Genomic DNA, 54707 nt, shown 5'->3' on the forward strand with positions numbered 1-54707 from the left:
CCCCTCCCTCCCTTTCTGGGGGTGTCCCCTTTTTGCTAGGCACCCCGCGAGAGAAAAACGAGAGGGGGCGGCGGGGGGGGGGTGTGCGTTTTCCCCCTCCCCCCCACCGGAAGGGGTGAAGAGTCGTAACTTTCCCGTACGGTTCGCGTTCGAGCACGCTAAGAAGGGCGTTACGCGAAGGCCTCCTGACGTTCGGTCCGGCGTGCGGAGCGGCGTTCGGCGGCGAGCGCCGGATCGAGCGCGGGGACGGCGTCGAGGAGCTGTCGCGTGTACGCGTGGGCCGGCCGGCCGTACACCTCCTCCACCGGGCCCTCCTCGACGACCACGCCGCCGCGCATGACGGCGACCCGGTCGCTGACCTGGCGGACCACCGCGAGGTCGTGCGCGATGAAGACGAGCGCGATGCCGAGCTCCCGCTGGAGTTCCGCGAGCAGTTCGGTGACCTGCGCCTGGGTGGTGACGTCGAGGGCGGAGACCGGCTCGTCGCAGACGATGAGCCGGGGGCGCGGTGCCAGGGCGCGGGCGATGCCGACGCGCTGGCGCTGGCCGCCGCTGAACTCGTGCGGGTAGCGGTCGTAGTGGGCGGGCTCCAGGCCGACGCGGGTCAGGAGCCCGTCGACGCGGGCGCGGATGACGGTCTCGTCGCGTTCTCCGGCGGCGCGCAGCGGGTCGGCGATGGACTCTCCGACGGAGCGGCGCGGGTTGAGGGAGGAGACGGGGTCCTGGAAGACCATCTGGGCGCCGCCGGCGATGCCGGAGACCTCGGTGCCGGCGTGCCGGACCTGTCCCGAGCTGGGCTCCAGCAGTCCGACGAGCATCCGTCCGAGGGTGCTCTTGCCGCTGCCGGACTCGCCGACGATGCCGAGGGTCTCGCCGGCGCGTACGGCGAGGGAGACCCCGGCGACCGCGCCGACCCTGCTCCGGCCGCGGCCGAAGTCCCGGCGCAGGCAGATGGCTTCGACGACGGGCGCCGCCGGCTCCGGCCCGGGCGCGCCGGAGTCCGCGACCACCCGGAGGCGGGGGGTGCGGGGGGCGTCCAGGCGCGGTACGGCGGCCAGCAGGTCCCGGGTGTAGGGGGCCTCGGGCTCGGCGAGGACCCGGCGGACCGGGCCCCGTTCGACGGCGGCGCCGTTCCGCATGACCAGCAGTTCGTCCACGCTCTCCGCCGCGACGCCGACGTCGTGGGTGACCAGCAGCAGCCCGAGGCCGTGCTCCTGGCGCAGTCCGTGGAGCAGGTCCAGGATCTGGGCCTGGACGGTGACGTCGAGGGCGGTGGTCGGCTCGTCGGCGATCAGCAGGCGGGGTTCGCAGGCCAGGGCCATCGCGATGAGGGCGCGCTGGCGCATGCCGCCGCTGAACTCGTGGGGCCGGGCGCGGGAGCGGCGTGCCGCGTCGGGGATGCCGACGCGGTCCAGGACCTCGGTCGCGCGGGCCCGGGCGGCCCGGCGGGAGGCGCGGGTGTGGACGCGGTACACCTCGGCGATCTGGTCGCCGACGGCGTGGTAGGGGTCGAGGGAGCTGAGGGGGTCCTGGAAGACCATGGCGGCGGTGCCGCCGCGCAGGGCGCGCAGCCGGGCCGGGCCTGCGTCGGCCAGGTCGGTGCCGTCGACGCGGACGGTGCCCGTCAGGCGGGCTCCGGTGCCGTGGTGCAGGCCGAGCAGGGCGGCGGCGACGGTGGACTTGCCGCTGCCGGATTCGCCGACGATGCCCAGGGCGCGGCCCGCTTCGAGGGTGAAGGAGATCCCGTCGACGGCGCGTACGTAGTGGCCGGGGCCGCCGACCGGGAAGTCGACGGTGAGGTCGGTGACGTCCACCAGCGGGCCGGTCATACGAGGGCCACCCTTCGGTCGGCGAGGGCGTGGAGCAGGTCGGCGACGGCGCCGGCGATGACGACGGCGGCGCCGATGGCGAGGACGACTCCGACGACGACGGGCAGGTCCACGACCCGGACGGCGTCGATGAGGGTCTTGCCGAGGCCGGGGATCCCGAAGAGGGACTCGGTGAGCACGGCGCCTCCGATCAGGGTGCCGAAGTCCACGGCGCTGAGGGCGATCACGGGTCCGAGGGCGCCGCGCACGGCGTGCCGGGTGACGATGGCCCGTTCCCCGACGCCGTAGGCGCGGAAGGTGCGGATGTGGTCCTCGGCGAGGGTCTCCAGGGTGGAGCTGCGGGTGAGGCGCGCGTACTTGGCGCTTTCGAACAGGCCGAGCGTCACCCAGGGCAGCAGCAGGTTCCAGGCCCACTGTTCGGGGTCCTTGCCGAACGGCACGTAGGTCGGGAAGGGCAGCCAGCGCAGGTAGGCGCAGACGGTCATGAGGAGCAGCAGCCCGAGGATGAAGACGGGGGTGCCGGTGCCAGCGAGGGTGAGCACGGTGAGGGCCCGCTCGGTGGCCCCGCCGCGCCGCAGGGCGGAGAGCAGGCCGGTGCCGACTCCGACGACGAGCCAGATGGCGAGGGCGCCGAGCGCGAGGGAGAAGGTGGCGGGCAACCGCTCCAGGAGCAGCTGGGTGACCTCCCGGTCGTTCTGGTACGAGAAGCCGAGGCAGGGCGCGTCGCAGTGCAGGGCGATCCCGGCGCCGGCGGAGTAGTCCCGGCCGGTCAGGAGGCCTTCGAGGAAGCGCAGGTACTGGCCGACGACGGGCTCGTTCAGCCCGAGCTGTTCGCGCACCTGGGCGATCTGCTGCGGGTTGCAGCGTTCTCCGCAGGCGAGGCGGGCGGGGTCGCCGGGGGCGACGTAGAAGAGGGCGTAGACGACGACGGACAGGGCGAGCAGCACGAACAGTGCGCCGCCGGCCCGTTTGAGCACGAACCGGGTCACGGCTTGCGCTCCTTTCCGGTACCGACCCGCAGGCGCGAGGTCTCGCGCGGGTCGAGGGCCGAGCGGACCGCGTCGCCGAGGACGGTGAAGGCGAGCACGGTGACGAAGAGCAGCCCGGCGGGGAGCAGGACGTAGGCGGGGTCGGCGCGGAACCAGGTCTGTGCGCTGGAGAGCATCTGGCCCCAGGAGGGGGTGGGCGGCTTGACCCCGACGCCGAGGAAGGAGAGGGAGGCCTCGGCCACGATGGCGGTGGGGACCTTGATCGCGGCGAGGGTGATGACGGGTGCGGCCAGGGAGGGCAGCAGTTCCCGGCGGGCGACGCGCAGGGGTCCCCAGCCGGAGAGCCGGGCGGCTTCGACGAAGTCGAGGCGGTTCAGGGCGAGGGTCTGGGAGCGGACCATGCGGGCGGTGCCGCCCCAGTCGAAGAGGCCGATGACGAGGACCAGGAGCAGTGGCCGGGGGAAGCCGGGCGGGACGACGGCGGTGAGTGCGATGGCGATCACCAGCATGGGCAGGGCGATCATCACGTCGGTGAGGCGGCCGATGAGCTGCCCGACCCAGCGGTTGCCGAGCGCGGCGGCGATCCCGACGCTCACCCCGACGGCCGTCTGCACGGCGACCGCGCCGAGGGCGACGAGCAGGGAGACGCGTGCGCCGTGGAGGAGCCGGGTGAACAGGTCGCGGCCGGTGCCCGGTTCGACGCCGAGCCAGTGGTCGGCGGAGATCCCGCCGAAGGAGCCGAGGGGGACGCCGCCGCGCGCGGAGTCGACGAGGTCGTCGTGGTAGGCGTTCGGGTCCTGTCCGGTGAGCTGGGTGAGGAGGGGGGCGGTGAGGGCGAGGAGGACGAGGAGGGCCAGGACGGCGGCGGCCGCGAGGGCGGAGGGGCGGGTGCGCAGCCGTCGCCAGACCTGGCGGGCGGGGGGGGGGGGGGGGGGGGGGGGGGGGGGGGGGTGGGGGGGGGGGGGGGGGGGGGGGGGGGGAAGGGGGGGGGGGGGGGGGGGGGGGGGGGGGGGGGGGGCCACGCCTTCCCCCAGCTCTGTACCCCGCCCCCGCCGGCCGGGGTGGGGGCCCCGGCCGGCGGCGCCGGCTGGTCGAGGAGCAGGGTCACTTGACCGCGACCTGGGAGATGTCGAGGACGCCGGTCCAGTCGCTGATGACGACGTTCTTGACGTCCTTGCCGACGAGCCGCTTGTAGACCGGGTGGAAGAGGGGGACGGCGAGGGCCTGTTCGCCGATCTTCTTGTCGAGGGCGCCCCAGCGCTTGCCGGCGGCGGCGAGGTCGGTGAGCTTGGCGATCTCGTCGACCTCGGTGTTCACGGCCGGGTCGTTGAGCTGGGCGTGGTTGTAGTTGGAGCCGTTGGTGACGATCTGCCGGCCGTCGTAGATCGGCGCGAGGAAGGGGCCGCCGGAGGGCCAGTCGGCGCCCCAGCGGGAGAGGAAGAAGCCGGGGGTGTTCTTGGCGTCCCAGCGGCGCTCGTTGAAGGCGTTGTTCTCCAGGCCTTCGAGCTTGACGGTGATCCCGGCGGCGGCGAGGCCCTGCTGGACGGCGGTGGCGACCTCGGGGCTGGTCTGGCGGTTCTGCGCGTTGGAGTGGGTGAGGGTGATGGTGAGCCCGTCGGGGTGGCCGGCCTCCTTCAGCAGCTCCTTGGCCTTGGCCGGGTCGCCGGTCTTGCCGGCGGGGAAGTGGTCGTAGGGGGTGAAGCCGAAGGCCTCGCGCTCGGGCAGGAAGGTGGTGGCCGGCTCGGCCAGTGCGGAGCCGCCGGCGGCGTTGATCACGCTGGTGCGGTTGATCGCGTACGAGATGGCCTGGCGGACCTTCGGGTTGTCGAAGGGGGCGACCTTCGGGTTGAAGGCCAGGTAGTTGACGTAGCCGAAGTGGCCGGTGCCGACGCGGCCCGCGAGTTCCTTGTTGTCGCCGATCTGGGCGAGTTCGGCGGGGCCGAGGTTGGTGTCGGTGGTGACGGCGGCGGCGTCGGGGCCGGAGCTGGTGGACAGCCGCTGGTTGATGACGGCGGCGTCGAGGCCGGAGCGGACGTCGATCTTGTCCGGGTAGGCCTTGCGCTCCTCGTCGGTCTTGGGGTCCCAGTGTTCGTTGCGTTCCAGCAGCAGGGTCTCGCCGTCGCCGGTGTTCTTGGCGACCTTGTAGGGGCCGGAGGAGACGGGGTGCTCCTCGTACTTGGTGCCGGTGTCCTTGGCCTTGGGCACGGGGGCGAACTGCGTCTGGGTGGCGAGGAAGGGGAACTCGCCCTCGGGCTTGCGGAGTTTGAAGACGATGGTCTTCGCGTCGGGGACCACGATGGAGTCGAGGCCCTTGCCGCCGTCCTTGTACGGGCCCTCGTAGGTCTCCGCGCCGACCAGCCAGTCGCGCAGGTAGGGGGCGCCGCCGGAGAGTTCGGCGGCGAAGGAGCGCTCGATGCCGTACTTGATGTCGGCGGTGGTGATGGGGCTGCCGTCCTCGTACTTCAGCCCGTCCTTGAGGGTGTACGTCCACTCCGTGGCGTCGGCGTTGGGCCGGCCGGTGTCGGTGGCGAGGTCGGGGACGACCTTGGCGCCGGCCGGGCCGTCCTCGCGGTTGCGGGTGGTGAGGGTGCGGAAGACCAGCGAGGGGACGTTTCCGCCGCCGGAGGTGTAGAGCCGGGCGGGGTCGAAGTCGTTCTGCGGCTCGTTGTTGAGGACGGTGAGGGTGCCGCCCTTCTGCGGGGTCCCGGCGGCGCCGGGCTTGCCGGACTCGCCGCCGGCCTTGCCCGCCGCGTCCTCGGGCCCGCACGCCGCGGCGCCCCCGGCCAGGACGAGGCTGACGGTGACCGCGGCGATGCGGCGCGATATGCGGGACTGGCGGGATGAACCGGCGGAAAGCATGGGGAAACGGGACCTCTCGGCGTGGAAGGAGATACGTCGGGGGCCACGCGGGGTCGGCGTCCGGCGCCGCGGCGGCGCACAGGGCGCCGGGAGGACCGGGAAGGGAGGACGAGGAGCCGCACCCGCGGGCAGGGGAAGTGCCCGGGCGCGGCGAAGCCAAGGAGAAGCAGGGTGGTCGCGCGCTCAGACAGGGCGTCAGCGACAGAAGATGTCGGCCACGCTGTGCGCGGCCACACCGAGGAGCGCCAGCTCTATGGCGGCGCTCGCGGCGGAGGTGTGGCGGTGCGACATGCGGAGAACAATTACCGACGATCGGACGGCTTGTCAACGGAAGAACAAGCCGCCCGCCCGCACCCTTCGGTCAACTCCCCGGATACACCCAGGGGTTGGCCTTGCAGTGGATGTTGTCGATGTCGAGGGACTTCGTCTGCTGCTGCATGATCGGAGCGAGCGCGCCCGGGGTCTGGCAGCTGACGTGCCCGTGCCCGAGCCGGTGCCCGACCTCGTGGTTGATGAGCATCTGCCGGTAGGCGAGCATCTGGTCGGCGCCGTAGGTCTGCGAACCCTGCCCCCACCGGAAGGCGTTGATCATCACGCGCTCGGTGGACGCGGAGTCGCAGGAGACGTTGTCGATCGTGGTGTCGAGCCCGGACTTGGCGCACCAGACGCCGGTGGTCCCCGGGCTGGCCAGGGTGATCACGAACTCGGCCTCGCCGCCCGGCACCCGCTCGAAGGTCATCGCGTCGCCGTGGGCCCAGCTGCGCGGGTCGTTGAGGGTGCGCTGCACGGCGTCGGCGAACAGCTGCGCGTCCATGCCGAGGCCCTGCTCCACGTCGACCCGGTAGCGCACCTTCTTCCCCTTGCCCGGGGCCTTGGCGACGCCCGGCACGGTGTCGAAGGTGCCCGGGCCGGTGAGCTTCGCGTCGATGGGCAGCTGCTGCGCCATCTGCTGCTCGTACGTCGCGGGCTGCGCGGCCGCGGCCGGCGGGACGGAGGGGGTGGGGCGGCCGTCGGAGCGGGAGGCCGGGGAGCTGTCGGTCTGGGTGCGCTTCGGGGTGTCGTCCCCGGCGGCGCGGGTGGCGGTGTCGGAGTCCCCGTCGGCGGCGACCTGTCCGGCGACGACGACGGCGAGCACGGTGGTGACGGCCGCCGCGGCCATCCCGGTGTACGTACGGATCTTCGTGCCGCGGCCGGTCGCGGGCGCGGCGGCGTCCGCCTCGGGTCTGCGGGGGCCGGGCACCCGGCGGTGCGAGCCGGTCGAGGTGAAGGGGTCGCGCGGGGCGGGCTCCGCCGGGGCGGGCGCGGGCGCCGCCGGGGCGGCGGCGGCGCGGGGGGTGCCGCGCCAGTCCCCGTAGACGGCGGCGGGGGCGGGGACGGGGCCGGTGCCCCAGGCGCCGCCGCCCTCCCGGTGCTCCGGGTGGCCGGCGGGGCGGGCGCCGCGCGGGGGCGCGTACCCCTGGTGGACGACGGTCGGCTCGGCGTACGGGCCCGTACCGCCCGGCTGGGGCCCCGCGTACGGCGCGGGCACCGGCTCGTACGGGTCGGGGGCGTACAGCCCGTCCCCGTAGTAGGGGTCGGCCGCGTACTCCTGCGGCTCGTACGGCGCCTGCGGTGCCTCGGGCTCCGGCTGCGGACGGACCGGGGCCGGCGCCTTGCGACTATGTCGTCCCACGTCCTCAGCCCTTGCCGTCTTCGGTACTTCGGTCGGTCTCCCGCCCGGCGGTGTCGCGCAGCAGCTCCTGGAAGGCCGCGGCCACCACCTCGGGGTACTCCATCATCGCGACGTGCCCGGCCTCGGGCAGGCTCAGCAGCCGCGAGCCGCGGAAGTGCGCGGCCGCCTTGCGCGCCATACGGTACGAGACCAGTTGGTCGCGCCCACCGTAGACGAGGAGGGTCGGCGCGAGCACGCGCTGCGCCTGGCGCCACAGTCCGTGTTGCCCGCCGAGGGTGTACGCGTCGACGATCCCCCGCGAGGAACGGGTCATCGCGTCCCAGAAATAGGGCAGCGCCATGCGCCGCTCCATCTCCTCGACGGCGGCGCGGAAGCCCTCCGCCGTCACCCGTGAGGGGTCCCCGTAACAGAGGTCCGTCACTCCCCTGGTGCGTTGTTCGGCCGTCAGCCCGACCGTGAGCCGCCCGAACAGGGCGGCCACGCCCGGCAGCGCCAGCAGGGCGGTGGGCACGGCCGACTTCTGCACGCGCAGCTCGGGCAGCGCGGGCGAGACGAGGGTCAGGGTCCGCACCAGGTCGGGCCGGACGGCGGCGACGCGGGTGGAGACGGCCCCGCCGAGGGAGTTGCCGAAGAGGTGCACCGGGCCGCGCCCGGCGGCGTCGAGGTGGCGGATGACGGCGCGGGCGAGCGCGGTCACCGAGTAGTCCCGGTCGGCGGGCGGCGGGGACCAGCCGAAGCCGGGCAGGTCCAGGGCCTCGCCGTCGACGGTGCCGGCGAGCCGCCCCATGAGGTCCGACCAGTTCTGGGAGGAACCGCCGAGTCCGTGCACGAACAGCGCGGGCGGCAGACCCTCCCGCAGCGGTGGCCGGAAACGTACGTTCATTTCCAGGCCCGGCAGCGCGACGGTGCGCAGCTGCTCCCCCTCGGCCACCCGGACGGCACCCACCTGGGAGGCCGCTTCGGCGGTGGACCGTACGCCCGGCGGCTCGGTCGAAGACATGGGCCAATGTTACGAGACGATCACGCCGGGCCCCTTGCGTTCTCCTGTGTCCGCGGTCACAGGACCGTCTGGCGGCGCACTCCCGATCCTCCTAGGCTCGTAGTGAGGACGAGCGAAGGCGAGGGGAGCGGAATGACTGTCGACCCCGCGGAACCGGACACCTTCCGGGAACAGCTCCGGGAATCCCTGGACGCCGAGGCTCCGGAGGCGGACGCCGCCGAGCAGCACACCGAGATCCAGCCGCAGGACGATGAGCCGCTCTTCGGCATGGAACGGGGTGAGGCCCCGGAGGCGGACGCCGCCGAGCAGGCCCGGGTGGTCCCGCTGGACGAGGAGGACTACCGCTGACCGCTCCCGCCGCCGCTCCGACGGGCGCTGACCAGCGTGTCAGGCGTGTGTCCAAGCGGTCCGTACCGCGAGAAAACTCGGCTTGAACCCACCAGATTCGGTTACCGAAAAGTACGATGGCGGCGCGGCGCAGAGCGCACTGTGTTCTTAGAGAAAGTGGGAGGCGGCGTGACAGCCATCGAGCAGACCGAGGCAGCGCGTCCGCGGGGTACGCGGCTGCCGCGCCGTGCCCGGCGCAACCAGCTGCTGGGCGCGGCCCAGGAGGTTTTCGTCGCGCAGGGGTACCACGCGGCGGCGATGGACGACATCGCCGAGCGGGCCGGCGTCAGCAAGCCGGTGCTGTACCAGCACTTCCCCGGCAAGCTCGACCTGTACCTCGCCCTGCTGGACCAGCACTGCGAGAACCTGCTGCAGGCGGTGCGCGGGGCGCTGGAGTCCACGAGCGACAACAAGCTGCGCGTGGCGGCGACGATGGACGCCTACTTCGCGTACGTGGAGGACGAGGGCGGCGCGTTCCGGCTGGTCTTCGAGTCGGACCTGACGAACGAGCCGGCGGTGCGCGAGCGCGTCGACCGGGTCTCGCTCCAGTGCGCCGAGGCCATCTCGGACGTGATCGCCGAGGACACCGGCCTGTCGAAGGACGAGTCGATGCTGCTCGCGGTGGGTCTGGGCGGGGTCTCGCAGGTCGTGGCCCGGTACTGGCTCTCCAGCGAGAGCCCGGTGGCCCGTGACACGGCGGTGGGGCTGCTGACCTCGCTGGCGTGGCGCGGCATCGCCGGTTTCCCGCTGCACGGCACGGAGGCCTGACCGGCGCTGTTCGCTGCCAGCGTGTCCGCCGCGAGCCGATCGTGTCCCCTCTCCGGGCTAATGTGGACCGGGTACGGCGCGGCTGATCGCGCGAACCGGACCGTCGGAGGGACAAAGCCGTGGAGGTCAAGATCGGCGTGCAGCACGCACCCCGGGAGATCGTGCTGGAGAGCGACCTGAGCGCCGAGGAGCTGGAGGCCATCGTGGCCGCCGCGCTGTCCGGCACGGCGCCGCTGCTGAGCCTGACCGACGTCAAGGGCCGCAAGGTCCTCGTGCCGTCCGACCGCCTGTCGTACGTCGACCTGGGCGAGCCGAGCGTGCGCAAGGTCGGTTTCGGGGCGCTCTGACGCTCTCCGAGGCAGCCAGCAACGAAGGAAACGGCCCGGCGGATGGTTCCGCCGGGCCGTTTCCCCTTCTTCCGCTTCGGGTAGGACCGCAGTGACCCGGTTCGCCCTGACGCATGGGAGTGACCAGATGCTGCTGATGGAGGCGCTCGGCTCCGGTCTGCTCGGCCTCGCCCTGGCCGCCACCGCCTCGCGGGTCCTCGCGACGCGGCTGCCCTCCACCAGAACGGTGCTGGTCAGCGGGGTGGTCGGGGCGCTGTTCGGGGCGTACCTGACGCATATGTCGCTGGGTCCGGGGCACAACACCCTGTTCGCGACGCTGCTGGGCGGCGCCGGCGTCTCGGCCGTCGTCCTGTCCCTGCTGCTGCGCCCCGCCACCGGCTCCGGGAGGTCCCCCCGGCGCACTCCGTTTTCGCTCTCGTCGGGCGGCTGAGCGGGGCTCGCGGCGCGCTTGAGCCGCACGGAACGGGGCCGGGGGAAGTGCCCCCGACCCACGTTGCCACGTAAAAGCCCGGCCAGGGACTAGGCCGCGAGGCCCAGCGCCGCCATGCGCTTGGTGTGCGCCTTGGTGATCCGGGTGAACATCTCGCCGACGGCCGCCAGGTCGAAGCCGGCCGCCATCCCGTCGACGCCGCCGACCAGCATGGTCGACAGCGCGTCGCGCTCGGCGACCACGCGCTGCGCCTGCGAGAGGGCCTCGCCCATCAGCCGGCGGGCCCACAGCGCGAGCCGGCCGCCGCAGCGCGGGTCGGCCTCGATCGCGGCGCGGACCTTCTCGACGGCGAAGCCGCCGTGGCCGGTGTCGTCGAGGACGCCGACGACCAGGGCGCGGGTGTCGGTGTCGAGGTGGGTGGCGACCTCGCGGTAGAAGTCGCTGGCGATCGAGTCGCCGACGTAGGCCTTGACCAGGCCCTCCAGCCAGTCGGAGGGGGCGGTCTGGCGGTGGAAGTCGTCCACGCCCTTGGCGAAGGGCTCCATCGCCGCGGTCGGCTCGGCGTCGATGGCCGCCAGGCGGTCCCGGAGCCGCTCGAAGTGGTGGAATTCGGCGGAGGCCATCTTCGCCAGCTCGGCCTTGTCACCCAGGCTGGGCGCGAGCTTCGCGTCCTCCGCGAGGCGCTCGAAGGCCGCGAGCTCCCCGTACGCCAGCGCGCCGAGCAGGTCGACGACGGCGGCCCGGTACTGGGGGGAGGCGGAGGCCGTCGCCCAGTCCTGGGCGGCGATGCCCTGCGGCTGCTCCTGGGCGTCGTCGTCGGCGGGAGATGCGTTTTCTACGGTCGACATGCTCCGCACAATAGCCCGCCCAAAGGCCCCACAAGTCACCACACCTGCGCACTGTCCGGCCCCGTAAACACGCCTACCTGGTGAATTCACCCGACACACCTGCGCGATTCCGGGGTACAGTGGTAATGCGCCTGCCGAGTAATCGGCGGGCCATCCGAATGAGGATGCCCGGTCGGTGGCCCGATCGGCTCCACCCGACCGCCCTCTGTGTGGTGGTGCGTCCATGCGCACCGTTCCGCACGAGGGGCCCCCTCAGCGGCAGAAGCGCTTGAGCGAAGGCCAGTGGTCCCGCGCAGCTTTGTATGTACACAGCAGTACTGCAAGCCCGGCACGGTAGGACCCCCCTCGCCGCCTCGCGCCGCGTCTCACAGAAGAGGCAGCACCCTGACTACGTTCCGAGAACTCGGGATCTTTCCCGAGACCGCCGAGGCGCTGGAAGCCGTCGGCATCGTGTCCCCCTTCCCGATCCAGGAGATGACCCTCCCCGTCGCCCTCTCCGGCACGGACGTCATCGGCCAGGCGAAGACCGGAACCGGCAAGACGCTCGGTTTCGGCCTTCCGCTGCTGGAGCGGGTCGTCGTCCCCGCGGACGTCGAGGCCGGCCGGGCCAAGCCCGAGCAGCTGACCGACTCCCCGCAGGCCCTCGTGGTGGTTCCGACCCGCGAGCTGTGCACGCAGGTCACCAACGACCTGCTGACCGCGGGCAAGGTCCGCAACGTCCGCGTCCTCGCCATATACGGCGGCCGTGCGTACGAGCCGCAGGTCGAGGCCCTCAAGAAGGGCGTCGACGTGATCGTCGGCACCCCGGGCCGCCTGCTCGACCTGGCCGGGCAGAAGAAGCTCGACCTGTCCCGCGTCAAGGCCCTCGTCCTGGACGAGGCCGACGAGATGCTCGACCTGGGCTTCCTGCCCGACGTCGAGAAGATCATGAACCTGCTGCCCGCGAAGCGTCAGACGATGCTGTTCTCGGCGACCATGCCGGGCGCGGTCATCGGCCTGGCCCGCCGCTACATGTCGCAGCCGACGCACATCCGCGCCGTCTCCGAGGACGGCGAGGGCGCCACCGTCGCCAACATCGCGCAGCACGTCTTCCGCGCGCACAACATGGACAAGCCGGAGCTCGTCTCCCGCATCCTGCAGGCCGAGGGCCGCGGGCTCGCCATGATCTTCTGCCGCACCAAGCGCACGGCTGCCGACATCGCCGAGCAGCTGGAGCGGCGCGGCTTCGCCTCCGGCGCCGTCCACGGCGACCTCGGCCAGGGCGCCCGCGAGCAGGCGCTGCGCGCGTTCCGCAACGGCAAGGTCGACGTGCTGGTGTGCACCGACGTCGCCGCGCGCGGCATCGACGTCGAGGGCGTGACCCACGTCATCAACTACCAGACGCCCGAGGACGAGAAGACCTTCCTGCACCGCGTGGGCCGCACCGGCCGCGCCGGCGCGAAGGGCACCGCCGTCACCCTGGTCGACTGGGACGACATCCCGCGCTGGCAGCTGATCAACAAGGCGCTGGAGCTCGACTTCCACGAGCCCGAGGAGACGTACTCCACGTCCCCGCACCTGTACGAGCAGCTGAACATCCCGGCCGGCACCAAGGGCATCCTGCCGCGCGCCGAGCGCACGCGGGCCGGCCTGAAGGCCGAGGAGCTGGAGGACCTGGGCGAGACCGGCGGGCGCGGTGGCCGTGGCGGCCGCGGTGCCGCTGCCGCCGCCGTGGTCACGGAGGAGCGCCCCGCGCGCACCCGTACGCCGCGCCAGCGCCGCCGTACCCGTGGCGGTGCCGAGCTGGGCGACGGGGCGGGCGTCGAGTCCCCGGCCGTGGCCGAGGCCCCGGCCGCCGAGGCTCCCGCCGCCGACGAGCCGCGCCGGCCGCGCCGCCGCCGGACCCGCGTGACCGCTTCGGCCGTCGCCGCCGTGGCCGAGGCCGCCGTGGTCGAGGCGCCGGTGGCGGTCTCCGCCCCGGTCGCGGAGGCCGTGGCCGAGGCCCCGGCCGTGGTCGAGGAGGCCCCGGCCAAGCCCAAGCGCACCCGGACCCGCAAGACCGCCGCCGCGGTGGTCGAGGCGCCGGTCGCCGAGGCCCCGGCCGCCGCCCTGGCGCCGGTCGCCGAGGAGGCCCCGGCCAAGCCGAAGCGGACGCGGACCCGCAAGGCCGCCGCCGCGCCGGTCGAGGCCGTCGAGACCGTCGAGACCGTCGAGGCCGCCCCGGCCCCGGTGGCGGAGGCCCCGGCCGCCGAGGCCGCCCCGAAGAAGCCGCGCCGGGTCCCGACCCGCAAGGCCGTGGCCACCCCGATCCCCGACGTCGTCACCGGCGTGGTCACCGAGGCGCCCGCGCCCCGGCGGACCCGGTCCCGCAAGCCGGCCGCCGCGGCTCCGGAGCCGGACTTCCAGATGGCCCCGCCGACCGAGCCGGCCCGCACCACCCGCCGGTTCCGCTGACCCGGCCGGGCACACGCCCGCAGAACGGCCCCGGTCCCCTTTCGAGGGGGCCGGGGTCGTTCCCGTATCCCCGGGCAGTGCTACGGACCGGTAACCTCGGGCCATGAGCAAGCCGCCGCGCCTCACCCTGCCGCCCGCCGCCCGTGCGTACCGCCTGACCACCGCCCGCGGCGAGTTCGCCGTGCACGAGGCGGGTGAGCCCGTACACGGAACGGCCCTGCTGGTCCCCGGGTTCACGGGCAGCAAGGAGGACTTCATCGGCCTCCTGGAGCCGCTCGCCGCCGCCGGCTACCGGGTGGTCGCCGTGGACGGGCGCGGCCAGTACGAGACCCCGGGCCCGGGCGAGGAGACCGCGTACGAGCTCCAGGAGCTCGCCCTCGACGTGCTGGCCCAGGCCGCGGCCCTGGACGCACCGGGCCCCCTCCACCTGGTCGGCCACTCCCTCGGCGGGCTGATCTCGCGCGCCACCGTGCTGCGCGACGCCTCCCCCTTCACCTCCCTCACCCTGATGAGCAGCGGGCCCGCCGCCATCGCGGAGGACCAGCAGGCCCGTACGAAGCTGCTGGTCATGGCCCTGGAGGAGCTGCGCGACACCGCGCCCGACACCTGCATGGAGACCGTCTGGGCCGCGATGCGGGCCCAGGACCCGGCGGACGCGGAGCCGGACTCCCCCGAGCTGGCGGCGTTCCTGCACGAGCGCTGGCTGCGCACCGTCCCGGAGCAGCTGATCACCACCGGGCGGGTGCTGATCTCGGAGCCCGACCGGGTGGCGGAGCTGGCGGCGGTGCCGCTGCCGAAGCTGGTCCTGTCCGGGGTGGTCGACTACGCCTGGCCGGTGCCGCTGATGGACGACATGGCCGTCCGGCTGGCCGCTTCCCGTGTGGTGGTGGAGGGCGCCGAACACTCCCCCAACGCGGAGAACCCGCAGGTCACGGCGGGTGCACTAGTGGACTTCTGGCGGCCCTTTAGCGGTCGGTAGTTAGCTAAGGAAAAAATTTCCTTAGCGTAGGGAATGTTTCAGGCAGACCCCCCGTTGAACCCTGTGCAAGGAGAACACCGACGAAGGGAGAAGCCGTGCGCTTCGAGATTCTGCGCCTGGACGACGTCGACGGAACCGCCGTGGACAGCACCGTCGTGGACGCGGCCTCCGTCAACCGGATCGTGCAGCAGGCGGCCGCCATCGGCCAGCGCATCCTGATCCGACCGGCCGAGAGTGCGTCCTCCTGACGATTTCACGCGCGAACGCCCCCGCACCGATCCGGTGCGGGGGCGTTCGTGTGTCCGGGGGGTGTGGACTCAGGCGCCGCGGACGACCTGGAGCACACCGTTGATGATCTGCTGGACCGCGATGGCGGAGAGCATCATGCCGGCGAGGCGGGTGACCAGGACGACGCCGCCGTCCTTGATGACCCGGATGATCACCAGCGAGTAGCGCATCGTCAGCCACAGCACGACGTGCATGGCGGCGATCGCCGTCCAGACGGAGAGCTGGCCGCCGAACCCGTCGGCCTTCTGCACGGCCAGGATGACGGACACGATCGCACCGGGACCGGCCAGCAGCGGCATGCCCAGCGGGACGAGGGCGACGTTGACGTCCTTGGTCTGCTTGGGCTCGTCGGTCTTGCCGGTGAGCAGGTCGAGCGCGATCAGCAGGAGCAGCAGACCACCGGCGATCATCAGCGCCGGGACGGAGACGTGCAGGTAGTCCAGGATCTGCTGGCCGCAGAGGCCGAAGACGGCGATGACTCCGAAGGCCACGCAGACGGCCTGCCAGGCCATGCGGCGCTGGACCTTGGCGGGACGGCCGGAGGTCAGGGCGAGGAAGATCGGCGTGATCCCCGGGGGGTCCATAATCACAAAAAGCGTGAGAAAAAGGGATCCGAAGACGGCGAAATCAAACACAGCGATGCCTTGCAGTGAGGGGTGTTACCAAAAAGCGGGAGGGGGACGTGTGGACGCGGCGCTTACGCGCGGGCGTCTCCACCGGCGCCGGGCACGGGGAAGGCCCCCGCCGCGCGGCGCGTGATCTCGCCGTAGATCTCGGGGTCGGTCGTGTACTCCCCGAGACGACAGGTCTTGCGGCTGCCGTGGTAGTCGCTGGAGCCGGTCGTCAGCAGACCGAGGTCCCCGGCCAGTCCGCGCAGCCGGGCGCGAGTGGCGGTGTCGTGGTCCATGTGGTCCACCTCGATGCCGTCGAGGCCGGCGGCCGCGAGCGCGGCTATCGCGGACTCGGGCACGCACTCGCCCCGCTTGACGGCGGCGGGGTGCGCGAACACGGTGACCCCGCCGGCCGCCTTGACCAGGCGGATGGCGTCGAAGGGGTCGAGCTCGTGCTTCTCCGCGTACGCGCGGCCGCCGTCGGCGAGCCAGTCCGCGGTGAAGGCGTCGGACACCGTGGGGACGACCCCCAGCTCGACCATCGCGGTCGCGATGTGCGGGCGGCCGACCGAACCGTTCCCCGCGATCCGGGCCACCTGCTCCCAGGTGACGTCGACACCGAGCCCCTGGAGCTTGCCGATCATGGCCTGGGCGCGAGGGGTCCGGTCGTCGCGCACGAGCTCCCGCTCACGGGCGAGCTCGGGCTCCTCGGGATCGAACAGGTACGCCAGCATGTGCATCCCGACGCCGTCGAGGCGGCAGGACAGCTCGGCGCCGGTGACCAGCGTCAGCCCGGCGGGCAGCGCGGCGATCGCCTCGGCGTATCCCCCGACGGTGTCGTGGTCGGTCAGCGCCACCACGTCCAGCCCGGCCGCGGCGGCATTGCGCACCAGCTCGGCGGGGGTGTCGGTGCCGTCCGAAGCGGTGGAGTGGGCGTGCAGGTCGATGCGCACAGCCGGACTCCAGGGTTCACGCGGACGGGGGACACTCCAGGGTACCGCCCACGGACGCCCGAATGATCCCACTGGGCGGGGGCGGGGCGGGGGCAGTACGGGGATTGCGGCGCGGGCCCGCTATCTCCCCCTCGACCCCGCGGGGTGGGGCGGGGGTTGCCCACCCGCCCCCTTGGGTGCGGGTGGGTGGCCGGGGGCGGGATCCCCTCGCCCCGGATCAGAGCTGGTTGGGGGTTTCCCGTCAGTCCCATCGTCCTTCCGTGTCGTGCCGGCCTGTCAAGGGCGCTCCTTCGTCGCGTCACTTCGTGATCGCCTTCGGCGACCCTTGACAGGCCGACCCGCCCCGGAAAGCCGAAAGACTGCCGGGAAACCCCCAAAGAAACGGCACGGTCCATGGTTGGAGGAGCGGGTCCGTCAGCGATGAGCGAGGGGCCGGGAGCCAGCCCGCCGGGCATCCGGGCCCGTCCGGCCCTGACCCAGGGCCGGGAGCCCGGCTACCCGCACGAGAGGTTGATCAGAGCCCCCGGGGAAGCCGACAGACGCGTCAGATCGCTACGCGCTCCTCTCGTCTCGGCGGCCGGCCGCCGTCTCCTCCTCATCCGGGAACAGGTGCGCGTACACGCACATGGTGATCGACACGGTGTCCCCGGCCGGCCTGCGACCGTATTCTTGGCCACATCAGCCCAGGTATCCGCGCAGTACAGCGGGGCGCCACGGCCTAGGCAGAGTAGATCGAGGGTCGGGCTGCTACCTGGTCTGGGGTTGTTTCTTCCACGGTCAGGTTCCCAGTCCACAGGTGGTCCCGGTTGCAGTAGCCCCCTAGGTTCGCCCGCTTCCCGGGCACGAGCTTCCACGTGCCCGGGGAGAGCTTCACGACTACGTCGCTACCGCAGATGAACGAGCGGTTCGCCTGCGCCGTGATCCATTGGGCGTGTTCGCGGTCGCCCTCGGCCGGTCGGCACATGGTGCGTGCCATTTCCCACAGCCGGCCCCACTCGACACCAGGGGTCAGGGGGCCGACTACGGCGACTTCCCCCAGGTTCCGGTCGTCAAGGGAGTGGGTCGCGTAGCCGAATACCGTGCCGAACATGGCGAACACGATGACCCTGCTGCAACCCGTCAGGACATCATCAACTGCCATGCTCCATACCCTCGTTCTGGATGGAGTCCGGGCGCATTGGCCGCACCCGGACCCCCGTTCGTCAGCTACTCAGCAGCCGTCGCCGTCACCGCAGCAAGCCGGGGGGTTGCAGTCCTTCGCGGCGCCCCACAGGCGCTCGTCCACTGCGAATCCGGCAGCCTTGACGCGGTCCACGACGGCGCCGATCAGTGGCCGCGTGCGGACCGTGGCCTTCGGCTGGTGGTGCAGGAAGTAGCCGAACTGCTCCTGACACCACTCCGCGTAGTCCTGGGTGTGGAGGGCGAGCGAGTGCCAGCCCGGGTCAACGGTCTGGGAAGGGGTCATGTCGAACGCGCGGGCGTCTCCCATGACCTTGAGGAAGGCAAGGGCCTGGTCCACGATCCGGCGGGCCACGGACAGCTCGTGCCCGTACTCCTCCGCGCAGAACTCGGACACCTTCTCGAACAGCTCGGGGCTGACGAGGTCCCGCCCGTGCCGTAAGGCGACGGGGCTTTCGACCATGGTCGTCATTTCTGGTACTCCTCTCGGGTCAGGTGGCGGGCGGAGGCGGGAACTGGCCCCCGCCGGTACCTCCGGAGTTGTCGCCGGGGTCGGTCATCACTGCACCCCCTGATTTGCTTGACGGCCCGGCAAGACCGTCCCCGCCCCCATCGGGCGGAAGTCTCCGTGGCCCTCATGGCCTCAGCGATCTGCTCAACCAGGTCGGCGCGGATCATCCCCAGGTGCACGAACCCGTATCGCTTCGGCGGCGTCGGCGGCCCGCGTACGGGCGTCTCTCCACGTCTGCATGTCCGTGCACTCGTTGTGCCGGTAGACAGTGACGGGAGCGCCCGACGTGCGGTCGATGGTTCCCCGGCGGACGGGTTCGAGGGGCTTGATGGTCCGCAGGCATGCGGAGCACTCGTGCCCGGGCGCGTAGGTCAGGTACTCCCACACGTCCCGATCGAAGTCAAGGGTCTTCGTCTTCGCCCGTGCCATGCCGCACCCCTTCGCCGTCGCTTGGTGTGCTGACGACGCTAGGAACAGGCGTAGGTCGGCCTCAACGAATGTGTACGGACTTGCACGGATTCACCCGAGGGCGTCGATCGCCGCCGTGATCAACAACCGCGCCGCAGCCCCGTAGACCGCGATCGCCGACAGCTCCGTGAAGGTCCTGGCGTAGTCATCGATCTCCCGAGGCTGGGTCACTGTGAGGTGTGCGGATACCAGCTCGACGTTCACCTGTTGATCGTCGTACATCGAAAATGATTCGACCGGCCAGCCTGCGCCCCGTGGAGTGCCGAGCGGGATGACTCCGAGGCTGACCGCGGGCAGTGACGCTGTGGCGATGAGATGGCCGAGCTGCCCGGCCATGACCTCAGGGTCCCCGATGAGCGTGCGCAGCACCCACTCTTCGACCACCATCGCGAACCGGTGATCACCAGATTGCAGGATGCTCTGACGTGCCATTCTCACGGCCACGGCGGCGTCGATGTCGTCCGGAACGTCGCGCAGGTCGGTGATGGTACTCAGCACGGCCCTGGTGTATGCCGCAGTCTGGAGCAGGCCGGGAATCACCCACGACTGGTAGGTCCGGAAGCGCCGGGTGCGCTCAAAGAGCGGGGCAACGGACTCCTGAACTCGCTTGAGCCCAGCGCGTTCCATCCTGCGCCACTCGACATACTGCCCCTCGATGCCGCGTGCCGTCGCGATCAGATCCGCTGCCTGGTCTTGGGCATCGCAGTAGAGGGCGTAAACGCGGATGTCCGCGTCTGACGGCGGTGTCCGGCCGTGTTCCAGGCGCGAGCATTTCGACTCATGCCAGCCCGCCCGCCTGGCCAGCTCCCGCGAGGTAAGACCGGCTTCCTTGCGGATCTCGCGGAGACGCTGGCCGAGTGCCTGCTTGGCCTGCTGAACGCTGGAGGACGGAGATGACACGCGCGGCTTTCAGTGTGGTCAGGACAGTCGGTAGTCCGCGTGGTCGACTGCCCGCGCCCACACCGACTCGAAGGCGGACGCGCAGAGCTTCACGACGGCAGGGTCGGTCGTGATTTCCTCGTCGCCGTCCGGGGCCAGCTCGCCGTCGCCGTCGAAGTGGTGGAACACGACAAGACGGTTGTCCAGGCACCAAAAATCGTTGCCTGGCAGGGCCAGATCGGACGCCCGCCGTCGTGGCAGCCATCGCACCCACTCTCCAGCCGCCACCGTGGGGCCCGTGAGTGAGTGCTCCCAGCGGATGTAGTCGCTGACCGGCTCGGACACGATGCGGGCACGCCTGATCTCGACGCCTCGGCCCACCATGTCCGCGATCAGGGAGAGCCAGGGCCGCTGCGCAGGGTCACTGCCGGCCGGATCGTCGCGGCGACTCTGCTGCCATGCGGCAAAGCGCGGGTCGGAGCGCATGTACCCGTCGCGCATCTCCAGATGGACGGCAGACCGCTCGCAGCTCCGCAACCGGTCCTCAAGCGTCGGCTCGCCCACCGCTCACCTCCGGAAAGAACTGCATCATGCGGCGTGGGAACTCGATCACTGTCTCGTGACCAGGGATGTCCATCTGCGCAAGGCGCTCCGCGTCCGTCACCTTCCATCCCTGGAGGAGGTAGTTCCCGGTCTCGTCGTCGTAGTAGACGGTAGGGGACTTGCCCTTCCGGGCTGTTCGGGTCCTGGCCCAGCTTGAGCAGCGCCATGGTGGTCTCCTTCGCCGAGGTGGACGATCACTATGAACGAGCTTGTACTGAAGGGCTGCTCAGCGCTACGAACTTGCGCGAACTTCTACGGATGCGCGGTCTCTGATCGCGACCACCGTGCCGATGTCGACTACGCGTCGAAGTCGTATTCCAGGACGTAGGACGCGGAGTCCAGGGTCATTTCGTTGACCTCGACGGCACGGCCGTCCTCGGCGAACGCGGTGCGCACGATGTGGATGACGGGGGTCCCCATGGAGAGGGCGAGGCTCTCAGCCTCTCCGGCGGAAGGCATACGGCACCGAACCTCCTCACGGAAGTGAACGGGCTTGTGGCCCAGCTCTGCCAGCCTCGCGTATGTCCCACCGGGCCCGGTGTCGGATTGGGTGATGGCGGAGTCGGCCACGACGTCTGACGGCAGATACGAGGTCGCGAACAGCACCGGCTTGCCGTCCAGTACGAACCGGCGGCTGCGCACCCAGACCGGAGACCCGTCCGGAACGTCGAGAGCCACGACGATCTCGTCGCTCGCCTGCTCTTCGTGCACCTCGACCTGGTCGACGACCAGCTCCCGATCCTCGCTGTCCGTGGACCAGATGGAACGTCCCGAGCCCCACTGCTCCTGAGCGAGCCGCTGAATGCCGTGCCGCCGCAGGGGCCTGAAGGCCCGGACGAAGACGCCGGCCCCCTTCCGGGCTTCCGCGAGGCCTTCGTTCTGGAGCACGCCGAGGGCTTGGCGTGCGGTCATCCGCGCGACGTCGTAGGTGGCCATGAGGTCGTTCTCGCCCGGCAGGCGGTCGCCCGGGCCGTACTCACCCGACCGGATCGCCGCCCTCAGCGCATCAGCAATCCGCTGGTACTTCGGCTGGCGAGTGCTGCCCTGGCTGGTCATCGAACGATCACTCCTTCTCTTCTCTAGACACCCTAGGGCCAGCGGTAGGGCACCGCACTTATCAGCCTTGCGGGCGAACATCTCTAGAGACCCATTGACGAGACGAGCGGGGTCGACTTCAGTGATGACATCTCTAGAGATGCCATCTGACTGAGAGGTGTACCTGCATGTGCCTGATGCCCGTCAGTACAGAGGGCTCTGACCCTCTCGCGAATCGCTGCTCCTGCGGAGCGGTGTTCGACCTCAGCGAGGACCTCCTGGATCGTGCCCACGTCGGCTGGGAACGCTTCCTGCGCACCTTCGAGGCGGCGGCGTCCGATGAGTGAGTGCTACGAGTACGTGCCGCACCGGCTCCTCCACCGACGCGTGCGTGACATCGCTTCAGGCGTCGAGGGCCTACTGATGGCCGTGATCAACGAAAACGTCTCCGACACCGGCATCGAGCGCTGGATGGAGCTCGCCTACATCCGGGGCGCCTCCGGCCGTGAATTCACCACCGCCGCCACCAACGTCGAACCCGCCCCAGACCAGCCCGAGACGACCGCCAGCCGCCGAGATCAGAGGAGCGCGTAGCGATCTGACGCGCCCACGCGCTCCCCGGGCTGCTCTGTTCGCCCTCTCGTGCAGGTATCAGCCCAAGACGGCCGCCGGACGCTGAGACGTGAGGAGCGCGTAGCGATCTGCTGCGTCCGGGTAGTCTGCAGGTCTCGCTGGTCAACCTCTCGTGCGGGTAGTGGCGCCCATGGCCCGGGATCGCAGATGTGGGGGCTCGGATGCCCGGCGGGCCGGGGCCCGGCCCCTCGCCTCATCGCTGAGGGAGCCGCTCCTCGCCTGTCTGCCCCGTGACCGTTCTTTTGGGGGTTTCCCGGCAGTCTTTCGGCTTTCCGGGGCGGGTCGGTCTGTCAAGGGTGGCCGAAGACCATCGCGAAGCGACGCGACGAAGGAGCGCCCTTGACAGGCCGGCACGACACGGAAGGACGATGGGACTGACGGGAAAACCCCCCAACCTTCTCTGATCCGGTCCGGGAGGGTGCCGCTCCCCTGCCCCCGGCCCGCAGACGAGGGGGCGGGTGGGCAAACACCGCCCCGCCCCCACCCCTCGAGGGGGAGATAGCGGGCCCGGACCGCGCGCCCCCTACCCCAGGATCCGCGGGCTCAGGGCCCCGCACGGCAGGAGTTCCACCTCCGAGCCCGCGTCGCGGAGGTCGGTGAGGACGAGTTCGTCGTACATGAGGAGGCCCGTCTGTTCGGGCCAGACGATGGCCCACAGCCACAGGCCGCGGGCCTCGCCCGCGAAGACGGCGCGGTCGTCCGGGGCGCCCTTGACGTGCCACAGCGGGGTGGGGCGGCCCGCCGCGACGACCTTGGCGTGCGGCGGGGCCGAGACGTTGATGTAGGGGCCCGGGTCGGGGGCGTCGATGCCGGCGAAGCGGGAGCCGAGGCCGACGCCGAGCTCCTCCGCGATCAGCAGCAGCTCCCCGAGGCCGCCGAGCGGCCCCGGACCGGTGCAGGCCACGGCGGTGGCGCGGCCGCCGCTGCGGTCGTCACCGGCGCTCGCCACTCCGGTGAACAGCCAGCCGACCGGCAGCGGCCACGGCATCCACACGGGCACGTTCGCCCGGTTGACGACGACCTCCAGCCCTTCGACGCTGGGCGGGATCACAGGCTGTAGCGGGTGGACGGCGCCGTGCACCGCGCACTGCCAGGAGTCGGAGAAGAGGCCGGGCGCGCGGACCCGGCCACCGCACTTCGGGCAACTCGGTTCGCCCCTCATAAGAAGCACGCTCCTCCCCGCCCGGGGCGTCGTCAAGACGCGATCACCCGTCCGGGCTCACTCCGGGCTCACTCCGGGCTCAGTCCAGTGCGACGGCCGTACGCAGAGGGTCCCGCAGATCCGTGCCGCGCGCGAGCCAGCGCTCCTGGAGCGCGGCGGCTCCGTGCACCCGCTTCCAGGCGGCCTCGTTCGCCGTCATGGGGAGCAGCGGGAGGAAGCGGACGGGGTCCATGGGGTCGTCGAGATCGAGGTCCTCGACGAGTCCCCCGGGCTCGGCTACGAGTACGGAGGTGAACGGAGCGCCGTCCCAGAGCGGTTCGCCGACGTCCAGCGAGGCGCCGGGGGCGACGACGAGCCCCTCGACCATCGGGGAGGCCGCGAGCACGGCCAGTGGCCGCAGCAGCTTGTCGGTGGGTGCGAGGCCGGCCCGTACGGTCAGCACCAGTTCGGCGCGCGGGCCGCGCACCGGGTCGGCGACGACGGCGGTGGGGTCGGTCATGGGGTGGGCGGACATGCCGAGGGTCGCGTACCGGACGAGGTCGCCGTCGGTGAAGCGGAGGACCTCGATGCGGTCGGTGCCGAGGAAGGTGACGGAGGCGCGGGCGTCGGGTTCGCCGAGCGTGCTGCGCAGCCGGGCTTCGACGAGGGCCAGAATTTCTGCCATGGAGCGAGCATAGAACTCGTATCCGCCGGGTAAAGGGCGGGTCTTGACCATCCGTCGGCTGATAGTGTTGACAGCTGGTCGGGGCCGCACTCAGAAGAGTTGTCTCAGGGCTCCGGCGACAGGACGTCCCCCACGGGGGACCGGCCGGAGGAGGTGGGGCTGCGATGGATCGAAGTCGATCGTGCAGTACCAGCCGCTCTTCGGCGTCCTTCCAGGGCTTCTCCAGCCCTCTTTGATCTTCTGATCAGCAGAAGAGCGACGGCAGAACTTTGTCCTCCCGTCCTGTTTCCCTCCGTGGGCCCCGGGCTGTCCGCCCCCGGCCGCCACAGGGGGCCTCCCACCCGTGCGGTCCGCAGCCGTGCGCGAGAAGGAGCCTGCCATGTCGATGCTGCCCTACCTCCGTGCCGCCGTCCGTCCGGCACTGCGCAAGTCCACCCCCGTACAGCCCGGCTACGACACCACCCGCGACCCCTCCGCCAGCAGTGCGGTGGTCGACTGCGCCGTGTACCGCGACGGGCGGCGCGCGCAGGGGGACTGCCTGACGCCGCGTGAGGCCCTGCGCCGGGTGCGCGAGGACGGGGGCTTCGCCTGGATCGGGCTGCACGAGCCCACCCACGAGGAGTTCGCCGGGATCGCCGCGACGTTCGGGCTGCACCCGCTGGCGGTGGAGGACGCGGTGCACGCGCACCAGCGGCCGAAGCTGGAGCGGTACGACGAGACCCTCTTCACCGTCTTCAAGACGATCCACTACGTGGAGCACGCCGAACTGACCGCGACCAGCGAGGTGGTGGAGACGGGCGAGGTGATGTGCTTCACGGGCCCCGACTTCGTCATCACCGTCCGGCACGGCGGCCAGGGGTCCCTGCGGAGTCTGCGCCACCGGCTGCAGGACGATCCGGAGCTGCTGTCGCGGGGGCCGTCGGCGGTGCTGCACTCGATCGCGGACCACGTGGTCGACGGGTACATCGCGGTCGCGGCGGCGGTGCAGGACGACATCGACGAGGTGGAGAGCGCGGTCTTCGCCGCCCCCGCGAAGGGGGTCGCCCGCGGCGGTGACGCGGGCCGCATCTACCAGCTCAAGCGGGAGGTGCTGGAGTTCAAGCGGGCGGTGTCGCCGCTGCTGCGGCCGATGGAGCTGCTGAGCGAGCGGCCGATGCGGCTGGTGGACCCGGACATCCAGAAGTACTTCCGGGACGTGGCCGACCACCTGGCGCGGGTGCACGAGCAGGTCATCGGCTTCGACGAGCTGCTGAACTCCATCCTCCAGGCGAACCTGGCGCAGGCCTCGGTCGCGCAGAACGAGGACATGCGCAAGATCACCTCCTGGGCGGCGATCATCGCCGTGCCGACGATGATCTGCGGCGTGTACGGGATGAACTTCGACCACATGCCGGAGCTGCACTGGAAGTACGGCTACCCCCTGGTGATGGCCGCCATCGTGGGCAGCTGTTTCGCGATCCACCGGACGCTGCGGCGCAACGGCTGGCTCTAGCGGCTGGCTGTAGCGGCCGGGAGCGCACCGCCTACGCTGTGCGCATGACTCTCAGCGCGCTCGACCTGGCCCTCGTCGAGGAGGCCTCCAAGAAGTCCGGCCTGATCTGGGTCCGCGGCACCGGTGCCGACCGGGCCCTGTGGCACGCCTGGGTGGACGGCGCCGCGCACGTGCTCGGCGACGGCCCCGGCGAGCAGCCCTTCCCCGGGCTCGCGGACGGTGCCTCGGCGGAGGTGACCGTACGCAGCAAGGACAAGGGCGGCCGGCTCGTGGCGTGGACCGCGGCCGTACGGGAACTCGTGCCCGGCAGCGAGTCCTGGGAGGCGGCGGTCGCCGAGCTGAAGGGCAAGCGGCTGAACGCGCCCGACTCGGAGCAGATGACGGAGCGCTGGGCGCGGGAGTGCCGGCTGCTGCGCCTGGAGCCGGTGGCGGTGGCGGACGGGCTGCCGACGGGTTCGCTGGCGGCGCGGCCGGTGGGCTCCCCGGCGGTCACCCGCAAGCCGATCCCGGCGGGTCTGCCGAAGCTGCTGCTGAAGCGGAAGAAGGCGAAGCGCTAACGCGCGCCGCCGCTCAGCCCTTGGGGTCGGCGCCCTGGCCGGAGGACTTCGAGGGTGCCGGGGAGGCGCCGGGGACGGTGCCCTTGCCGTCCTTGGTGGTCGGCAGCTGGCTGCCGTAGTCCACGGTCTGGTCCTGCGCGGGCGCCTCCAGCGGGAAGGTCTTGCCCCACTCGGACAGCTCCACCCGGCCGGCGCCGCCCGCGCGCTCCATCAGCAGCGGGTACGGGGTGCCCTCCAGGGACACCGTCAGCTTGCCGCCCTTGCCGGCGTCGGCGGAGACGGGGACCGCCTTGGTGTGGCCGACGGTGGTGTAGGAGCCCTTGGTGAGCTTGCCCTGGAGGCCGAGCAGCCCGTCCAGCAGGACGTGCATGTCGGTGAACCCGCGGAACTGCTTGTAGGAGGGGTCCCCCTCGGGCACCTTCACGTACTTGTCGCCGAGCTTGCCCGCCGAGTCCGACTTGCCCCAGAAGGCGGCGCTGGCCTTCAGGTACAGCTGTTCGCCGACCCGCAGCAGCTGGAAGGTGTCCTCGGCCGACTTCACCTCGCCGGAGCCGCCGTCGGCCTTGAGCCGCATGTCGAGGGTGAAGGTCTTGCCGCCGGTGACGAGGGTGCCGGCCAGGTGGACCGAGTTCGCGGCGGTCGCGGCGGCCTTGGCCTGGCCCTCGATCTTGTCGGCGGCGAGCTTGCCGACGCCGTTCGTGCCCTTGTCGGGGTCCTTCTTCTCCGCGCAGCCCGTACCGGCGACGGCGAGGCCCGCGCAGAGGGCACCGATGAAGGCGGCCCGGCGCAGCCGTACGGCGGGGGTGTGGGCGGTCACGGGCGTGTGCCTTCCGTCGGGGGTCTGCGGCAGCAGGCAGCGTACCCGTCCGCCGGCGCGGCCCCGGCGGTCCCCCGGACGCACCCCGGCCGGGCGGCCCCACCAGGACGCCTTCGCCCGCCACGGGCTAGCCTGAGGCACGGCACGACTGTTGATGGACGCTCTAGGAGGCGCACGGATGGCTGCAGGCGCCCCGCGGATCTTCGTGTCGCATCTGTCGGGTGTGCCCGTCTTCGACCCCAATGGCGACCAGGTCGGCCGCGTCCGCGACCTCGTGGCGATGCTGCGGGTGGGCGGCCGCCCGCCCCGGCTGCTGGGCCTGGTGGTGGAGGTCGTCAGCCGGCGGCGGATCTTCCTGCCGATGACGCGGGTGACGGGCGTGGAGTCGGGCCAGGTCATCACCACCGGCGTGGTCAACATGCGGCGCTTCGAACAGCGCCCCACGGAGCGGCTGGTCCTGGGCGAGCTGCTGGACCGGCGGGTGCGCCTGGTGGACGGCGGCGAGGAGGTCACCGTCCTGGACGTGGCCATCCAGCAGCTGCCGGCCCGCCGGGACTGGGAGATCGACCGGATCTTCGTGCGCAAGGGCAAGGGCGGTGCGCTGCGCCGGCGCGGCGAGACGCTGACCGTGGAGTGGTCGGCGGTGTCCGGCTTCTCCCTGGAGGAGGAGGGCCAGGGCGCCGAGAACCTGGTCGCGACCTTCGAGCAGATGCGTCCGGCGGACCTGGCGAACGTCCTGCACCACCTGACGCCGAAGCGGCGCGCCGAGGTGGCCAACGCCCTGGACGACGACCGGCTCGCGGACGTCCTGGAGGAGCTGCCCGAGGACGACCAGGTGGAGATCCTCGGGAAGCTGAAGGAGGAGCGCGCCGCCGACGTCCTGGAGGCCATGGACCCGGACGACGCGGCGGACCTGCTCTCCGAGCTGCCGGAGGAGGAGAAGGAGCGGCTGCTGACGCTGATGCAGCCGGACGACGCGGCCGACGTGCGGCGCCTGCTGTCGTACGAGGAGAACACCGCGGGCGGTCTGATGACCACCGAACCGATCGTGCTGCGCCCGGACGCCACCGTCGCGGACGCGCTGGCCCGCGTGCGCAAGTCGGACCTGTCGCCGGCGCTGGCCGCGCAGGTCTACGTCTGCCGGCCGCCGGACGAGACGCCGACGGGCAAGTACCTGGGGACGGTGCACTTCCAGCGGCTGCTGCGGGACCCCCCGTTCACCCTGGTCAGCTCCCTGGTGGACGCCGACCTGCCGCCGCTGCGCCCGGACGCCTCGCTGCCCGCGGTGACGAGCTACCTGGCCGCGTACAACATGGTCGCGGCGCCCGTCGTCGACGAGAGCGGTTCGCTGCTGGGCGCGGTCACCGTGGACGACGTACTGGACCACCTGCTGCCCGACGACTGGCGGGAGACGGACTTCCACTCCGAGGAGGCGCTGCGTGGGCACTGAGCGCGGGCGCGGCGATGCGGCGCGCGAGCGGCGCCGGGAGCGGCGCGAGCAGGCCCGGGAGGGGCTCTCGGAGCGTCTGGAGGAGGCCGCCGAGCGGCTCCGCAACGAGCGGACGGAACGTTCCGCCGAACGGGCCAGGAGCGCGGCCCCGGCGGGGGCGAGCGCGCTGACGCGGTCGCGCGTACGGCTGGACCAGCCGCGCCCGGACCGCCGCAAGCTGCTGCCCGAGTACGACCCGGAGGCGTTCGGGCGGCTGTCGGAGCGGGTGGCGCGGTTCCTCGGCACGGGCCGGTTCATCGTCTGGATGACCCTGGTCATCGTGGTGTGGGTGCTGTGGAACATCTTCGCGCCGGACTCCCTGCGCTTCGACCAGTACCCGTTCATCTTCCTGACGCTGATGCTGTCGCTGCAGGCCTCGTACGCGGCCCCGCTGATCCTGCTCGCGCAGAACCGGCAGGACGACCGGGACCGGGTCACCCACGAGCAGGACCGCAAGCAGAACGAGCGCTCCATCGCGGACACCGAGTACCTGACCCGGGAGATCGCGGCGCTGCGCATGGGCCTGGGCGAGGTCGCCACCCGCGACTGGATCCGCTCGGAGTTCCAGGACCTGATCAAGGAGATGGACGAGCGGCGGCTATTCCCCGGTGAAAGTGACGAAGGCGACCGCTGATCGGCTTACCTGAGGCCTGCTACCGAGCCGTACCATCGGGTGCATGGCTACCGAGACACCCTCCGCCGCCGTGCCGGAGCAGGACGCGATCCTGGACGCGCTGGCGACGGTCAACGACCCCGAGATCCACCGGCCGATCACCGAGCTCGGCATGGTCAAATCGGTGGAGATCGGCGAGGGCGGCGCCGTCGCCGTCACGGTCTACCTCACGGTGTCGGGCTGCCCCATGCGCGAGACCATCACCAAGAACGTCACCGAGGCCGTCGAGAAGGTCGCGGGCGTCACCTCCGTCGCCGTCACCCTGGACGTGATGAGCGACGAGCAGCGCAAGGAGCTGGCGGCGACCCTGCGCGGCGGCACCGCCGAGCGCGAGGTGCCGTTCGCCAAGCCGGGGTCGCTGACCCGCGTCTACGCGGTCGCGTCCGGCAAGGGCGGCGTGGGCAAGTCCTCCGTGACGGTCAACCTGGCCGCGGCGATGGCGGCCGACGGCCTGAAGGTCGGCGTGGTCGACGCGGACATCTACGGGCACAGCGTGCCGCGGATGCTCGGTGTGGACGGCAAGCCGACCCAGGTCGAGAACATGATCATGCCGCCGTCCGCGAGCGGCGTGAAGGTCATCTCCATCGGCATGTTCACCCCGGGCAACGCCCCCGTGGTGTGGCGCGGTCCGATGCTGCACCGGGCCCTCCAGCAGTTCCTGGCCGACGTGTTCTGGGGCGACCTGGACGTGCTGCTGCTGGACCTGCCGCCGGGCACCGGCGACATCGCGATCTCGGTCGCGCAGCTGGTCCCGAACGCCGAGATCCTGGTGGTGACCACCCCGCAGCAGGCCGCGGCCGAGGTCGCGGAGCGGGCCGGCTCGATCGCGGTGCAGACGCACCAGAAGATCGTGGGCGTCGTCGAGAACATGTCGGGCCTGCCGTGCCCGCACTGCGACGAGATGGTGGACGTGTTCGGCTCGGGCGGCGGCCAGAAGGTCGCCGACGGCCTGACCAAGACGGTCGGCGCGACGGTTCCGGTGCTCGGCACGATCCCGATCGACGTCCGGCTGCGCGAGGGCGGCGACGACGGCAAGCCGGTCGTGCTGTCCGACCCGGACTCCCCGGCGGGCGCGGCCCTGCGCACCATCGCCGGCAAGCTCGGCGGCCGCGCCCGCGGCCTCTCGGGCATGAGCCTGGGCATCACGCCGCGGAACAAGTTCTAGGAGAAGGGGCACCACCTGGCGGTGGTGCCCCTTCACGCTGCGCGGACCCTGCGGGCCGCCTACTCGTACGCCGCGAGGTCGATCGCCGAGAAGCCCAGCCCGTACGCGCTCATCCCCCGCCCGTACGCCCCCAGGTGCACCCCGCTCCCGGTGGAGCCGGCCAGCACCCACCCGAACTCCGACTCCCGGTAGTGGAACGGCGTCGGCTCCCCGTCCACCGGCAGCGACAACGTCGACCAGTCCGGCCCCGCGAGGTCGTCGGCGAGCTCCCAGGCGGCCTCCGTCTGCTGGTCGAGCCAGTCGGCGCGCCGGGTGTGGTCCATCTGCGGAGGCCAGCTGTAGGACAGCAGCCCCGAGCCGGCCAGCCAGGCCGCCGAGGAGACCGAGGTGGCCTCCAGGACTCCGGTGCCGTCGCCGCTGCGGCGCTGCGGGTTGCCGGCGACGGTGATCACCACCGCGAAGCGGTCCTTCTCGCCGGTGGCGATCTCCCCCCGGGCGGACGGCTCGTCGCCGTGGCCGGTGGATCCGTGCTCCACGCTGCCGTCGGCGCCGGTGCCGACCTGCATGAGCCAGCGGGGGCCGGTGAAGGCCCCGTCCAGGCCGTACCAGGGGAATTCGGCGCTCAGGTAGCCCGCCGCCCCCCGGCGGGCCTTCGGGACCGGCGCGGCGGCTTCCTGGGGCTGGCCGGGCGCGGCCTGGCCGCCGGTATGTTCCGGGGGCTCGGTCGGCCCGGGTGCGTCTCCGGGGGCTTCGGCGGGCTGTGCGCCCACCCGACTGCTGCTCGTCGTCTCCATGGGCGGCCTCTCGTTCCGTGGGGTCCGGAACGGCCCTCCCCCTCGCCTGGCTGGGGGGACCCCCCTCCGCGGGCGGCCTGGGTCCGGACAGATGGAGGATAGCCATCCGGTCCCGGATCGACGGGCAGGCTGCGGATCAGGTGGCGTCGGCGTCGAAGGGGGTGCGGTGCTCCTGGGCCGGTGCCGCGGGCTTCTTCAACAGGTCCGGACCGGTCCCGGCGGCGGGCGTGGCGGAGGGCGCCGCGGCGGCCTGGGACGGGTCGGCCTCCCGGCCGTTCACCGCGTCGGTGACCTCGTTGAGCTCCTTGCGGAGGTCGAAGCTGCTGCGCAGCTCCTGGAGGTCCTCGTTCTCGGTGAGCTGCTTGCGGATGAAGGTCTTCGGGTTCAGGTCCTCGAACTCGAAGTCCTTGAACTCGGGGCCCAGTTCGGAGCGGATGTCCTGCTTGGCGCTGTCCGAGAACGCGCGGATCTTCCGGATGAACCCGGAGACGTCCTGGATCACCTTCGGCAGCTTGTCCGGGCCGAAGACGAGGATGGCGAGCACCACGATGGTGACCAGCTCGAGTGCGCCTATGTCGTTGAACACCTTGCCGCTCCTCGGCTCTCTCCACTTCCGGCCCGGTCAACGGTACCCGGCCTTCCTTGCGCTCCCCTACGCCGGTGCGCGACCGTTCCCGGATTCACCCGGGCGTCATCCGGTGTTCGTGTCGCGGACGGGTCGCCCGGAAGCCGCCCGGGAGCCGTTCAGGAGCCGCTCGCCGAGCCGAGGACGACGTCCAGGGTGCGTTCCCTGCCGTCGCGCAGGACGGTCAGGCCGAGGCGGTCGCCGGGCCGGTGGGCCCTGATCTTGATGATCAGTTCGTCGCCGCCGTGCACGCGTACGCCGTCCACCTTGGTGATCACGTCTCCGGGCCGGATCCCGGCGCGGGCGCCCGGGCCGTCGGCGACCACGGAGGGCTTGCCGTCCTCGCCCTTGGCATCGACCCGGGCTCCGTCGCCCTTGTACTCCATGTCCAGGGTGACGCCGATGACGGGGTGGGTGGCGCGGCCGGTGCGGATGAGTTCCTCCGCGACCCGCTTGCCCTGGTTGACGGGGATGGCGAAGCCCAGGCCGATGCTGCCGCTCTGGCGGGTGGGGTCGTCGCCGTCCTCGCCCTTGTCGGCGCCGCGGATGGCGCTGTTGATGCCGATCACGTGGGCGCGGGAGTCGAGGAGGGGGCCGCCGGAGTTGCCGGGGTTGATGGGGGCGTCGGTCTGGAGGGCGTCGACGTAGCTGATGTCGCTGCCGTCGCGCTTCCCGCCGCCCGCGGTGATGGGGCGGCCGGTGGCGCTGATGATGCCCGAGGTGACCGTGTTGGAGAGGTCGAAGGGGGCGCCGATGGCCACCACCGGGTCGCCGACGCGGACGTTCTCGGAGTTCCCGAGCGCCAGCGGGCGCAGGCCGCGGACCCCGCTGACCTTCACCACGGCCAGGTCGTAGCCGCCGTCCCTGCCGACCAGCTCCGCGCGCACGCTCTCGCCGGTGCTGAAGGTGACCGTTATGTCGCGGGCGTCGGCGACGACGTGGTTGTTGGTCAGGATGTGGCCCTGGTCGTCCAGGACGAAACCGGTTCCGGTGCCGCTGCCGCCGCCCCCGCTGACGTGCAGGGTGACCACGCCGGGCAGGGCGGTGGCCGCGATGCCCGCCACGCTGTCGGGGGCCCGGTCCTTGGCGTCGGCGGCGGCCTGCGGGAGCTCCAGCCGGGTGCTGGTGCGCCGCTCGGCCAGGATGCCGAGGTAGCCGCCTGCGCAGCCCGCGAGGAGGGCGATGACCGCGCCGACGACCGCCAGCCGCCACAGCGCGGGCCCGCCGCGCGGCGCCCTGCCCTGGTCGACGACCTGGAGCGGACCGGCGGCCCAGGGGTCGTAGCGGGGGCCGGGAGCGGAGCCGGGGGCCGGCTCCGGGTCCGCGTCAGGGGCGGGCGGGGTCCGGCCGGCGTCCGCGTCCGGGCCGGGCTCCGGCGTGGCGGCGGGCCGGCTCCACCACGTCGGAGCCGGACCGTTCTGCTGACTGTCGGACATGGGCGCTCCCCCGCGGGCCTGGCGCACCGCGGGGCGGCGCGTGTGCCGCAGATTCAACCAGGTACCCGGGCCCCTCGGGGGCCCGGGTCAGCGGGAGAGGGAAACCGGCTGGGCCGTCGCCGGGGGCGAGGAAGCCGCTGTCGGCAGCTGCCCCACCGGGACCGGGCCGGTCGTCACGCCGGGGGTCGGGACCCGGTCGCGCACGAAGGCGTCGGTCAGCGGCACCGCGGGTCCGGGCCTGGTCGCGGGCGCCTCCCCCCGGGCGTTCGGCTCGATCCCGTCCAGCGGCAGCGCGCCGCCGAGCGCGATCGCGGCCAGCGACACGGCCCCCGCCGCCACGAAGGCGAAGCGGCGTCTGGGACGGCCCACCTCGTGGATGCGGAAGCCCTCGCGCGGGGCGGCCGGAGCGGAGTACCCGAACGAGGAGAACGGGTCGACGCCCGGAGCCGGGGGCGCGAGCGGAGCCCCCGGTCCGCCGCCCGGACCGGCGGGCCCGGCAGGCCCGTCCGGGCCCGCTCCCGGCAGCCCCTGGAGCCGGGCCAGCAGGCCGGCCGACAGCGGTGGCGGGGCGCTCTCCACGAACAGGGTCTTCAGCCGGCGCTGCGCGTCGGCCTCGGCCTTGCACTTGGCGCAGGTCGCCAGGTGCGCCAGCACCCGCTCGCGCGCGTCGTGCTTCAACTCCCCGTCCACCAGGGCGGCGAGCCGGTCGCCCAGGTGCTGTTCGGCGGGGGAGGGACTCGCTCCGCTCACTCGGCTCCGCCCTCTCCCCCGGCGCCCGGCGCGCCCACCGCCACGCCCGCCAGCGCGCGCTGCTCGGCGCGGAACTCGGGAGAGCGGTGCTTGAGCGCCTTGCGCAGGTGCGAGCGGCCGCGGTGGATGCGGCTGCGGACGGTGCCGAGCTTCACGCCGAGCGTGGCGGCGATCTCCTCGTAGGACAGGCCCTCGATGTCGCAGAGCACCACGGCGGCGCGGAACTCGGGCGCGAGGGTGTCCAGCGCCTGCTGCACGTCGGCGTCGAAGTGCGTGTCGTGCAGGACCTGCTGGGGGGACGGCTCGCGGCTCGGCAGCCGCTCTGCGGCGTCGTCGCCGAGCGCGTCGAAGCGGATCCGCTGCTTGCGGCGCACCATGTCCAGGAACAGGTTCGTGGTGATGCGGTGCAGCCAGCCCTCGAAGGTGCCGGGCGTGTAGGTGGACAGCGAGCGGAAGACGCGGACGAAGACCTCCTGCGTCAGGTCCTCGGCGTCGTGCTGGTTGCCCGTCAGGCGGTAGGCGAGGCGGTAGACCCGCGCGCTGTGCGTGCTGACGATCTCCTCCCATGAGGGAGGGGTCCACGCCTGGGAGCCCGCGTCAGCGGCAAAGGTCGCGGTGGTCGCGGTGTGGGCGGTGTGGAAGCGGTCAGCAGTGTAGGTCACGGATTTCGGCTCACCCGCCGACCAGAAGAGACGTCTGAGGACGCCTCCACGATCCACAGGCGCAGCCGCACCTCCCCTGTCGGCTCTGGTGGTGTCCAGTGGAGCCCCTACCATAGCCACCCCTCCCGTCAGCTCTGGATAAGCATTTTTGCAGTAACTTTGCACGGACCTCGGGGTCCGGACCGCCGATCTGCCCGCAGCCGTCCCCTCTATCCCGCCTCTCACCCTCCCAACGCCCGGTCCCATCTGCGGGTTCCCGACGTCAGCGGATACAGTCACCGTTGCGCCAACTATGGGGACAGGAGAGGGTCATTAGCGGCAACCGGCAGACGAGCTGGGCGTTCGCCGACGCGTTTGTCGCCGAGGACGACGCTCTGCGATGGGCCCGAGACCGGTCCAGGGAAGCGGGCCTGCGGTCCGTGTCCCCCGGCACCGGGGCCGCGCTGCGTCTGCTCGCCGCCACCGCGGACGCCAAGGCCGTCGCCGAGATCGGCACCGGGACCGGCGTCTCGGGGATCCACCTGCTGCACGGGATGCGGCCGGACGGGGTCCTGACCACGGTGGACCCCGAACCCGACCGGCAGGCCTTCGCCCGCCAGGCCTTCCGCGCGGCCGGCTTCGCGGGGAACCGCGCGCGGTTCATTCCGGGGCGGGCGCTGGACGTGCTGCCGCGGCTCGCCGACGGCGGGTACGACCTGGTCTTCTGCGACGGCGACCCGGCCGAGTCCCTCGACTACCTCGCGGAATCGTTGCGGCTGCTGAGGCCGGGCGGTCTGGTGTGCTTCGAGGGGGTCTTCGCGGACGGGCGTACGGTCGACTCCGCCGCCCAGCCGGTGGAGGTGATCCGGGTGCGGGAGCTGCTGCGCAGCGTGCGGGAGAGTCCGGCGCTGGAAGCTGCGCTGCTGCCGGTGGGGGACGGGCTCCTCTGCGCGGTCCGGCGGTAGCCCTGCCGCTGCCCTGGCCGGGCGGTGTCCGGGTCCCGCTGCCGCTGCCGCTGCCCTGGCCGGGCGGTGTCCGGGTCCCGCTGCCGCTGCCCTGGCCGGGCGGTGCGCGGGCCTTCCGCTGCGCGGGGCCGGTCCCCTACCCGCCCTTCGCCCGTTCCCCGGGGCTCCGCCCCGGACCCCTCCTGGGGGCTCCGCCCCCAGACCCCCGCGCCTCAAACGCCGGCGGGGCTGGATTCTCCAGCCCGCGCGGCGTTTGAGCGCACCGGGCGCGCAGCGCCCGGTCTCTCAGCCCCGCCGGCGCTTGAGGCGCGGGTCCGGGCAGCGCCCGGGGAACGGTGGAAGGGCGGGTAGGGGACCCAGCTCCGCGCAGCGGCACATCCACCCGCAGAGGACCCACCGGCAGCGGCCACGCGAACCGGCCCCGCCCCACAGGCCGCCGGACGGAGTACGGCGCAGAGCCGGTGAGGCGCCCCGGTGCCGCACCGCGCGAGCGGCGCGTGAAAAGGGCGTGGCGTGCGGGCGGCGCAGCAAAAAAACGCCCGCCCCCGCCGCAGTAAGCGGCAGGGGCGGGGTCAAGATCTAGTGGCCGAGGCTCAGCCGACGACCTTCTTCAGGGCGTCACCCAGGGCGTCCGCCTCGTCCGGCGTCAGCTCGACAACGAGCCGACCGCCGCCTTCGAGCGGTACGCGCATGACGATGCCTCGCCCCTCCTTGGTGACCTCGAGCGGGCCGTCGCCCGTCCGCGGCTTCATGGCCGCCATGCTCGTTCCCCTTCCTGAAACCAGCTCATCGTCAGCCGACGGCCCCGTTCAGGCGCCTAGTACCCGGCATCGAACACATTGCTTCCCAGCCATTATCCCGCATGTCAGGACCCGATGACCAACATCGGAAGGGAACGCTTGCGCAACGCGCTCGACCAAAACCACTCATTTCGGGGATCCGCCTGCGATACTTCGCCGTCGCCCCCGGGGGTGGGGCTCCGCTTTGTTTGACGCACATCACATGCCCGCCCCCGGTCCCGTCCGCCATGCTGACCTTTGCACCCGCCGGTACCGGCCGGTAGCCAAGCCCGCGACGAAGGGGGACCCCCGCCATGGCCGACAGCGTGCTCTACGAAGTGACCGACGGACTCGCGACCGTCACGATCAACCGGCCCGACGCGATGAACGCCATGAACACGGAGGCCAAGGTCGCCCTGCGCGACGCCCTCCGGGCGGCCGCCGACGACACCGCCGTACGGGCGGTCCTGCTCACCGCCGCCGGGGACCGGGCCTTCTGCGTGGGCCAGGACCTCAAGGAGCACATCGGCAACCTCGCCGCGGACCGCGAGAACGGCTCGACGCTCACGATGAGCACGGTCTCCGAGCACTACAACCCGATCGTGCGGGCCCTGACGGAGATGCCCAAGCCCGTCGTGGCCGCGGTCAACGGCGTCGCCGCCGGGGCCGGCTTCGGGTTCGCGCTCGCGGCGGACTTCCGCGTCGTCTCCGAGACGGCGTCCTTCAACACCTCCTTCGCCGGGGTCGCGCTGACCGCCGACTCCGGGGTGTCCTGGACCCTGCCGCGGCTGATCGGCGCCTCCCGGGCCTCCGACCTGCTGCTGTTCCCCCGGTCCATCAAGGCGCAGGAGGCCCGCGAGCTGGGCATCGTGAACCGGCTGGTGCCCGCGGAGTCGCTGCGCGCGGAGGCCGAGAAGGTGGCCCGGACCCTCGCTTCCGGCCCGACGGTGGCCTACGCGGCCATCAAGGAGTCCCTGGCGTACGGGGCCTCGCACACGCTCTCCGAGGCCCTGGAGCGCGAGGACGTCCTCCAGACCCGTGCGGGGGCCTCCGAGGACCACTCCATCGCCGTGCAGGCCTTCCTCGCGAAGCAGCCGCCGCAGTACCTGGGCCGCTGAGGCCTCACCCCTCGCGGGAGACGCAGCCCGCGAGGTGGTCGTTGACCAGGCCGCACGCCTGCATCAGGGCGTAGGCCGTGGTCGGCCCGACGAAGCGGATGCCCGCCTTCTTCAGGGCCTTGGCCAGGGCCGTGGACTCCGGGGTCACCGCCGGCACGTCGGCGGTGCTCCTCGGGGCCCGGCCCGGCTTCTCGGGGGCGTGCGACCAGATCAGCGCGTCCAGCTCCCCCGCCCCCCAGCCGGCCAGCACCTTCGCGTTGGCGAGGGTGGCCTCGATCTTGGCCCGGTTGCGGATGATCCCCTCGTCGCCCATCAGCCGTTCGGCGTCGGCCGGCCCGAACTCCGCGACCGCCGCGATCTCGAAGTCCGCGAAGGCCTTCCGGAAGCCCTCGCGGCGGCGCAGGATCGTGATCCAGGACAGCCCGGACTGGAAGGCCTCCAGGCACAGCCGTTCGTACAGGGCGTCGTCCCCGTGGACGGGCTTGCCCCATTCGGTGTCGTGGTAGACGACGTAGTCCTCCGTGGACAGCCCCCACGGGCAGCGCAGCCCGCCGTCCGGGCCCGCCGCCAGCCCCGCGCCGCTCACCGCTCGTCCTTCGTGAGGTCGACCCGGTCCGCCGGGGCGTGGGCGTGGGCGCGGGCGGCCGTCAGCTCCGCGATCCGCGCGTCCCGCTCGGCCAGCTCGGCAGCGAGCCGGTCCAGTACGTCGTCCACCTCGGCCATCCGGTAGCCGCGCGGCGCGACCGGCAGCCGCAGCGCGTCGATGTCCGCCCGCACCACCGGCCGGCTCTCCGGGAGCGCGTCGGCCACCCGGTCCGGCTCGGCCTCGGGCAGTACGGCTTCGGAGCCGCCGCCGACCACCGCGAGGGTGACCGCGGCCACGACCACGACCAGCGCGATCAGCAAGAACCAGAACACGATCAACTCCCCTGAGAGACTCCTGCCCTCAGGTTAAGGTCGCAGACGAGGCGCGAGGGTCGCCGAAGGAGGAAAGAGCAGGATGCTGCGACTGGGCAGGCGCGAGTTCGACACCCACGAGCCGGTGATCATGGCCATCGTGAACCGCACCCCGGACTCCTTCTACGACCAGGGCGCCACCTTCCGCGACGAGCCGGCCCTCGACCGGGTGGAGCAGGCCGTGGCCGAGGGCGCGGCGATCATCGACATCGGCGGGGTGAAGGCGGGCCCCGGTGAGCACGTGGACGCGGCGGAGGAGGCCCGGCGCACGGTCGGCTTCGTGGCGGAGGTGCGCCGCCGCCACCCCGACGTGGTGATCAGCGTGGACACCTGGCGGCACGAGGTCGGCGAGGCGGTCTGCGAGGCCGGGGCGGACGTGCTGAACGACGCGTGGGGCGGGGTGGACCCGAAGCTGGCGGAGGTCGCCGCGCGCTACGGCGCGGGCATCGTCTGCACCCATGCGGGCGGGGTCGAGCCGCGCACGCGGCCGCACCGGACCTCGTACGAGGACGTGATGGACGACATCCTGCGCGTCACGGTCGGCCTCGCGGCGCGGGCCGAGGCCCTCGGGGTGCCCCGCGAGTCGATCATGATCGATCCGGGTCACGACTTCGGGAAGAACACCCGGCATTCACTGGAGGCCACCCGCCGGCTCGCGGAGATGACCGAAACCGGTTGGCCGGTGCTGGTCTCCCTGTCCAACAAGGACTTCGTCGGCGAGACCCTCGACAAGCCGGTCAAGGAGCGCCTGCTGGGCACCCTGGCGACCACGGCCGTCTCGGCCTGGCTCGGCGCGCAGGTCTACCGCGTCCACGAGGTCGCGGAGACGAAGCAGGTCCTCGACATGGTCCGTTCGATCCAGGGGCACCGTCCGCCGGCCGTCGCCCGCCGCGGCCTGGCCTGAGGCCCCGGAGCCGCGCCGCCGCGGCGGCGCGGCCGTGGTCCCTACTTGCCGACTTCCTTCGTCACCAGGGCGATCGCCTCGTCCACGTCGTCGGTGACGTGGAAGAGGTAGAGGTCCTTCTCCGAGGCCTTGCCCTGGGCGATGACCGTGTTGCGCAGCCAGTCGATCAGGCCGCCCCAGTACTCCGTGCCGAAGAGCACGATGGGGAACCTGGTGATCTTCTGCGTCTGGACCAGGGTCAGCGCCTCGAACATCTCGTCCAGGGTGCCGAGTCCGCCCGGCAGGACCACGAAGCCCTGGCTGTACTTCACGAACATCGTCTTGCGGACGAAGAAGTACCGGAAGTTCAGTCCCAGGTCGACGTGCTGGTTGAGCCCCTGCTCGAAGGGGAGCTCGATGCCCAGGCCGACGGAGATGCCGTTCGCCTCGCGGGCGCCCTTGTTGGCCGCCTCCATCGCGCCCGGGCCGCCGCCGGTGATGACGGCGAAGCCGGCCTCGACGAGCGCGCTGCCGATCCGTACGCCCGCCTCGTACTCGGGCGAGTCCGCCGGTGTGCGGGCCGAGCCGAACACGCTGATCGCGGGCGGCAGCTCTGCCAGGGTGCCGAAGCCCTCGATGAACTCCGACTGGATGCGCAGGACCCGCCAGGGATCGGTGTGCACCCACTCGGAGGGCCCGGCCGAGTCCAGCAGCCGCTGGTCCGTCGTACTGCCCGCCTGCACCTGGCCCCGCCTGCGCAGCACCGGCCCGAGCTGCTGCTCCTCGGGCCGACGGCGCGGCCCCTCGGCATTGCCGTGGTTGCCCATGATGTGCTCCCTCCAGCTGATCGTTGGATCAGGTTAGGCGCACGAAGGTGGCCGGAAGGGGAATTTACGAGGTCAGCCAGGCGCGGAGTCGTTCCTCGCAGTGCAGGATGGCCTTCGTCTCGACACGCTCGTCGACCTTGTGGGCCAGCAGGGCGTCGCCCGGCCCGTAGTTGACCGCCGGGACGCCCAGCGCGCTGAAGCGGGAGACGTCCGTCCAGCCGAACTTGGGCATCGGGCGGCCGCCGACCGCCTCCATGAAGGCCGCCGCGGCCGGGTGGGACAGGCCGGGCAGGGCGCCGCCGGAGGAGTCGTCGACCACGAACTCGGCGATGTCGCAGTCCGCGAAGACCTCCCGGACGTGGGCCAGCGCGTCGGCCTCGCTGCGGTCGGGGGCGTAGCGGAAGTTCACGGTGACCGTGCAGGCGTCCGGGATCACGTTGTTGGCGACGCCGCCCTCGATGCGGACCGCGTTGAGGCCCTCGTGGTACTCCAGGCCGTCGATGACCGGCTTGCGGGGCTCGTACGCGGCCAGCTTCGCCAGGATCGGGGAGGCGGCGTGGATGGCGTTGGAGCCCATCCAGCTGCGCGCGGAGTGGGCGCGCTCGCCCTTGGTGCGCAGCAGCACGCGCAGGGTGCCCTGGCAGCCGCCCTCGACCTCGGCGTTGGAGGGCTCCAGCAGGACGGCGAAGTCACCGGCCAGCCAGTCGGGGTGGGCGTCGGCGACCTTGCCGAGGCCGTTGAGGTCGGCGGCCACCTCCTCCTGGTCATAGAAGACGAAGGTGAGGTCGCGGTTGGGTTCGGGGACGGTCGCCGCGATCCTCAGCTGTACGGCGACCCCGGACTTCATGTCCGTCGTGCCGCAGCCCCACAGGACGTCGTTCTCGTCCAGGCGGGACGGGACGTTGTCGGCGATCGGCACGGTGTCGAGGTGGCCGGCCAGTACGACGCGCTCGGCGCGGCCGAGGTGCGTACGGGCGACGACGTTGTTGCCGAGGCGGTCGACGGTGAGGTGCGGGAGGGCGCGCAGCGCGTCTTCCACCAGGTCGGCGAGCACCTTCTCGTCGCCGCTCACGGAAGGGATGTCGACGAGCCGGGCGGTCAGCTCGGCAGCGTCCAGGGTGAGGTCCAGCTCGGATTCGGACATGGAACTGACCCTAACGCCCCGGGATGGGAGGGAAGCGGGAGCGTCCGGCCGGTGGACGGTTTATCGGCCTCAAGTACGGTGGGCCGCGTGTCCGAGACCGATCGCTCCCGCCCCCGCCGCCGCCGGCCGTTCCGCAAGGCCGTTGGCCTGGTCGTCCTGCTCGGGGTGATCGGGTACTTCGTCGTCCAGCGGGATTCCGGCAGCGGTGCCTCCTTCTGCACCGCTTCGGCGACCGGAGCGGCGGGCTCCGCGGGTGCGGGGGACGTCCAGACGTACGAGATGACCCCGGAGCAGGCGGCGAACGCGGCGACGATAGCCGCCGTCGGGATCTCCAAGGGGCTGCCGGACCGGGCGGTGACCATCGCGCTGGCGACGGCTATGCAGGAGTCTGCGCTGCGCAACCTCGACCACGGGGACCGGGATTCGCTGGGCCTGTTCCAGCAGCGGCCCTCGCAGGGCTGGGGGACCCCGGAGCAGATCATGGACCCGGTGTACTCGGCGGGGATCTTCTACGACCGGCTCGCGGAGATCAAGGGCTACACCAGGCTGCCGCTGACGGTGGCGGCGCAGAAGGTGCAGCTCAGCGGTTTCCCGCAGGCGTACGCGAAGCACGAGCCGGACGCGACGGTGCTGACGGCGGCCTTCGGCGAGAACGGCACGCCGGCCTCCCTGGTCTGCTCCGGCCCGGTGCCCCCGGCGGGCGACCCGGAGAAGGTGCGGGCGGAGCTGGTGCGGGCGTTCGGGGCGCCGGCGAAGGATGCGCTGGGCGCGGGCCGGGCGGGTGCTCCGGCGGGGCGCTCGGCGTCGCCGGGCGGGTCCGTGCCCGAGGCGGAGGTCGGGCTGCGGCTCAAGGAGGGCGGCGGTGCGGCGGAGGCGCGGCGCGGGCGGGCGATGGCCCACTGGGCGGTGGCCCGGTCCAAGGAGCTGGGCATCGCGCGGGTTTCGTACGACGGTTCCTCGTGGGTGGCCGGGCGGGACGGCGGCGCGTGGCAGGGCAAGGGCAAGGGCAAGGGCAAGGGCAAGGGCGGCGCCGGGGACCCGCACGGCGCGGCGCCGGGCGAGGTGCGGATCTTCATGGCCCGCGCCGCCACGCGCTGACCCCCGCGGGGGCGCCGCCCGCGTGCGCCCCCGGCGTGCGCACGGCGCGGCGGTGACGCCCCGGCGGCACGGTCACGCGTACGCCCCTTCACCCGGGAGGGGTGTCCACGCGTTCGGCCCGTACACCCGGGAGGTGGACAGAACCGCAGGTCGGGGCGGGTCCGGTGCTCTTGTCACGGAAGCCGATTAAACGATGCGTTACTGATCCTTTACCCGGCGGGTCCGCAACTCCCCCCACCCCGGGAGCGGTTGTACACGGCGTACTCAGCCGCTACCGCTTAGGAGCATCATGACCCTCCCCCTGACCCGTCGGATCGCCCGCGCCGCGCTTCTCCTCGCAGCCGGTACCGCTCCCGTGGTCGGTGCGGCAGGCGCCGCCAGCGCGGCCGACGCCGTGGGCCTGGAGTCCCTGCCGAAGCTGAACACGCTCACCGCCCCGGACGCCGGGGCGGCCACCGACGCCGCGCACACCGCCACCGAGGCCGTCCCGGCCGCCGCCCCCGTCGCCGGTCCCGCCTCGGAGGTCGTCGGCGGCGCCGGAGCCGCGGGCCAGACCCTGGGCGGCCTGCCGGTCGCCGGGCAGGCCCTGGGCGGCGGCCTCCCCGGCGGCGGCCTCCCCGGCGGCGGCCTGCCGGGCGGCGGCCTGCCGGGCGGCGGCCTGCCCGGCGGCCTGCTGGGCTGACCCCCCGCCGGACCCGCGAACGCCCGAGGGGGCTGGGAGCTGCTGCTCCCGGCCCCCTCGGCCCGTTTCCCGCCGGCGGCGCCCGTCAGCCGAGGCGCTTGACCGCGGCGGCGACCCGCTCGTCGGTGGCGGTGAAGGCCACGCGGACGAAGTTCGCGCCGGCCTCGCCGTAGAAGTCGCCCGGCGCGACCAGGATGCCGAGCTCCGCCAGGTGCGCGACGGTGTCCCAGCAGGGCTCGTCGCGGGTCGCCCACAGGTAGAGGCTGGCCTCGCTGTGCTCGATGCGGAAGCCGTGCGCCTCCAGGGCCGTGCGCAGCGCCTCGCGGCGGGCGGCGTAGCGGCCGCGCTGCTCCTCGACGTGGGCGTCGTCGCCGAGGGCCGCCACCGTGGCCGCCTGCACCGGGGCGGGGGTCATCATGCCGCCGTGCTTGCGGATCTCCAGCAGCTCGCCGAGGACGGCCGCGTCACCGGCGATGAACGCGGCCCGGTAGCCGGCCAGGTTGGAGCGCTTGGAGAGCGAGTGGACCGCGACGAGGCCCTCGTAGGAGCCGCCGCACACGTCGTCGTGGAGGACGGAGACGGGCTCGGCCTCCCAGCCCAGCTCCAGGTAGCACTCGTCGCTGAAGACGAGAATGCCGTGCTCGCGCGCCCAGGCGACGATCCGGATCAGCTCTTCCTTCGGGATGACCTTCCCGGTGGGGTTGGACGGGGAGTTGAGCCACAGGAGCTTCACGCCCGCCGGGTCCAGCTCGGTCGGGTCGTCGTAGACGACGGCCTCGGCGCCGCACAGCCGCGCACCGACCTCGTACGTCGGGTACGCGAGGCGCGGGTAGGCGACCTTGTCCCCGGCGCCCAGGCCCAGCTGGGTCGGCAGCCAGGCCACCAGCTCCTTGGAGCCGACCACGGGCAGGACGTTGCGGTGTCCGGCGGCGCTCGCGCCGAGGCGGCCCCGCAGCCAGCCGGTGATCGCGTCGCGCAGGGCGGGCGTGCCCCACACGGTCGGGTAGCCCGGGGAGTCCGCGGCGGCGACCAGGGCGTCCTGGATCAGCTGCGGCACCGGGTCGACGGGGGTGCCGACGGACAGGTCGACGATGCCGTCAGCGTGGGCCGCTGCCGTGGCCTTGTACGGCTCCAGCTTGTCCCAGGGGAACGTGGGAAGACGGTCGGAAACTGCGGCCACGGTGCTCTGCTCTCTCTCAGGGACTGGAAGGGTGCGGGAAAACGGCTCGGTCCCGCGCGGCGGGAGTGCCGTACGGGACCGAGAAGCGCGTCTGCCGTGAAACGGTCAGTGCTCGCCGGCGTTGATGTCGGCGGGCAGCGCGGCGACGAAGGGGTGGTCGCGCTCGATCAGGCCGAGCTTGGAGGCACCACCGGGCGAGCCGAGCTCGTCGAAGAACTCGACGTTCGCCTTGTAGTAGTCCTTCCACTCCTCCGGGGTGTCGTCCTCGTAGAAGATGGCCTCGACGGGGCAGACCGGCTCACAGGCGCCGCAGTCGACGCACTCGTCCGGGTGGATGTACAAGGACCGCTGGCCCTCGTAGATGCAGTCGACGGGGCACTCTTCGATACAGGCCTTGTCCTTGACGTCGACACAAGGCTCCGCGATGACGTAGGTCACGCTCTCGTTCCTCCTCGGTAGGGCTGTCCATTCGCGCGGGAGCGCGGCGTCGTCGATGCCCGCACCTAGTATCTCCGTTCCCGGGCACGATCCGAACAGGAGGGGCGGACAGAGCTGTGGAAATCACTGCCGGTGGGCTGCTGGAGATCCGTATTACCCCGGCTGACGTGGGTAAACGAGTCTCTGTACGACGGGTGGAGGACGGCGGGAGCGGTGCCCCTGTATTCGCGGACGCGGTAGGGGTTCTCACATCCTGGAACAGGGGTGTGCTGACGATCACACGCAAGGACGGCGTGTCCGTCCACATCCCGGAATCGTCGCTGGTCGCGGGCAAGGTCGTGCCGCCCGCGCCGGCCCGGCGGCGGGGTCCCGCGGCCTCCTTCGAGGAGCTGGCGCGGGTCACTGCGCGGGCCTGGGTGCCGCTGGAGAGCGAGCCGCTCGGCGAGTGGACGCTGCGGGCCGCCGGCGGGTTCACGCGGCGCGCCAATTCCGTGCTCCCGCTCGGCGATCCCGGCATACCCCTGGACGAAGCACTCGCGCGGGTGACCTCCTGGTACGCGGAGCGCGATCTTCCGGCGTACGTGCAGGCCGCGACGGGTGCCGCCGGGACGCAGGAGCTGCTCTGCGCCGAGCTGGAGCGGCGCGGCTGGGTCAACGAGGTCTCGGCGGAGGTCCGCATCGGGGGCCTGGCCCCGGTCGGCGACCTGGACGCGGACGCGGCCGCGGTACGGCTGGCCCGCGAGCCGGACGAGGCGTGGCTGGCCCGCTACGGCAAGGTGCGGGACCCGGAGCTCGCCCGGCGGATGCTGGTGGAGGGCCCGTCGGTGTGGTTCGCCTCCCTGGACGGCGGCCGGGCGATCGGGCGCTGCGTGGTCGACGGCCGCTGGGCCGGCTTCGCGGCCGTCACCGTCGCCCCGGAGGACCGGCGGCGCGGGCTCGCGACGGCGGTGATGACGGCGCTGGCCCGGCGGGCGCTGGAGGAGGGCGCGTCGGCGGCGTGGCTCCAGGTGGAGACGGACAATCCGGCGGCGCGGGCCCTGTACGACGGGATGGGCTTCGCCACGCACCACTCCTACCACCACTTCCGGGCGGCGCGGTGAACACGCGCGAGCTGTTCGCGGCGGAGGCCCGCGCGGAACGGCCCGACCTGGCCCGGCTGTGCCTGCTGCTGGCCGCGGAGGCGGACCCGGCGCTGGACGAACGGGCCATGGACCGGGCCGAGATCGAACTGGACCGGCTCGCGGGAATGCTGCCGTACGGGCTGCGGGACGCGCGGTCGTGGGCGGCGGCGGTAACGGAACTGCTGGGCGGCCGGCTGGGCTTCCACGGCACCCCGAAGGACTACGACCGGCTGTCGTCCTCGCTCCTGCACGAGGTGCTGCTGCGCCGGCGGGGCCTGCCGATCCTCCTCTCGGTGGTGTGGCTGGAGGTGGCCCGGCGGGCCGGAGCGCCGGTGTACGGGCTGGGGCTGCCGGGGCACTTCGTGGTGGGCTTCGGGGACCCGGAGGACTCGGTGGTGGTCGACCCCTTCGCCGGCGGCGCCTCGCTGGGCGCGGGCCCGGCGGAACTGGCGGCCTCCCCCAAGACCCCGGCCCGCACCCTGGACATCGTGCTGCGGATCCTGAACAACATCCGCGCCTGGGCCGCCGCCCGACCGGAGCACACGGCGGTCGCCCTGTGGGCCCTGGACCTGTCGCTGCTCCTGCCGTCCCACCCGGCGGCGCTGCGGTACGAGCGGGCGCGGCTCCTGGTGGAGCGGGGGTCCTTCCGGGAGGGCGCGGCCGAACTGGACGGCTACGCGGAGATCATGGACGCGGTGGACAAGGACGAGGCGGCCCGCATCCGCGGCGAGGCCGTTGCTGCTCGCGCCCTGCTGAACTGACCGCGCCGCCGTTCGCTGCCGCCGCTGCGCGGGGCTGGGTCCCCTACCCGCCCTTCGCCCGTTCCCTGGGGGCTCCGCCCCCAGACCCCCGCGCCTCAAACGCCGGCGAGGCTATAGATAGCCCCGCCGGCGTTTGAGGCGACGGGCGCGCAGCGCCCGTACCCGGGTCAGGGGCGGAGCCCCTGGGAACGGTGGAAGGGCGGGTAGGGGACCGCCCCGCGCAGCGGTACGCCCTACAGCCAGCCCTTTTCGCGGGCCACGCGCACCGCCTCCGCGCGGTTGCGGGCCGCGAGTTTCTGGATGGCCGTCGAGAGGTAGTTGCGGACCGTGCCCTGGGAGAGGCAGAGGCGTGACGCCAGTTCGGCGTTGGTCGCGCCGAACTCCGCCGCCCGCAGGACCTCCCGCTCGCGGTCCGTCAGGGGGTTCGCGCCCTCCGCGAGGGCCGCCGCCGCGAGGGTGGGGTCGATGACCCGCTCCCCCGCCAGGACCTTGCGCACAGCGTCGGCGAGCTGGGCGGCCGGGGCGTCCTTGACCAGGAAGGCCGAGGCGCCCGCCTCCATCGCGCGGCGGAGGTAGCCGGGGCGGCCGAAGGTGGTCAGGACCACGATCTTGAGGGCGGGCACCGCGGACCGGAGCTGCGCGGCCGCCTCGATGCCCGTCATGCCCGGCATCTCGATGTCGAGGAGGGCCACGTTCACGTCGTGGGAGCGGGCCGCCGCGACCACCTCGTCGCCTCGGGCGACCTGGGCCAGGACTTCGATGTCGGGTTCCAGTCCGAGGAGGGCCGCGAGGGCCTCCCGGACCATCGACTGGTCCTCGGCCAGGAGGATCCGGATGGGGGCGGCGGGGGCGGCGCCGGTTTCGCTCATGAGCCGGATCCTAGGGGGACCCGCGCCACCAGCCGGAAGCCGGTCTTGCCCGCCGGGCCGGCCGACAGGGTGCCGCCGACCGCTTCCAGGCGTTCCGTCAGGCCGGTCAGGCCGTTGCCGGGGGCGGCGGGGCCGCCCGTGCCGTCGTCGGTGACGGTCAGTTCGACGACCGGGCCCGCGAGGGTCTGGCGGGTGGTGAGGGTGACGGTGCAGCGCCGGGCCCCGCTGTGCCGGACCACGTTCGTCACGGCCTCGCGCAGGGACCACGCCAGCGCGGACTCCGTCTCCTCCGGCAGCTCGGCGTCCTCGGGGCCGGCCGGCAGGTCCGCCGCCACGCCCGCCGCCGCCAGCGCCGTGCGCGCGCCCGCGAGTTCGCCCGGCAGCGTCGGCCTCCGGTAGCCGCTCACGGCCTCCCGTACGTCGACCAGCGCCTGCCGGCTGACCCGCTCGATGTCCGCGACCTGCTGGGCGGCCCGCTCCGGGTGCTCGGGCAGCATCCGGCCCGCCAGCTCGCTCTTGAGCGTGATCAGCGACAGCGAGTGGCCCAGCAGGTCGTGCAGGTCGCGGGCCATCCGCAGGCGCTCCTCGTTGGCGGCGAGCTCGGCGACCGTGGCCCGGGCCTGGCGCAGCTCTATCGTGGTCCGGATCATCGCCCGGACCCCGACCATGGCGAACCCGCCCATCAGCGCCGGGACCACCAGCCCGGCCAGGTACTGGGTGCCGCCCGGGACCGCGAGGGCGACCGCCGTCAGCAGCGCGGTCGCGCCGGGGACGGTCCAGCGGGACACCTCGCCCGGCAGGGCGGCGCCGGAGGAGATGGACACGTACACGAAGAGCACGAGCCACTCGCGGCCCAGGGTCAGCGACAGCACGGTGGCCTGCGTGGCGAGCACCGCCAGGGAGACCAGCACCCTGGGCACCGGCATCATCCTGACGGTGCGGAAGACCAGCACCAGGTACCAGCAGGTGAAGGCCAGCAGGCCCAGGCCGCCGAGCAGCCGGGCCCCGGTGCTGTGTCCGCCGCTGATCAGGTCGGTGACGGGGGCGCTGAGGTAGAAGAGCCAGATCCCGATCCACAGGCTCTTCACCACCTTGTGGGTGGTGGTCTCCGGTGCCTGGCCGATGCGGTGCAGACCGTCGGCTTCCTGCGTCAGCGCCACTGTCTCAGGCCTTCAGTGAGTCCTTGCGGTACAGCCAGGCGGCCGCACCGGTGAACAGTACGAAGTACACGGCGAGGATCGCCACGTCCTTGGCGTGCGGCGCGCCCCCGAGCTCGATGGCCTGGCCGAGGCCGGTGTAGGCGCGGGTCGGCAGCCACTCGCAGATGTTCCTGAGCCACTGCGGGAAGTTCGCGGTGGGCATCCACAGGCCGCCGAGGATCGCCAGGGCGAAGTAGACCAGCATCGTGATGGGGCGGACGTTGTCCGCGCTGGCGAGGTAGCCGATGGCGACGCCCAGCGCGGCGAAGACGAGGCTGCCGGCCCAGATCGAGCCGGTGAGGGCGAGCCACTGCCAGGCCTCGAAGCGTACGCCCTTGGTCCCGGCGGCGACGGCGAAGACGACCAGGATGGACGGCAGGGACAGGACTCCGGCGCTGGCGGTCTTGGCGAGGACGTAGCCGTGTCCGGGCAGGGCCGTCAGCCGCAGCTGGCGCACCCAGCCCTTCTCCCGCTCCTTGGCGATGCGTTCGCTGTTGCCGACGAGCACGGCGGTCAGGGCGCCGAAGGAGGCCATGGCGACCATGTAGAAGGCGGGCATGGTCAGTTCGGTGCCCATGACCTTCGTCGTGCCGTCCAGGGTGCCGCCGAGCATCAGGAAGAGGGCGGCCGGGTAGAGGACGGTGAAGAACAGGTACTTCTTGTTGCGCAGGGCCCGGGTGATCTCCAGCTTGACCAGCCGCAGGGTGCCGGTGCCGGTGGTGTTCGTCATCGGGTGGCCTCCTCGGCCTCGGTGAGGGCGATGAAGGCCTGTTCCAGGCCGAGGCCGGCGACCTCCAGGTTGCGGGGGCGCAGGCCGAGCGCGTACACGGCGTGCACGGTGGCGTCGGCGTCGCGCGACTGGAGGCGTACGGAGCGGCCGGTGAGGTCGAAGGCCGTCAGGCCGGGCAGGGCGCGCAGCGCCTGTTCGTCGACCGGTCCGTCGAGGTCGAAGGCGACCTTGCGGGCGCCGGCCTTGGCCTTGATCTCGGCGGCGGTGCCGTCGGCGAGCAGCCGGCCCTTGTTGAGGACGAGGACGCGGTCGGCGATCGCGTCCGCCTCCTCCAGGTAGTGGGTGGCGAACAGGACCGTGCGGCCCTGGGCGGCCTGCTCCCGCATGGTGGCCCAGAAGGCCTGGCGGGAGGTGACGTCCATGCCTGTGGTGGGCTCGTCGAGGACGATCAGGTCGTTGTGTCCGGCGGTGGCGAGGGCGAACCGCACGCGCTGCTCCTGGCCGCCGGAGAGCTTGTTGACGAGCCGGCCGGCGATCTCCTCGATCCCGGCCCGGCTGAGCACCTCGTCGACGGGGTGCGGGCGCGGGTGCAGGGCGCAGCCGAGGGTGACGAGCTCGCGCACGGTCACCTCCTCCATGAGGCCGCCGCTCTGGAGCATGGCGCCGACCCGGCCGGCGGCGATGGCCTCGCGGGGGGTGGTGCCGAAGAGGCTGACGGTGCCGGAGTCGGCGGGGCGCAGGCCGAGGAGGAGGTCGAGGGTGGAGGACTTGCCGGCGCCGTTGGGGCCGAGGAGCGCGACGGTCTCGCCCGGGTGGAGTTCGAGGGAGAGGCCGTCGACGGCCCGGACCTTGCCGTAGCTCTTGGTCACGTTCCGGAAGGACACCACGGTTGCGGTGTCGCCGGATCCGCCTGCGGGGCCCGGAGCGGCGGGGTGTGCCGCGGTCGTCGTCGTCATGTACCGAGGTTCGCCCGTACGGGGGTGGGCGCGGCAGTGTCGCGGGTCGTGACTCCCGCATGACGGATGTCATGCGCTTCGGGTGACATGCCTGGTGGGGCGGGGTTCCGGATGCGGCGATGCCCCTTCCCGGGGGCCGGGGAGGGGCATCGTGGCGCGGTCGCGGGCCGGTCAGTTCGCGTTGGTGTCGATCGTGACGGTCCGTTCGGCGGGGGTCTTGCCGATGAGGGCCTTGCCGAGGGCGCCCGCGACGTCCTGCGGGGTGACGGGGGTCTTGGCGCCGGTGCCCCGGGTGATCAGGACCCCGTCGAAGGCGTTCCCGTAGGTGGCCTTGAGGGCTTCCAGGTCGTACTTCTCGACGAGGCGTCCGTCCACGGCCGTCATGCTGAGGATCTTCGGCAGGGACTTGGGGCCGAACGGGATGGACTTGGTGCCCGCCTTGACGGTCGCCACGCCGGACATCGCGGGCTCCGCGAACTCCTTCATGGCGCGGTCCAGTTCGGTCTGGGTGACCGTGGGCTCCTTCTTGGCGACGGGGAGTTGGACGGTCGGGGCCTTGCCGTTGGCGACGAGCTCGCGGAAGGCCTTGGTGACCTTGTCGACGGAGGCGTCGACGTCGAGGCCCTCACCGGCCTTGCCGGGCACGGCGACGGCCTTGCCGGTGTCGAACTTGATGGTGCTCTCGGAGGCCGAGCCGGCGGCGCCGGACAGTTCCTGGAGGGAGACCCGCAGCTTCTCCTCGTCGACCGGCATGACGGCGGTGGCCGTGCGCTCGACACCGAAGAGGGAGCCGATGACGGTGACGGGGTTGTAGTCGCTGCCCGTGGCGTTGCGGACGGTGGTCTGGCTGTCGAGGGTCAGGCCGGCCTTCTCGGGCTTCAGCTCGACCTGCTTGCCGCCGACGCTGAGCTGGAGCGGGGCGGCGGCGCGCTTGCCGAAGGCGGTCTGGAGCTTGGCGACGGCGTCGTCGCGGCTGCCGCTGATGTCGACGCCGAGGACGGTGGTGCCCTTGGGGACGTCGGAGTGGTTCATGAGCAGGCCCGCGCCGTAGGCCACGCCGGCGAGGACGACGATGCCGCCGCCGAGCAGGACCAGCTTGGAGCGGCCCTTCTTCTTGGCGGGCTTGCCGGCCGGGGCGGCCTTGCCGGACTTGCCGGCGGGGGCGGGCGGCGGCGTCATCTGCCGCGGCGGCTTCGGGCCCGGCGGCGGGACGGCCGGTCCGGGGGCGGGCACGGGCGCGGGGGCCGGGGTGTCGAAGGCCTCGGGGCCCGGCCAGCTCGGGGGCACCTCGGCGCCGACGGGTACGGTGCCCAGCGCGGGTCCGCCCGTCGGCCCGGCGGGCTCCGGGAAGGCGGGGAAGGGCTCGGTGACGGGCCCGTTGTCGTACCCGGCGTACCCCTGGGGCGCGCCGACTCCGGGTCCGCCGACGGCGGGGGCCGGTGCGAAACCGGCGCCGGTGCCGTGCGCGGCCGGGGGCTGCGGGCGTCCGGGCTCGGCCGGGGGCGCGAAGCCGGCGCCGGTGCCGGGCATGCCGGTGCCGGGCACGCCGGAGCCGTAGCTCGCGCCGGGGCCGGGCACTCCGGGCACTCCGGGCGCTCCGGGGCCGCCGGGGCCACCAGGGCCGCCGACGGGCACGCCGGCCGGGGGCGTGGCGGTGGGCGGGGGCGTCGCGGCGGGCGGCGGCGTCACCGCCTTGCGCGGGGCGAACCAGCCGCCGGCCGGCGCCTCGGCGGGCGCGGGGGCCGGCTCGGGCGCGGGCGCGGCCGGCGCGGGGGCCGGGGCCGGTGCCGCGGGGAGCGCGGGCGCCGAGGCCGCGGGCCGGGCCGGCGCGGGGCGCCGCTCGGGCGTGCGCGGGGCCGTGTCCGAGGCCGGGCCGGCGGCGGCCGGGGACGCGTCCTGGGCGCCGTCCTTGACGGGCTTGCGCACGACCACGGGCGGGATCGGCCGGGATCCGGGGATGTTGATCCGGATCCGGGTCGTCAGGTGGGTCTCGGTCTTCGGCCCGTCGGTGTCGGTGTCGGGCGTGGACGGCTTCGAGGTCACAGGGTTCTCCTCCGGGACGGTCGCGGCGCCGGGACCGGGTGGCACGGACGGATACTGGCCGGTTCCATACGGCGGCGTACCCGAGGGGTAGGCGGCTCCACCGTGCCCTGGGGGCCCGGGGGACGAACTGTCGGTTTCACGACTCAAGGCAGGTTCTCCCGGTTGGCTCCGCCGCCCGTCATTCCGTGCTCGGGCAGCTCGGCGGCCCGTCCACCATACTGGCCGCCGCCCGGGCACAACTGTCGGCCAGGAATCCCAGGTTCCTCTTCTGCTTCCGCGCGCCCCCGGGCGAGGGCCCGTCAAACCCCCGCAACCCGTCCCCGATCGGCGGATGCGGGAGTTCAGCGGCCTGTCATCCGCGGGATTCCGAGGCCGAAACGGGACCTTGCGCGGGGCCGCGCATCGTGGCGCAGATCACAGCGGCCGCACTTCCCCCCAAAAGGTATGCGTACATGCCGATTCCGGAGGAACCGAGCAGGAAGTCCCCTTCGGGGCGGGGGACACCGAGGAGGACGTAGGACAGGAACCAGCCGGCCGCCGGGGCGCCCACTCCGAGGCCCCCGCCGACCGTCAGCCGGCCCGCGAGGAACAGCCCGAGGAGGGCCAGCAGCGCGAGCAGCAGCCCGGCCGGGAACCACAGGTCGACCACGAGCCAGCCGGCCGTGCCGGTCAGGACGCCGAGGACGAGCAGGCCGAGGAGGGCGGCGATCCGCCCGGGGGTCAGCGCGGTGGTCACGCCTCCACCCCCGCGAAGAGGTCCCGTTCGCGCTCGCCGGCCGGGGCTCCGGAGCGGCCCGCGGCCAACTCGTAGTACTCCCGGGCGAACAGGGGCTGGCCCAGGTCGTTGGAGAGGGCGAAGAAGGGGCCGTCCACAGCGATCTGGGTGACGTGCGCGCGCATGGCGGCCGCCTTCGCCGCCACCAGCACGGTGGCGTCGCCCTCGTCGCCGATCTCGGCGGTGATCCGCTCGTCGGGGACCACCCCCGGCACGTCGTCCGGGGTCGCGAGGCCCGGGAAGGAGGAGCCGGCCGCGCGCAGCCGCTCGAAGCCCTCCTCGACCACCGAGGCCGGCACGCGGTTCCAGTAGAGCTTCGCCACGGCGTGCGGGGCGCCGAGCTCGGGGCGGAACGCGGCGTCGGCGGCCAGCTCCGCGCCGCGCGTGGCGACCCGGTGGGCCTGGATGTGGTCGGGGTGGCCGTAGCCGCCGTCGGGATCGTAGGTGACCAGGACCTGCGGGCGCAGCTCCCGGACCACTTCCACGAGGTACCCGGCGGCCTCGTCCAGGTCGGCCGACCAGAAGGAGCCGGGGCGGGCGTTCTGCGGTGCGCCCATCATCCCGGAGTCCCGGAAGCGGCCGGCGCCGCCGAGGAAGCGGTGGTCGGCGACGCCGAGTTCCTTCATGGCGGCGGCGAGCTCGCCGACGCGGAAGGGACCGAGGGCGTCGTCGCGGTCCGGCGCCAGGTGGGCCAGCTCGGCGGGGATGACCTCGCCCTCCTCGCCGAGGGTGCAGGTCACCAGCGCGACGTGGGCACCCTCGGCCGCGTACTTGGCCATGGTGACGCCGTTGTTGATCGACTCGTCGTCCGGGTGCGCGTGCACGAGGAGCAGACGACGGGCGGGAAGACCGTTCATGGGTCCACCCTACGAGCAGGACCTACAGCTTGAGGCCACTGATCATGCTCGCCACGTTGGAGGTGAGCTGGCTGAGGGTGGGCGCGACCGTGGAACTCGCGAGGTAGAACCCGAGCAGTACGCAGACGAACGCGTGCCCCGCCTTCAGACCCGACTTCCGGACCAGAAGGAAGACGACGATCGCCAGCAGCACCACAGCCGAGATCGAGAGTGCCACGGCGTTTCACCTCCACGTCGAGCGGACATCGGTATGCGTACTCTTGCTCGGCGAATTCATACCCACCGTGCGCTACGGATCATAACTATCCGTACCAGCGCATCGATCGAATTCCGGCAGCACGAGGGGCGCATGCCGCGCACGGCCGGGGGCACACGAAGACCGGCCGGGAGGGCTCCACGCCCTCCCGGCCGGCTGTCGGCACCCGCACGGCCGCCCACGGCCAAGACTGCATGCCCCAGATCTCGGGGCAGAAACGGTCAAGTTGCCCCTGTGTTAAGCGTGTTGGGTCAAAGCCGGCCCGACCGGGCACCCGTACGCGGGGTGGCTTGAAATGATCGCTCACCAGGGCGTCCGAAACCGTTCGCTACTCCTTCGTCAGGGGGGTCGGCGGGGGCGGGAGTTCGCCCGGGGGCGGGACCACCTGCTTCTCGGCCGCGAAGTGGCAGGCCGAGGGGTGGGCGGCCGGGCCCGGCGGGAGGGTCTGCGGGACGGCCAGCAGGGGGACCTCCGTCGCACAGCGGGATTCGGCCTTCCAGCAGCGGGTGCGGAAGCGGCAGCCCGACGGCGGGTTGGCCGGAGAGGGTACGTCGCCGGTGAGGATGAACCGATCCCGGTGGGCGCGGGCCCCGGGGTCGGGCACGGGAACGGCGGAGAGCAGGGCCTGGGTGTAGGGGTGGGTGGGGTGGTCGTAGATCTGGGTGTCCGTCCCGATCTCGACGACGCGGCCCAGGTACATGACCCCGACCCGGTCGGAGATGTGCCGGACGATGGACAGGTCGTGCGCGATGAACACGTACGAGAGGCCCAGCTCGCCCTGGAGCCGCTCCAGCAGGTTGACCACCTGGGCCTGGACGGAGACGTCCAGCGCGGAGACGGGCTCGTCCGCGACGATGACCTCGGGCTTGAGGGCGAGGCCTCGGGCGATGCCGATGCGCTGGCGCTGGCCGCCGGAGAACTGGTGCGGGTACCGGTTGATGTACTCCGGGTTCAGGCCGACCACGTCCAGGAGCTCCTGGACCCTGCGGCGCCGGTCGCCCTTCGGGGCCACCTCGGGGTGGATCTCGTACGGCTCGCCGATGATGTCGCCGACCGTCATGCGCGGGTTCAGCGAGGTGTACGGGTCCTGGAACACCATCTGG

General features: G+C 72.6%; 58 protein-coding genes and 2 pseudogenes (1 of these 60 running past the window's edge). 20 read left to right on the forward strand and 40 right to left on the reverse strand.

Translation table 11 applies throughout. The features are described 5' to 3' along the window. Nucleotides 1-170: 170 nt before the first annotated feature. The 7 genes and pseudogenes from AC07A6_RS26355 to AC07A6_RS26385 all read right to left on the reverse strand — a co-directional run bounded on the left by AC07A6_RS26355 (nt 171) and on the right by AC07A6_RS26385 (nt 8349). Nucleotides 171-1829: a dipeptide ABC transporter ATP-binding protein gene (locus AC07A6_RS26355; protein WP_478778792.1), complete on the reverse strand. Its 1659-nt coding sequence runs from the start codon at nt 1827-1829 to the stop codon at nt 171-173. Then, a complete protein-coding gene (locus AC07A6_RS26360) occupies nt 1826-2818 on the reverse strand; it encodes an ABC transporter permease (protein WP_386272242.1) in 993 nt (330 codons plus the stop codon). Before AC07A6_RS26360 ends, AC07A6_RS26355 begins: the two co-directional genes overlap by 4 nt. Further along, nucleotides 2815-3741: pseudogene (locus AC07A6_RS26365) on the reverse strand (ABC transporter permease); the annotation flags it as partial. The gene AC07A6_RS26360 and the pseudogene AC07A6_RS26365, both read right to left, overlap by 4 nt. 181 nt (nt 3742-3922) lie before the next feature. Next, nucleotides 3923-5677: an ABC transporter substrate-binding protein gene (locus AC07A6_RS26370; RefSeq protein ID WP_478778793.1), complete on the reverse strand. Its 1755-nt coding sequence runs from the start codon at nt 5675-5677 to the stop codon at nt 3923-3925. Between the two features lie 195 nt (nt 5678-5872). Beyond that, the gene (locus tag AC07A6_RS26375; RefSeq protein ID WP_312847459.1) at nt 5873-5968 is read right to left on the reverse strand and encodes an Ms4533A family Cys-rich leader peptide; all 96 of its coding nucleotides are present in this window, start codon (nt 5966-5968) and stop codon (nt 5873-5875) included. Nucleotides 5969-6038: 70 nt separating this feature from the next. Continuing rightward, a complete protein-coding gene (locus AC07A6_RS26380; RefSeq protein ID WP_478778794.1) occupies nt 6039-7349 on the reverse strand; it encodes a DUF3152 domain-containing protein in 1311 nt (436 codons plus the stop codon). A gap of 4 nt (nt 7350-7353) precedes the next feature. Then, nucleotides 7354-8349: an alpha/beta fold hydrolase gene (locus AC07A6_RS26385; protein WP_362467384.1), complete on the reverse strand. Its 996-nt coding sequence runs from the start codon at nt 8347-8349 to the stop codon at nt 7354-7356. A gap of 132 nt (nt 8350-8481) precedes the next feature. On the opposite strand from AC07A6_RS26385, the gene AC07A6_RS26390 reads away from it, so the two are divergent. From AC07A6_RS26390 to AC07A6_RS26405, 4 genes are all read left to right on the forward strand, one after another. Then, complete coding sequence (locus AC07A6_RS26390; protein ID WP_478778795.1) at nt 8482-8697, forward strand: hypothetical protein; 216 nt, start codon at nt 8482-8484, stop codon at nt 8695-8697. Nucleotides 8698-8865: 168 nt separating this feature from the next. Next, nucleotides 8866-9504 carry a TetR/AcrR family transcriptional regulator gene (locus tag AC07A6_RS26395; RefSeq protein WP_007266374.1) on the forward strand — a complete coding sequence of 213 codons (639 nt, stop codon included), beginning with the start codon at nt 8866-8868 and terminating at the stop codon, nt 9502-9504. Between the two features lie 119 nt (nt 9505-9623). After that, the gene (locus AC07A6_RS26400) at nt 9624-9851 is read left to right on the forward strand and encodes a DUF3107 domain-containing protein (RefSeq protein ID WP_362467386.1); all 228 of its coding nucleotides are present in this window, start codon (nt 9624-9626) and stop codon (nt 9849-9851) included. A gap of 127 nt (nt 9852-9978) precedes the next feature. Further along, nucleotides 9979-10281, forward strand: a complete 303-nt coding sequence (locus tag AC07A6_RS26405; protein WP_478778796.1) for a hypothetical protein — start codon at nt 9979-9981, stop codon at nt 10279-10281. Nucleotides 10282-10370: 89 nt separating this feature from the next. Here the strand turns inward: AC07A6_RS26405 and AC07A6_RS26410 are convergent, their stop codons facing one another. Next, the gene (locus tag AC07A6_RS26410) at nt 10371-11129 is read right to left on the reverse strand and encodes a ferritin-like fold-containing protein (protein ID WP_125603230.1); all 759 of its coding nucleotides are present in this window, start codon (nt 11127-11129) and stop codon (nt 10371-10373) included. Nucleotides 11130-11579: 450 nt separating this feature from the next. Here AC07A6_RS26410 and AC07A6_RS26415 point away from each other — a divergent pair, with 450 nt between their 5' ends. The 3 genes from AC07A6_RS26415 to AC07A6_RS26425 all read left to right on the forward strand — a co-directional run bounded on the left by AC07A6_RS26415 (nt 11580) and on the right by AC07A6_RS26425 (nt 14789). Next, on the forward strand, nt 11580-13562 hold the full coding sequence (locus AC07A6_RS26415) for a DEAD/DEAH box helicase (RefSeq protein WP_478778797.1): 1983 nt from the start codon (nt 11580-11582) through the stop codon (nt 13560-13562). A gap of 103 nt (nt 13563-13665) precedes the next feature. Then, nucleotides 13666-14541 (forward strand): alpha/beta fold hydrolase, encoded by an 876-nt coding sequence (locus AC07A6_RS26420; protein ID WP_478778798.1) that lies wholly within the window; start codon nt 13666-13668, stop codon nt 14539-14541. 95 nt (nt 14542-14636) lie between these two features. Continuing rightward, nucleotides 14637-14789, forward strand: coding sequence for a hypothetical protein (locus tag AC07A6_RS26425; protein WP_007266367.1), 153 nt, complete (start codon nt 14637-14639; stop codon nt 14787-14789). 69 nt (nt 14790-14858) lie between these two features. Here the strand turns inward: AC07A6_RS26425 and AC07A6_RS26430 are convergent, their stop codons facing one another. From AC07A6_RS26430 to AC07A6_RS26465, 8 genes and pseudogenes are all read right to left on the reverse strand, one after another. Further along, nucleotides 14859-15464 carry a MarC family protein gene (locus AC07A6_RS26430; protein WP_125818120.1) on the reverse strand — a complete coding sequence of 202 codons (606 nt, stop codon included), beginning with the start codon at nt 15462-15464 and terminating at the stop codon, nt 14859-14861. Between the two features lie 62 nt (nt 15465-15526). Then, nucleotides 15527-16393 carry a PHP domain-containing protein gene (locus AC07A6_RS26435; RefSeq protein WP_362467389.1) on the reverse strand — a complete coding sequence of 289 codons (867 nt, stop codon included), beginning with the start codon at nt 16391-16393 and terminating at the stop codon, nt 15527-15529. Nucleotides 16394-17111: 718 nt separating this feature from the next. Further along, nucleotides 17112-17534, reverse strand: a complete 423-nt coding sequence (locus AC07A6_RS26440; RefSeq protein ID WP_478778799.1) for a hypothetical protein — start codon at nt 17532-17534, stop codon at nt 17112-17114. Nucleotides 17535-17603: 69 nt separating this feature from the next. Next, on the reverse strand, nt 17604-18044 hold the full coding sequence (locus tag AC07A6_RS26445) for a glycine-rich domain-containing protein (protein ID WP_478778800.1): 441 nt from the start codon (nt 18042-18044) through the stop codon (nt 17604-17606). Between the two features lie 558 nt (nt 18045-18602). Continuing rightward, complete coding sequence (locus AC07A6_RS26450) at nt 18603-19451, reverse strand: helix-turn-helix domain-containing protein (RefSeq protein ID WP_478778801.1); 849 nt, start codon at nt 19449-19451, stop codon at nt 18603-18605. A gap of 18 nt (nt 19452-19469) precedes the next feature. Continuing rightward, nucleotides 19470-19931 (reverse strand): DUF6879 family protein, encoded by a 462-nt coding sequence (locus AC07A6_RS26455; RefSeq protein ID WP_478778829.1) that lies wholly within the window; start codon nt 19929-19931, stop codon nt 19470-19472. A gap of 43 nt (nt 19932-19974) precedes the next feature. Next, nucleotides 19975-20200 (reverse strand): annotated as a pseudogene (locus tag AC07A6_RS26460) (hypothetical protein). Nucleotides 20201-20330: 130 nt separating this feature from the next. Further along, on the reverse strand, nt 20331-21089 hold the full coding sequence (locus tag AC07A6_RS26465; RefSeq protein WP_478778802.1) for a GntR family transcriptional regulator: 759 nt from the start codon (nt 21087-21089) through the stop codon (nt 20331-20333). Nucleotides 21090-21407: 318 nt separating this feature from the next. Between AC07A6_RS26465 and AC07A6_RS26470 the strand changes: the two genes are divergently transcribed. Further along, on the forward strand, nt 21408-21662 hold the full coding sequence (locus tag AC07A6_RS26470; RefSeq protein ID WP_478778803.1) for a hypothetical protein: 255 nt from the start codon (nt 21408-21410) through the stop codon (nt 21660-21662). A 562-nt stretch (nt 21663-22224) separates the two neighbouring features. On the opposite strand, the gene AC07A6_RS26475 is transcribed toward AC07A6_RS26470, so the two are convergent. Both AC07A6_RS26475 and AC07A6_RS26480 read right to left on the reverse strand, forming a co-directional pair. Next, on the reverse strand, nt 22225-22863 hold the full coding sequence (locus AC07A6_RS26475) for a DUF6758 family protein (protein WP_042801712.1): 639 nt from the start codon (nt 22861-22863) through the stop codon (nt 22225-22227). 79 nt (nt 22864-22942) lie between these two features. Continuing rightward, complete coding sequence (locus AC07A6_RS26480; protein WP_362467394.1) at nt 22943-23527, reverse strand: suppressor of fused domain protein; 585 nt, start codon at nt 23525-23527, stop codon at nt 22943-22945. A gap of 379 nt (nt 23528-23906) precedes the next feature. On the opposite strand from AC07A6_RS26480, the gene AC07A6_RS26485 reads away from it, so the two are divergent. Continuing rightward, the gene (locus tag AC07A6_RS26485) at nt 23907-25019 is read left to right on the forward strand and encodes a magnesium and cobalt transport protein CorA (protein ID WP_362467395.1); all 1113 of its coding nucleotides are present in this window, start codon (nt 23907-23909) and stop codon (nt 25017-25019) included. A gap of 44 nt (nt 25020-25063) precedes the next feature. Next, nucleotides 25064-25576, forward strand: a complete 513-nt coding sequence (locus AC07A6_RS26490) for a hypothetical protein (RefSeq protein WP_478778804.1) — start codon at nt 25064-25066, stop codon at nt 25574-25576. Nucleotides 25577-25589: 13 nt separating this feature from the next. Here the strand turns inward: AC07A6_RS26490 and AC07A6_RS26495 are convergent, their stop codons facing one another. Then, nucleotides 25590-26393: a hypothetical protein gene (locus tag AC07A6_RS26495; protein WP_478778805.1), complete on the reverse strand. Its 804-nt coding sequence runs from the start codon at nt 26391-26393 to the stop codon at nt 25590-25592. Nucleotides 26394-26571: 178 nt separating this feature from the next. Between AC07A6_RS26495 and AC07A6_RS26500 the strand changes: the two genes are divergently transcribed. From AC07A6_RS26500 to AC07A6_RS26510, 3 genes are all read left to right on the forward strand, one after another. After that, a complete protein-coding gene (locus tag AC07A6_RS26500; RefSeq protein ID WP_362467398.1) occupies nt 26572-27843 on the forward strand; it encodes a magnesium transporter MgtE N-terminal domain-containing protein in 1272 nt (423 codons plus the stop codon). A 166-nt stretch (nt 27844-28009) separates the two neighbouring features. Continuing rightward, entirely contained in the window at nt 28010-28516 is a 507-nt protein-coding gene (locus AC07A6_RS26505) for a DUF1003 domain-containing protein (protein WP_362467405.1), read from the forward strand. Nucleotides 28517-28604: 88 nt separating this feature from the next. Beyond that, the gene (locus AC07A6_RS26510; protein ID WP_478778830.1) at nt 28605-29720 is read left to right on the forward strand and encodes an Mrp/NBP35 family ATP-binding protein; all 1116 of its coding nucleotides are present in this window, start codon (nt 28605-28607) and stop codon (nt 29718-29720) included. A gap of 59 nt (nt 29721-29779) precedes the next feature. Here AC07A6_RS26510 and AC07A6_RS26515 read toward each other — a convergent pair whose 3' ends face one another. The 5 genes from AC07A6_RS26515 to sigE form a co-directional block, all read right to left on the reverse strand. Then, nucleotides 29780-30514, reverse strand: a complete 735-nt coding sequence (locus AC07A6_RS26515; RefSeq protein ID WP_478778806.1) for a hypothetical protein — start codon at nt 30512-30514, stop codon at nt 29780-29782. Nucleotides 30515-30650: 136 nt separating this feature from the next. Continuing rightward, the gene (locus AC07A6_RS26520) at nt 30651-31100 is read right to left on the reverse strand and encodes a sec-independent translocase (protein WP_478778807.1); all 450 of its coding nucleotides are present in this window, start codon (nt 31098-31100) and stop codon (nt 30651-30653) included. Nucleotides 31101-31258: 158 nt separating this feature from the next. After that, nucleotides 31259-32575: a S1C family serine protease gene (locus AC07A6_RS26525; RefSeq protein WP_478778808.1), complete on the reverse strand. Its 1317-nt coding sequence runs from the start codon at nt 32573-32575 to the stop codon at nt 31259-31261. An 87-nt stretch (nt 32576-32662) separates the two neighbouring features. After that, nucleotides 32663-33325 carry a zf-HC2 domain-containing protein gene (locus tag AC07A6_RS26530; protein ID WP_478778809.1) on the reverse strand — a complete coding sequence of 221 codons (663 nt, stop codon included), beginning with the start codon at nt 33323-33325 and terminating at the stop codon, nt 32663-32665. Beyond that, nucleotides 33322-34101: an RNA polymerase sigma factor SigE gene (gene sigE / locus AC07A6_RS26535; RefSeq protein ID WP_125605623.1), complete on the reverse strand. Its 780-nt coding sequence runs from the start codon at nt 34099-34101 to the stop codon at nt 33322-33324. The genes AC07A6_RS26530 and sigE overlap by 4 nt, the downstream gene beginning before the upstream one ends. Nucleotides 34102-34268: 167 nt before the next feature. Between sigE and AC07A6_RS26540 the strand changes: the two genes are divergently transcribed. Then, nucleotides 34269-34931, forward strand: a complete 663-nt coding sequence (locus tag AC07A6_RS26540) for an O-methyltransferase (RefSeq protein WP_125605621.1) — start codon at nt 34269-34271, stop codon at nt 34929-34931. Between the two features lie 593 nt (nt 34932-35524). Here AC07A6_RS26540 and AC07A6_RS26545 read toward each other — a convergent pair. Beyond that, nucleotides 35525-35692, reverse strand: coding sequence for a DUF3117 domain-containing protein (locus AC07A6_RS26545; RefSeq protein WP_003966491.1), 168 nt, complete (start codon nt 35690-35692; stop codon nt 35525-35527). A gap of 332 nt (nt 35693-36024) precedes the next feature. On the opposite strand from AC07A6_RS26545, the gene chcB reads away from it, so the two are divergent. Continuing rightward, entirely contained in the window at nt 36025-36828 is an 804-nt protein-coding gene (gene chcB / locus AC07A6_RS26550; RefSeq protein ID WP_478778810.1) for a 2-cyclohexenylcarbonyl CoA isomerase, read from the forward strand. Between the two features lie 4 nt (nt 36829-36832). Here chcB and AC07A6_RS26555 read toward each other — a convergent pair whose 3' ends face one another. Together AC07A6_RS26555 and AC07A6_RS26560 are read right to left on the reverse strand one after the other, a co-directional pair. Further along, complete coding sequence (locus tag AC07A6_RS26555; protein WP_362473877.1) at nt 36833-37414, reverse strand: DNA-3-methyladenine glycosylase I; 582 nt, start codon at nt 37412-37414, stop codon at nt 36833-36835. Continuing rightward, complete coding sequence (locus tag AC07A6_RS26560) at nt 37411-37746, reverse strand: DivIVA domain-containing protein (protein WP_362473874.1); 336 nt, start codon at nt 37744-37746, stop codon at nt 37411-37413. The genes AC07A6_RS26555 and AC07A6_RS26560 overlap by 4 nt, the downstream gene beginning before the upstream one ends. An 82-nt stretch (nt 37747-37828) precedes the next feature. On the opposite strand from AC07A6_RS26560, the gene folP reads away from it, so the two are divergent. Continuing rightward, nucleotides 37829-38689 (forward strand): dihydropteroate synthase, encoded by an 861-nt coding sequence (folP, locus tag AC07A6_RS26565; protein ID WP_362473871.1) that lies wholly within the window; start codon nt 37829-37831, stop codon nt 38687-38689. 41 nt (nt 38690-38730) lie between these two features. Here folP and AC07A6_RS26570 read toward each other — a convergent pair whose 3' ends face one another. Then, nucleotides 38731-39495, reverse strand: coding sequence for an LOG family protein (locus AC07A6_RS26570; protein WP_362473868.1), 765 nt, complete (start codon nt 39493-39495; stop codon nt 38731-38733). Between the two features lie 64 nt (nt 39496-39559). Further along, nucleotides 39560-40639, reverse strand: a complete 1080-nt coding sequence (dapE, locus tag AC07A6_RS26575) for a succinyl-diaminopimelate desuccinylase (protein WP_362473865.1) — start codon at nt 40637-40639, stop codon at nt 39560-39562. 78 nt (nt 40640-40717) lie between these two features. On the opposite strand from dapE, the gene AC07A6_RS26580 reads away from it, so the two are divergent. Then, nucleotides 40718-41737: a hypothetical protein gene (locus AC07A6_RS26580; RefSeq protein WP_478778831.1), complete on the forward strand. Its 1020-nt coding sequence runs from the start codon at nt 40718-40720 to the stop codon at nt 41735-41737. Between the two features lie 289 nt (nt 41738-42026). Next, on the forward strand, nt 42027-42419 hold the full coding sequence (locus AC07A6_RS26585; RefSeq protein WP_478778811.1) for an ATP-binding protein: 393 nt from the start codon (nt 42027-42029) through the stop codon (nt 42417-42419). Between the two features lie 85 nt (nt 42420-42504). On the opposite strand, the gene AC07A6_RS26590 is transcribed toward AC07A6_RS26585, so the two are convergent. Together AC07A6_RS26590 and fdxA are read right to left on the reverse strand one after the other, a co-directional pair. Continuing rightward, a complete protein-coding gene (locus tag AC07A6_RS26590; RefSeq protein ID WP_478778812.1) occupies nt 42505-43599 on the reverse strand; it encodes a bifunctional succinyldiaminopimelate transaminase/glutamate-prephenate aminotransferase in 1095 nt (364 codons plus the stop codon). Between the two features lie 105 nt (nt 43600-43704). After that, nucleotides 43705-44037, reverse strand: a complete 333-nt coding sequence (gene fdxA / locus AC07A6_RS26595; protein WP_007266339.1) for a ferredoxin — start codon at nt 44035-44037, stop codon at nt 43705-43707. Nucleotides 44038-44153: 116 nt separating this feature from the next. Here fdxA and AC07A6_RS26600 point away from each other — a divergent pair, with 116 nt between their 5' ends. After that, nucleotides 44154-45137, forward strand: a complete 984-nt coding sequence (locus tag AC07A6_RS26600) for a GNAT family N-acetyltransferase (protein WP_478778813.1) — start codon at nt 44154-44156, stop codon at nt 45135-45137. Continuing rightward, a complete protein-coding gene (locus tag AC07A6_RS26605; protein WP_362473847.1) occupies nt 45134-45919 on the forward strand; it encodes a transglutaminase-like domain-containing protein in 786 nt (261 codons plus the stop codon). Before AC07A6_RS26600 ends, AC07A6_RS26605 begins: the two co-directional genes overlap by 4 nt. A gap of 233 nt (nt 45920-46152) precedes the next feature. Here the strand turns inward: AC07A6_RS26605 and AC07A6_RS26610 are convergent, their stop codons facing one another. The 9 genes from AC07A6_RS26610 to AC07A6_RS26650 form a co-directional block, all read right to left on the reverse strand. Beyond that, nucleotides 46153-46788, reverse strand: a complete 636-nt coding sequence (locus AC07A6_RS26610; protein ID WP_362469642.1) for a response regulator transcription factor — start codon at nt 46786-46788, stop codon at nt 46153-46155. Beyond that, nucleotides 46785-47948: a sensor histidine kinase gene (locus AC07A6_RS26615; protein ID WP_386275643.1), complete on the reverse strand. Its 1164-nt coding sequence runs from the start codon at nt 47946-47948 to the stop codon at nt 46785-46787. The genes AC07A6_RS26610 and AC07A6_RS26615 overlap by 4 nt, the downstream gene beginning before the upstream one ends. 4 nt (nt 47949-47952) lie before the next feature. Next, the gene (locus tag AC07A6_RS26620) at nt 47953-48717 is read right to left on the reverse strand and encodes an ABC transporter permease (protein WP_362469645.1); all 765 of its coding nucleotides are present in this window, start codon (nt 48715-48717) and stop codon (nt 47953-47955) included. Continuing rightward, nucleotides 48714-49673: an ABC transporter ATP-binding protein gene (locus AC07A6_RS26625; RefSeq protein ID WP_478778814.1), complete on the reverse strand. Its 960-nt coding sequence runs from the start codon at nt 49671-49673 to the stop codon at nt 48714-48716. The genes AC07A6_RS26620 and AC07A6_RS26625 overlap by 4 nt, the downstream gene beginning before the upstream one ends. A 171-nt stretch (nt 49674-49844) precedes the next feature. Continuing rightward, complete coding sequence (locus tag AC07A6_RS26630; RefSeq protein ID WP_478778815.1) at nt 49845-51863, reverse strand: hypothetical protein; 2019 nt, start codon at nt 51861-51863, stop codon at nt 49845-49847. A 205-nt stretch (nt 51864-52068) separates the two neighbouring features. Next, on the reverse strand, nt 52069-52452 hold the full coding sequence (locus AC07A6_RS26635) for a DUF6113 family protein (RefSeq protein ID WP_478778816.1): 384 nt from the start codon (nt 52450-52452) through the stop codon (nt 52069-52071). Further along, nucleotides 52449-53348, reverse strand: a complete 900-nt coding sequence (mshB, locus tag AC07A6_RS26640) for an N-acetyl-1-D-myo-inositol-2-amino-2-deoxy-alpha-D-glucopyranoside deacetylase (protein ID WP_478778817.1) — start codon at nt 53346-53348, stop codon at nt 52449-52451. The genes AC07A6_RS26635 and mshB overlap by 4 nt, the downstream gene beginning before the upstream one ends. Before the next feature lie 22 nt (nt 53349-53370). After that, nucleotides 53371-53565, reverse strand: a complete 195-nt coding sequence (locus tag AC07A6_RS26645) for a hypothetical protein (RefSeq protein ID WP_007266329.1) — start codon at nt 53563-53565, stop codon at nt 53371-53373. Between the two features lie 367 nt (nt 53566-53932). Further along, nucleotides 53933-54707, reverse strand: partial view of an ABC transporter ATP-binding protein gene (locus AC07A6_RS26650; protein WP_478778818.1) — the 3' portion only. Its footprint extends 287 nt past the window's final position; 775 of the gene's 1062 nt are visible here — the last part of the coding sequence; its start codon lies beyond the right edge, outside the window — the gene reads right to left on this strand; its stop codon occupies nt 53933-53935.

The organism is Streptomyces sp. NPDC044002, assembly GCF_056434525.1.

Excerpts from the sequence above, each read along its gene's own strand:
- AC07A6_RS26570 (WP_362473868.1), bottom strand. The coding sequence starts at position 39,495 with ATGGGCAACCACGGCAATGCCGAGGGGCCGCGCCGTCGGCCCGAGGAG.
- AC07A6_RS26500 (WP_362467398.1), top strand. The coding sequence starts at position 26,572 with ATGGCTGCAGGCGCCCCGCGGATCTTCGTGTCGCATCTGTCGGGTGTG.
- AC07A6_RS26485 (WP_362467395.1), top strand. The coding sequence starts at position 23,907 with ATGTCGATGCTGCCCTACCTCCGTGCCGCCGTCCGTCCGGCACTGCGC.
- AC07A6_RS26410 (WP_125603230.1), bottom strand. The coding sequence starts at position 11,129 with ATGTCGACCGTAGAAAACGCATCTCCCGCCGACGACGACGCCCAGGAG.
- sigE (WP_125605623.1), bottom strand. The coding sequence starts at position 34,101 with ATGGTAGGGGCTCCACTGGACACCACCAGAGCCGACAGGGGAGGTGCG.
- AC07A6_RS26420 (WP_478778798.1), top strand. The coding sequence starts at position 13,666 with ATGAGCAAGCCGCCGCGCCTCACCCTGCCGCCCGCCGCCCGTGCGTAC.
- chcB (WP_478778810.1), top strand. The coding sequence starts at position 36,025 with ATGGCCGACAGCGTGCTCTACGAAGTGACCGACGGACTCGCGACCGTC.
- AC07A6_RS26375 (WP_312847459.1), bottom strand. The coding sequence starts at position 5,968 with ATGTCGCACCGCCACACCTCCGCCGCGAGCGCCGCCATAGAGCTGGCG.
- AC07A6_RS26610 (WP_362469642.1), bottom strand. The coding sequence starts at position 46,788 with ATGAGCGAAACCGGCGCCGCCCCCGCCGCCCCCATCCGGATCCTCCTG.
- folP (WP_362473871.1), top strand. The coding sequence starts at position 37,829 with ATGCTGCGACTGGGCAGGCGCGAGTTCGACACCCACGAGCCGGTGATC.
- AC07A6_RS26405 (WP_478778796.1), top strand. The coding sequence starts at position 9,979 with ATGCTGCTGATGGAGGCGCTCGGCTCCGGTCTGCTCGGCCTCGCCCTG.
- AC07A6_RS26355 (WP_478778792.1), bottom strand. The coding sequence starts at position 1,829 with ATGACCGGCCCGCTGGTGGACGTCACCGACCTCACCGTCGACTTCCCG.
- AC07A6_RS26440 (WP_478778799.1), bottom strand. The coding sequence starts at position 17,534 with ATGGCAGTTGATGATGTCCTGACGGGTTGCAGCAGGGTCATCGTGTTC.
- AC07A6_RS26390 (WP_478778795.1), top strand. The coding sequence starts at position 8,482 with ATGACTGTCGACCCCGCGGAACCGGACACCTTCCGGGAACAGCTCCGG.
- AC07A6_RS26545 (WP_003966491.1), bottom strand. The coding sequence starts at position 35,692 with ATGGCGGCCATGAAGCCGCGGACGGGCGACGGCCCGCTCGAGGTCACC.
- mshB (WP_478778817.1), bottom strand. The coding sequence starts at position 53,348 with ATGAACGGTCTTCCCGCCCGTCGTCTGCTCCTCGTGCACGCGCACCCG.
- AC07A6_RS26470 (WP_478778803.1), top strand. The coding sequence starts at position 21,408 with ATGAGTGAGTGCTACGAGTACGTGCCGCACCGGCTCCTCCACCGACGC.
- AC07A6_RS26455 (WP_478778829.1), bottom strand. The coding sequence starts at position 19,931 with ATGCGCGACGGGTACATGCGCTCCGACCCGCGCTTTGCCGCATGGCAG.
- AC07A6_RS26475 (WP_042801712.1), bottom strand. The coding sequence starts at position 22,863 with ATGAGGGGCGAACCGAGTTGCCCGAAGTGCGGTGGCCGGGTCCGCGCG.
- AC07A6_RS26385 (WP_362467384.1), bottom strand. The coding sequence starts at position 8,349 with ATGTCTTCGACCGAGCCGCCGGGCGTACGGTCCACCGCCGAAGCGGCC.
- AC07A6_RS26445 (WP_478778800.1), bottom strand. The coding sequence starts at position 18,044 with ATGACGACCATGGTCGAAAGCCCCGTCGCCTTACGGCACGGGCGGGAC.
- AC07A6_RS26585 (WP_478778811.1), top strand. The coding sequence starts at position 42,027 with ATGACCCTCCCCCTGACCCGTCGGATCGCCCGCGCCGCGCTTCTCCTC.
- AC07A6_RS26465 (WP_478778802.1), bottom strand. The coding sequence starts at position 21,089 with ATGACCAGCCAGGGCAGCACTCGCCAGCCGAAGTACCAGCGGATTGCT.
- AC07A6_RS26625 (WP_478778814.1), bottom strand. The coding sequence starts at position 49,673 with ATGACGACGACGACCGCGGCACACCCCGCCGCTCCGGGCCCCGCAGGC.
- AC07A6_RS26620 (WP_362469645.1), bottom strand. The coding sequence starts at position 48,717 with ATGACGAACACCACCGGCACCGGCACCCTGCGGCTGGTCAAGCTGGAG.
- AC07A6_RS26515 (WP_478778806.1), bottom strand. The coding sequence starts at position 30,514 with ATGGAGACGACGAGCAGCAGTCGGGTGGGCGCACAGCCCGCCGAAGCC.
- AC07A6_RS26490 (WP_478778804.1), top strand. The coding sequence starts at position 25,064 with ATGACTCTCAGCGCGCTCGACCTGGCCCTCGTCGAGGAGGCCTCCAAG.
- AC07A6_RS26370 (WP_478778793.1), bottom strand. The coding sequence starts at position 5,677 with ATGCTTTCCGCCGGTTCATCCCGCCAGTCCCGCATATCGCGCCGCATC.
- AC07A6_RS26525 (WP_478778808.1), bottom strand. The coding sequence starts at position 32,575 with ATGTCCGACAGTCAGCAGAACGGTCCGGCTCCGACGTGGTGGAGCCGG.
- dapE (WP_362473865.1), bottom strand. The coding sequence starts at position 40,639 with ATGTCCGAATCCGAGCTGGACCTCACCCTGGACGCTGCCGAGCTGACC.
- AC07A6_RS26480 (WP_362467394.1), bottom strand. The coding sequence starts at position 23,527 with ATGGCAGAAATTCTGGCCCTCGTCGAAGCCCGGCTGCGCAGCACGCTC.